Raw genomic sequence first — 57,671 nt, 5'->3', positions numbered from 1 at the left:
CCTGACTGTTCTGAGAGACTCGGGTTTCGACGATGAAGAAGCAATTCGGTGGCTCTACACCGAAGACGATTCCCTGCCCGGCCGGCCGATCGATGCGCTGCAAGAGGGGCGCAAGACGGAAATTCGGCGTCGGGCCCAGGCCCTGGCTTGGTAACCCTCTGCGAGTCCGTACCGAGGTGATGTGAAGAACCTCAGGAAGAACGATGCAAGGCCCTGGAAGCCACGTCTTCCAGGGCTTTTGCGACCCCTGGGGACGTATCTATTTTCCGCAGGGCAGCCTGTACCTGGCGCTGCGTGGTCTGGATGATTCGCTCGGTTTCGTCCAGGGCTCCCGACTCACGGATGATATCCCGCATCTTGTTGACCGTCTCTTCGTCCAGATCGGGCCGTCCCAAGCGTTCTTCGAGGAACGCGACCTGCTCTGCCGACGCGGTTCTTTCCGCCAGAGCGACGAGTACCGTGCGTTTTCCCTCTCGCAGGTCGTCGCCTGCGGGTTTTCCCGTGACGTGTGGTTCGCCGAATACTCCGAGGACGTCGTCGCGCAGTTGAAATGCTTCGCCCAGAGGCAGGCCGAACTCGCTGAGCTGACCGAGCAGTGGCTCACCGGCACCGGCGAGGGCAGCGCCCAAAGTCAACGGATGCTCGCACGAGTATTTGGCGGATTTGTAACGGATGACGGTCGACGCACGGTCAATGGCTTCTTCTGGATCTTCGGTCCCCATGACTTCGGAAAGACCGTCGAGGTACTGGCCGGCCATGACCTCGGTGCGCATGATGTCGAAAATCCGGCGGGCCCTGCCGGTTGCGGCCTGCGGGGTGCCTATTGAGGCGAAGACGGCCTCGGAGAAGGAAAGGCAGAGATCCCCGGCGACGATACCGCCCATGATCCCGAATTCTTCTCCGCTGAGGGACCAGTGCTCTTCCCGATGCATTGCCTGGAAAGAACGGTGGACGGACGGTTTCCCTCGCCGGGTGTCGGAGTGGTCGATGATGTCATCGTGGATTAACGCCGCAGACTGGAACAGCTCTATGGCAGCTCCGGCCAGGACGACTTCGGGAGCCGACGGACCACCCCCTGCGGCTTGCCACCCCCAATATGCTAGAAGGGCTCTCATTCTCTTTCCGCCCGAACACAAAGCCTCGATGTGATCCACCAGTGTCATGGCTTCAGGGGAGATTTCCAGCATCACGAGTCGTTGGCGGCCCAGGTAATCCGCGATCGCTTCATCGACAGCCTGAATGTATTCCCGCTCGGCGGTCTCACGGTCCACACCGGCCGGGTCCATGGCAGGACTCGACCCGGTAGGGGAATTCGGATCGGGGTTGTTCACGGCGGCGATTCCTGACTCCCTGGTGACGGCCTCGCGACCAGGAATAGTAGGGGGTGGAGAGTGCTTACTATTTTACGGGTTCGAGATCGGATTGGAGGAGCCATGACCGAAGTATCACCAGGTTTCGGCAGCCGTGTCATCATGCACGTTGACATGGACGCGTTTTTCGTCGGCGTCGAGTTGCTGACGCGGCCCGAGCTTGTCGGTCGGCAGGTCGTCGTGGCTGGGTCGGGTCCTCGTTCCGTGGTTCTTTCGGCCTCTTACGAAGCCCGTGCCCTGGGAGTCGGTTCCGCGATGCCCACGGCCAGAGCTCGCCAACTCGCACCCCACGCGGTGTATATCGACCCCTCCCACGGCGCATACCGGGAATACTCCGAAAAGGTCATGAGTATTCTTCGATCCGTGACGGATCAGGTCGAGCAGGTCAGCGTGGACGAAGCCTTCCTGGACGTCACCGGAGCAATCCGGCGTCTGGGCCGTCCGGTAGCGATCGCCCGGGACCTTCGACATCGAATCCATGGGGCAACCGGGTTGGTCGCCTCCGTCGGGATCGCGGGAAACAAGTTCCTCGCCAAGATGGCCTCCACCGGCTCCAAACCGAATGGCTTGTGGATAGTTCCCGACGCCCGCGTGCACGATTTCCTTGATCCGCTTCCCGTCCGCAAGCTCTGGGGCGTGGGGGAGAAGACCGCTCAGAATCTGCACGAGGCTGGCTTCAATACCGTTGGGGCGGTTCGGCAAGCCTCGCTGAGCTTCTTGCAGAGGAGGCTGGGCAAAGCTGCGGGCGCTCATCTTTACGAGTTGTCCCGAGGCCTCGATGATCGCCCGGTAGTGACCGAACGCGTCGAGAAATCAATGGGTGCCGAACATACGTTCAAATACGACACGGATGACGTGCGGGAGATCAAATCGGCCATGCTCCAGCTCAGCCACGATGTCGCGCGAAGGCTGCGGGCTTCGGGCAGACGCGCGTACGGCGTAGCGATCAAAGTACGAGACGAGTCCTTTCATACAGTCAGCCGAGCGCGCGCCCTCGAGCAAGGCGTGACTACGGGCCGAGAGGTCTACGACGCCGCCGTCCGGCTGTTCAATGATCTTGGCCCGTTGCCGTCTCGAATGAGACTGATCGGCGTGCGGGTGGAAAAGCTCGACGCACACGATGCGGGACGCCAACTCTCCCTATGGGATTCGGTCTCGGAGGACCAGCTCGTGGCCGAAGCAGAATGGGACCAGGCCGAATCCGCGATGGACCAGATTTGGCAAAAATTCGGGCCCACAGGATTGCGGCCGGCCAGCCTTGTACGAGGCAGTATTTCGCCCCGGTACGACAAACGGGCACCACGTTCTGAGAAGACGAAAGCGGAAGACGAGTCTGCCCGCGAGGGCCCGAAAAAATCGTCATGAAATTGTCAGCGATAGGCACTATTCTTAATAGACGGATGGAACACGGTTGTCCCGGCCGTATTGACATCCCCCACCCCGGGAAGAGGAGATGACCATGCCACTGTCTGAACACGAGCAGAAGCTTCTTGAGCAGTTGGAACAGCAGCTCAATGCCGAGGATCCGGCATTCGCTCAGTCGATGGATTCAGAGGCTTCATCCCCTCGAACGTCCGGAGGCATTTCTATACGACATCTCGTCCTGGGCATCGTCATCGCCGTCGTCGGCCTGGCTGGTGTGCTGGTAGGGGTAGCTTCCAAACTGATCATTGTCGGAGTCGTAGGGTTTGTCCTTATGGGTCTTGGCGTCTACATCGCGACGATGCGAGGGAAATCCCGGAAGGGCAAGCAAAAGTCGAAATCCTCCACTGGGTCCCACTCCACATCGAACCAAGGGCAATCCACTTTGATGCAAAAACTCGAGCGGAAATGGGAAGAGCGAGGAGGAATGGGCTAACCCCCTCCACTTCCCACCACTCATCGCCAGGGCCGGTACCGGAATACGGTATCGGCCCTCTTTTGTGCGCTTTTTCGGGAGTTCTGCGGGATGAATCAGCATGTACAGCAAATTCTTGAGGCCACCTCGATCCCCATGAATTCGCGGAATGTGGGGGGAAAAGTGCAACGAGACTCAGAGTATTGACGAGAGAGTATTGCGTGTGGAGGGAAGTGGAGTAAAGTGGGGCACGCAGGGGAGACAAGGGTGGTTCCTTATCTTCCCTCGCATCTGAAGCAGAGGGTGCACTGAAAGTAATCAGGGGAGGCGGTGGCGAATGTTCCTCGGAACGTACTCGCCTCGCCTTGATGACAAAGGGCGTCTTATCCTGCCTGCCAAGTTCCGGGACGAGCTCTCGGAGGGCTTGGTTCTGACCAGGGGACAGGAAAGATGCCTTTACGTCTTCAGCCAGGCGGAATTCGAGCGGGTGCATGAACAAATGCGCGAGGCTCCGATTTCCTCCAAGCAGGCCCGAGATTACATTCGTGTGTTTCTCTCTGGAGCTTCGGATGAAGTTCCCGACAAGCAGGGGCGGGTGACCATCCCGTCCTCGCTGAGGGGATATGCAGGACTCGAGAAGGAGCTCGCCGTGATCGGTGCCGGAACCCGGGCCGAGATTTGGGACGCTCAGGCTTGGGACGAATACCTGCAGGAAAAGGAATCGGAATTCTCGGAAACTGACGAAGAGGTTATTCCCGGCCTGATGTGATCTCTGGTGCGTGATCTCCAGCCGGCAGCTCGGAATCGTCCTGGCTCAACTTCCCCTGAGCCAGGCCGAATGAGGGCCGAGCTTGTTTGGATGGGGATCAGGTATCAGAGGTCGCTACCGGCATGGAATGCCAGCGAGCAATAGTCAAATGTCGGGCGTTGGTCGGACCATGGAACGGAGGCCTTGATGGACGCGGAGACCTCACCTGGGTCGCGGCCTGCGCATGAAAGACACGTTCCTGTCCTATTGGAACGCTGCATCAGCCTCTTGGCCCCCGCTCTTCGTGGTAATCATCCCGTCGTCATCGATGCGACCCTCGGCATGGGGGGTCACACGGAATACTTGCTCGACAGATTTCCCGATCTCACGGTCTTGGGCGTTGATCGCGACCCTCAAGCACACGCGCTCGCCGGGAAACGGCTCGAGCGCTTCGGCGATCGGTTTATTCCGGTTCGGGCCGTCTATGACGAAATCCCCGAAATTCTCGAGGACAACAACCTCAATACCGTCAGCGGTGTTCTCTTCGACCTCGGCGTATCTTCACTCCAGCTCGACGAGAGGGAGCGAGGCTTTGCCTACTCGTACGATGCTCCCCTCGATATGCGCATGAACTCGGACGACGAGCTGACCGCTGAGGTAATCGTTAACGAATATGACGAAGGTGACTTGCGCAAGATCTTGCGCGACTGGGGTGAAGAAAGATTTGCCGGGCGTATAGCTAAATCTCTGGTTGAGGTTCGCCAGGATCGCCGGATTACCAGTACGGGCGAGCTAGTGAGCATCATCCAGAAGTCGATTCCCATGGCCGTCCAGAGAAATTCAGGGCATCCGGCCAAGCGAACCTTTCAGGCTCTACGTATTGAAGTTAATCATGAACTTGAAGCTCTTGAGAGGGCTGTGCCACAGGCCTTGAATTCCGTATGCCTCGGCGGCCGTGTCGTAGCCATGAGCTATCACTCACTTGAGGACAAAATTGTGAAGCGAGCAATGACGGCCCTGTCCGTCTCCAAAGCTCCAAAAGGTTTTCCGGTCGAGTTGGAAGAGCACCAGCCCGAAGTCAAGATCTTGACACGCGGGGCTGAAGGCCCAACCGACGAGGAGATAGAAAGCAATCCCCGAGCGGCATCCGCCAAGTTGCGCGCCGCAGAACGTATCCGTGAACCTAGGACGGCAGCATGAGTGCAGAACCGCAGTACACAGACTCGGAAACCGAGAATGATGCACCCGCCGCCCTCCACCTGAGCGCGGTTAAAGAGCGACGCAACCTCCGCGTCGTCGGCGATACCGAGGTCCACGAGGAAGAGCACGAGCTTGCCGAAGGCGGGGAACCTCGCCGTCGGAAACCGCTCGCGGTTCAGCCCGTGGCGCGTCGTCGCCGTCGATTGTCCTTGGTTGTCGCCACGGTTCTGGGCGTCTGCGTCACGTTGGGAGTGGTCTTGCTGCTGAACATCTCGATGTCTTCGAACCAGTATGATTTGGTGCAATTGCGGGATGAGCAGCGTTCGTTGTCCGAACAGAATCAGAAGGCCAGCCAGGAGATCGAATATCACCAGGCTCCCCAGAACCTGGCGATTCGGGCTTCCCAGCTGGGAATGGTCTCCGCATCGGATCAAGCGCAACTGGATCTCAAGAACTCTTCGGTCTCCGGAACCCCGACTCCGGCCGAGAAAGCTCCTGCTGACAAGGAAGAAGCCAAAAAGAACGGTCAGACCAACTTGATCGATCCGCCTCTGAACAGCGAAACGGATGCCGCGAAGCAGGCGGAGAAGCAGAAGCAGAAGACCGAGGAGAAGGATTCGGACTCATCCAAGCCTTCTCAGAGCTCGAGCTCGTCGTCGGACTCCGAACAACAATCCCATAACGGCCAGGACCGGGGAAATAACTAACCCTTTCGAAAGATTGGACGTCTGCCCGTGGCAGACCCCATAGGTTGGCTTGAGCAACACAGGTGAGGCCGAGGCCTTAGACTGAGGACTTCCGCCACGGCGTTCCCCTCGGAGGAATGCCGCAGACCGTGGAGTGAGGCGCGAGCCAACCAACCGTCGCGACGTTTCCCCCGGCCGCTAGGCATTGGGGCAGGAAGAGGAGTCAGTGGATTCTACGGAGGATCGGCCGGGCGACCCTGGTCCAGAGGGTCCCCGCGATGACCGCTACATCGATGGGGCACAGGACTCTCAGTCCCCTGAGGCACAGGGAATACTCCGTCGAAGCTTTATCGGAATTTCCGCTTTCCTGGCGATGCTGGCCCTTTTGGTGGGGCGCCTTTTCTACGTACAGGCGATTGACCCGACTGGCCGGGCGAAGAAAGCGTTGGATGATCGTCGTCGTACCCAGAAGATTCCTGCCTTGAGGGGCGAAATTCACGATGTGGACGGCAATGTTCTGGCGCGATCGATTCAGCGTTACAAGATCACGGCGGACCAGACGGCAGTAGCTCCGGTTAAGCGGTACAACAAGGACAAGAAAGCCGAAGAGCTCAGCGTTCAGGACGTCGTGTACAAGCTCGCCGACATCCTCAAGAAGCCGGACAACGAGGTCAAGGACAGTCTGGACGGTGACAGCAAGTACGCCGTTATCGCCGAGGAAGTCACTCCGGACGTCTACAACGCGATCATGGACATCGGCGCCGAATTCATCTATTCCGAACCGGTGTCCAAACGTAGTTACCCGGACGGATCCATTGGCGGCTCCGTTGTAGGGTTCCTTAATTCCGAAGGTGCTGCCGGCGGTATCGAGTTGCAGTTCAACTCCGACCTGACCGGGCAAGACGGCGAACGGGTCTATGAGATCAGCGCCGACGGAATCCGGATTCCGGTCGGCGAGGACATCAACCAGCCCGCTGAGGATGGCAAGACCATTCGCCTGACCATCAATCGGGATATCCAATATTTTGCGCAACAGCAGGTCAAAGCCCGTGCGGATGAGCTAGGAGCCGAGTGGGGTACCGCCGTGGTCATGCGCATTAAAGACGGTTCCCTCCTGGCCTTGGCCGATTCGTCGATGATCGATCCCAACAATTACGAAAAGGCGAATACCGGGGATTTTGCCGCTAGGGCAGTGAGCGCGGCCACGGAGCCGGGTTCGACCGAGAAGATCCTGACGACTTCCGCCGTGATCGAAGAAGGACTTTCGACGCCGAAGTCCGGGTTCGACGTTCCCGCAGAACTGCACATTGAGGGCCAAACGATCACGGACGCCTTCGACCATGGACCAGAGAAGCGCACTTTGGCAGGAATCATCGCTGACTCCATGAACACCGGTACCGTCCTGGCCGGCAAGCAATTGAGCAAGGACCAACGCCATGATTGGCTCAAGAAATTCGGCGTGGGAAGCCTCACAGGAATTGAGCTTCCGGGTGAGAACCGCGGCATCCTGACCAAAGCGAAGGACTGGGACGTCCGTCAGCAGTACACCGTTCTGTTTGGCCAGGGCGTCTCTCAAACGCCTCTCCAGACGATGATGGCCTATCAGGCCGTGGCCAACGACGGGGTCCAGCTCAAGCCACGCATTGTGGACGCGGTCGTGGATCACCAGGGCAACGAGGATAAACGTCCAGTGTCCGAGGGCAAACGGATCATCTCAGAGAAGACTGCCCAACAGGTCAAGGACATCATGGAAACCGTCATCACCGCGGGCGGCGCCAAGGAAGCTGCAGTCAAAGGATGGCGCGTCGGCGGAAAGACTGGCACCGCGGAGGCCCCTGCGGACAAGGGCGGTGGGTACGACGGTTACACGACCTCCTTCATCGGCGTCGCGCCCATAGAGGACCCTCAGTATTTGGTAGGGATCGTGCTGCAGCGTCCGCAGGGCGAGGTGACCGCGATCGGATGCACGACCGTCTTCTCTAAGATCATGGAGAAAGTTCTGCAGTACTACAAGGTTCCCCACTCGACGTCCAAGCCTGTTGCGCTTCCGAAGTTCACAGATGGGGAACAAGGATAGAGAGCGATACTAAGCTATTGCGCGGGGATGAGCCTCATCGGACGGCTCAGTGCCCCGACAAAGATCACGACACCGAAGAACCACATCACACACTCCCAACCATGAGAGAAGGATCGCTCACATGCCCCTTGAGGATCAGTCCGTGGGCCATGAACCCGGTTCGGGCGAAAACAGCCTGGACGGTACCGCACAGACTCTGCGTCCTCGCAATGTAGCTCCGCGGACCCTCGAAGAACTAGTTGGAGCCATCGAGCACCGCGGCCAGCGGGCCCGGATCGAAGGCACCCCCGCGGTATCAGCGGCCGGAATCAGCATGGATTCTCGGGAAGTTCAGTCCGGCGACCTCTACGTTGCGCTGCCCGGCGCCAACGCACACGGCGCAGATTTTGCCGAAGCTGCCGCCGCCCGAGGAGCCGTCGCAATCCTGACGGACGAGGCCGGCTTGTCCAAGATACGGGCGCTGACCGTGACCCTGCCCGTCGTGATCGTCGAACGGGTCCGTGACGTCGTAGGTCCGCTGGCGGCGCATATCTATGCCAGCCAACCAGCATCGCCGGAGGTACAGCGACTTTTCGCGGTCACCGGAACCAACGGCAAGACCACGACCACCTACATGATCAACTCGATCATGGCGGCTCTCGGCCATACCACGGGACTCATCGGAACAATTGAAATACTTGCCGGGGGACAGGCCATCCCGAGCCAACTCACGACGCCGGAATCCACTCACGTTCACTCTCTGGTTTCCGTGATGAGGGAACACGGGATCACCGCAGCTTCTATGGAAGTGTCCTCTCACGCCCTGGACTACAAGCGCGTGGACGGATTGGTGTACGACGTCGCGGGGTTCACCAATCTCACACAGGATCACCTGGACCTCCACGGGACCATGGAAGCTTATGCCGCTTCCAAAGCGCAGCTTTTCAGCCCCGACCATTCGCGACGCAGCATTGTGACGATAGATGATGACTGGGGCCATTGGATGGCCAGTACCGCCCGGGGCGAGCAGGGCGACGAATCGGTTGTGACCCTCTGGACCGGATACGGCACCGGCGACCGGGGATCCCAGCCTGTTCCCGATGCCGATTGGAGACTCACGTCCGTTGAGCCGGACGGAATCGGTCATCGCTTCGAACTCAGGCACCGTGACGGGCGAGAGTTCCGCGCCAAAACCGGCCTGCCCGCGGACTTCAACGTGTCGAATGCCGCGTTGGCCGTGGCGATGGTCGCCGAATCGGGCGTCGATCAGAAAGCCCTTTCCGAAGCGTTGTCACACGTTGCGACCTTGACCCCCCTCGTGCCCGGTCGGATGCAGGTAATCGCACAGAAACCCGTTGCCATCGTGGACTTCGCGCACAATGCTGACGCTCTGGAACGTGCCCTCGCGGCCGTTGACCCCGGAGAAGACGGCCCGGGCAAGGTCATCGTCGTCTTCGGCGCAACCGGCCAACGAGACCAGACGAAACGACCGATCATGGGCGCGGTCGCTGCACGACACGCGGACATCGTGATCGTGACGGACGACGACCCTCATAACGAAGCGCCCGGCCCTATACGCGAAGCAGTGGCCGCAGGAGCTCGACAAGCCAGCAACGAGGGCGCCCGCGCCCAGTCGGTCGAAAACATCGCGCCTCGGGCCGAAGCGATTGCCCGAGCCGTCGAGCTGGCCGATCCGGCAGACGCAATTCTGGTGGCCGGTCGAGGCCATGAGGTCAGCCAAGATATCGCAGGCGTTGACAATGCTCTCGACGACCGTGAGGAATTGCGGAGTGCGCTTCGCTCTTGGGAAGCCCGTCAGGACGCCGCAGGAGGAAAACGATGATCGAATTATCAGCCCGAGAAATCGCCGACGCCGTCGGAGGGACGATTGCTGGTCTCGATGAGGCGTCCACCGACGCGGTTCTCTGCACCTCCGCGACGACAGATTCACGGGAAGTGACCCACGGGTCGCTGTTCATTGCGAAACCGGGTGAGGTGACGGATGGCCATCGATTCATCGGTACCGCTCGGGAAGCCGGTTCTCCGCTGGCTCTTGCCGAGCGCCAGGTCACTGACGAAAACAGCCAAGTGTATCCGTCCGTGATCGTCCCGAACGTGGTCGACGCCATGGGACGGTTGGCGCACGAAGTCGTTTCCCGACTGCGGGCAGAGGGTGACGTGACCGTCGTCGGGATCACCGGATCCGCAGGAAAAACCACGACCAAGGATCTGCTTCGGGGTATTTTCAGCCAGCACGGGCCCACGGTGGCCCCCATCGGGTCGTACAACGGCGAGGTCGGGGTGCCTCTGACAGTATTCCGAGCGGACCGCGATACCCGCTATCTCGTGATCGAGATGGGCGCGAATCATCTAGGCAACATCCGGTACCTCTGCGACATGGTCGTTCCCGATTTCGGGGCGATCCTCAAGGTCGGAACGGCGCACGCCGGGGAATTCGGCGGGGTGGAAAACATCGCCATCACGAAGTCCGAGCTCGCCGACGGAGTCGCGGAAACTGGGGGAGTGGCCCTCAATATCGACGACGGACGAGTCGCGGCAATGGCGTCCAAAGCTTCGGCGCCCGTGATGTACTTCGGCGTCGAGGACCGGCACGTTCGCGAAGCCGACGCGCCGATCGTCGAGGCCCGACAGTTGCGTACCGATGAGACCGGATGTCCTCAGTTTCGCCTGTGCTTCCCCGACGGGAATGAGTATGAGGTCACATCGAAGCTCATCGGTGAGCACCATGTGTACAACGCATTGGCAGCGGCGACCCTTGCGTTCCTCGCGAAGGTTCCGACCAGCGACATTGCGAAAGGACTGAATACGCTCGCCGCCGGAAGCCGGTACCGCATGGAACGGACAGATCGTGCGGACGGAGTGACTATCATCAACGACGCCTACAACGCGAACCCCGAATCAATGGCTGCGGCGTTGAGAACGCTCGCCCAGATGGGCCGCGATGCCCGACCCCCGCGGAGAACGTGGGCTGTTCTGGGCCCGATGCTCGAGCTGGGTGAGTCCTCGAGGGAAGAACACGATAAGCTCGGGCGCGACGTCGTCCGCCTGAACATCCCCAAATTGATCGCGATCGGGAAGGAAGCCGCACCGATCTTCAACGCCGCTCATCTGGAAGGTTCGTGGGGCGAAGAAGCGGTATGGGTCGAGACTGCCGACCAGGCCTTCGAAATCCTGCAGCGAGAACTACGTGAGGGCGACATCGCCCTCTTCAAATCCTCCAACGGCGCTGGCTTGCGGTTCTTGGGGGATAGAGTTGCTCAGGACCAGACCGGCGTCCATCGGCCCGGAAACGAATCTAGGTAGAAAGGCGCAAAGTACCGCATGATTTCCATCTTGTTGGCGGCGGCCTTTGGCCTCATCCTCTCCCTCATCGGGACGCCACTGTTCACCAAGTTCTTGGTCAGGCAACAGTACGGCCAATTCATACGCGAGGATGGCCCCACGAGCCACCAGACCAAGCGCGGGACACCGACCATGGGTGGCGTTGTGATCATCGCCGCGACCTTGGCCTCGTTCTTCTTGTCACTTGTCATCAACGGTCTCGTCTTCGGTGGCAACCCTGTACCGTCGGTCTCCGCGCTCCTCCTGCTCTTCCTCATGGTGGGCATGGCCGGAGTGGGCTTCATCGACGATTTCAAGAAGATTGCCCGGAAGCAGTCCCTTGGTCTCACGGCCAAGGGGAAAATCATTCTCCAGGGCACGGTTGGCATCGTCTTCGGCGTTCTCGCACTGACGATTCCGGACGAGAACGGTTGGACCCCCGCATCGACGCACATCTCCTGGACTCGGGACATCCCTTGGCTGGATCTGTCTTTCGGTATACCGGTGCTGGGCATCATCTTGTTCGTCGTCTGGGCCAATTTGATCTCGACCGCCACGACCAATGCCGTTAACCTGACGGATGGTCTGGACGGACTCGCGACGGGCGCCTCGATCCTGGTCTTTTCCGGGTACCTCATGATCTCGATGTGGCAGACGAACCACTTGTGCGAACCGCACACCCTCGGATCGGTCTGTTATGAGGTGCGCGATCCGGCGCAACTTTCGATTGTTGCCGCCGCGCTCGTGGGAGCCCTGATCGGTTTCCTATGGTGGAACACCTCTCCGGCGACCATTTTCATGGGGGACACCGGGTCCTTGGGTCTCGGTGGTGCGCTGGCCGCATTCGCGATCCTGACCCACACCGAAATCCTTCTCGTCCTGATGGCCGGACTGTTCGTCATGATCTCCGCATCGGTCATCATTCAGGTCGGATACTTCAAGCTCTCCGGAGGCAAACGTGTGTTCAAGATGGCGCCTTTGCAGCACCACTTCGAACTCAAAGGTTGGAAAGAGGTGACCGTGGTGGTCCGTTTCTGGATCATCGCCGGCCTCTTCGTGGCCCTTGCTCTCGGAATCTTTTACGGCGACTGGCTCATCGGCCACGGAGGTGTAACCGTATAATGCGCTCGACCCAAGAGAACCCTCTCGTCGACAATCCCCGGCTCGAGTCGCTGACCAGCTGGGACTCGGATTGGACCGGTCTGCGGGTCGTCGTTGCCGGGATCGGCGTTTCGGGATTCGCCGCAGCCGATACCCTGATCGAGCTTGGTGCGCGTGTCGTCGTCGTGGACGGCAAGGACGATGAGGAAAACCGCTACAAGCAGCAGACCTTGGGGATCGTGGGCGCTGCGCAAATCGTTCTGGGCGAAGGCGCCATGCAGAGACTGCCCGACGTCGACGGCGAGCGTCCCGATGTGGTCGTCACCTCACCCGGCCTGCGCCCTAACTTGGGCATTCTCGCCCAAGCCGCGCAGGAAGGCGTGCAGATCTGGGGTGAAGTCGAACTCGCATGGCGTTTGCGCAAGCGCGAAGGGCGCAAAACCGCCGAGTGGGTATGCATTACCGGGACCAACGGGAAAACGACGACGGTCGGTATGACCGCATCGATCCTTCAGGCTGCGGGTCTCAAAGCCATCGCCGTGGGCAACGTCGGAACTCCCATCCTGGATGCTCTGCGCGATCCGGTTGAGTACGACGTCCTCGCGGTCGAACTGTCCAGCTACCAGCTTCACTGGTCGTATTCGGTCGCGCCCTTGGCTTCGACCGTTCTCAACATCGCCGAAGACCACATTGACTGGCACGGCAGTTACGAAAACTATCAGGCGGACAAAGCCCGAGTATTCGAAAACACGAGGGTCGCCTGCGTCTACAATGCGTCGGTGCCCTTGACCGAAAAAATGGTCGAAGAAGCAGACGTCCAGGAGGGGTGCCGCGCGATTTCGTTCACGACGGACACGCCGTACCTTTCCCAGTTGGGCGTCGTGGACGGCTTGCTCGTGGATCGGGCTTTCATCGAAGAACGCCGAAGCTCTGCCGCGGAGTTGGCCGGAGTGCAGGACACCGGTGAGCTGCCGACCAGACACACCGTGGAGAACGCTTTGGCGGCGGCGGCACTCGCGCGGGCCGCCGGCGTGGAGCCGGTTGCCGTACGGGATGGCCTTCGGTCCTATGAACCTGGAGCCCACCGCATCCAGCCCGTTGCCAACACGCATGGGGTGCTGTGGGTCAACGACTCCAAGGCGACCAACCCGCACGCCGCCGACGCCTCGCTGAGTTCTTTCTCGCCGGTGATCTGGATTGCGGGCGGTCTGTCCAAAGGTGTGGCTTACGACGACCTGGTGGCCAAACACGCCGAGCGCCTTAAAGCCGTGGTGCTCATCGGGACGGATACGCAATCCTTGACGGAGGCCCTGAACCGTCACGCTCCGAACGTCACTGTGCTTCGCGCAGTCGAAGGGACCGGTGTCTCCCGGGACGACGGTCGGTCAATCATGGCCCAGGCCGTCCGAATCTCGCACGGGCTCGCGAAGCCCGACGACACCGTGCTCATGGCGCCGGCGGCTGCCTCGATGGACCAATTCACGTCGTACGCCGAACGGGGAGACGCATTCATAGAGTCGGTGACCGAACTCGTGGAGCGCATCCAGAACGATGAGAGCGAAGAAGGGGACCATTCCTCATGAGCACCCCAGCCCCGGAACGCCCGCAGAATCGCCGCAAGGACACCCTGTGGACCAGAGTGGCCGAGGGCTACCGGTACGTGACCAGACCACTTTACCGATGGGTGGCTACCGGTTCGATGTCGAGCGCATCGATCGGGATTGCGGTGTCCTCGATCGGGCTGACGGTCCTCGGCTGCATGATGGTGTTGTCCGCATCCTCAGTCGAGCAACTCAGCCGGGGCCTCTCGCCCTACGGGCTGTTCCTGCGCCAGGGGATCTTTGCACTCGGTGGGATTGTCGCGATGTTCGTGGCATCCCGAATCAAGATCTCTTTTTGGAAGAACCAGAGGCTCACCTATTGGCTCATGGGAATTTCCCTTGTTCTACTGCTTCTGGTTTTGTCTCCGATGGGCAAAGAAGTCAACGGCAACCAGAACTGGCTCGCCGTGGGTGCCTTCAGCTTCCAACCCTCCGAGATCGCCAAGTTCTCGTTGATGTTGTGGGTCGTATGGTCCCTGGTCAAATCCACTCGGGTCTCCGAAAGCGCTCACGATGCCCTTTTGCCGTCGAGCCTCGGCTTCTTGGCGGTTGCAGGTTTGGTGATTATCGGCGGAGACGCCGGTACGTGCATCGTCTTCGTGCTGATTTACGCGAGCGCCCTATGGTTCGCGCGTGCCCCGCGCAAGATTTTCACCCGATCGTTCCTCATCGGTTTGGTCGTGATGGTGTTGGTCGTCATCGCGCGCCCACACCGCTTGTCTCGCGTGATCACCTGGCTCGTGCCGTCGACCTGCACGCAAGGGCAGGAGTGCTATCAGGCCAATTCCGGTATGGCCGCGTTGGCCACGGGGTCGTGGTGGGGCGAGGGTTTAGGGCAATCACGCCAGAAATACAGCTATCTTCCCGAAGCCCACAATGACTTCATCATCGCGATTCTGGGCGAGGAACTCGGTTTCATCGGAACCTGTGTTGTCGTGGCGCTCTTCGTCGTCCTCGCGCTGTGCCTCGCACGCATCATTCTGCGCTCGACCGACCGATTCGTCAGGCTGGCCGCTGGATGCATTCTCGCCTGGTTCATCGGCCAGGCTTTCGTGAATATCGGCATGGTGACCGGTTTGCTGCCGGTGATCGGCGTTCCTCTGCCGTTCGTCTCCTACGGAGGCACATCGCTCATGATGTCCCTGTTCACCTCGGGATTCGCGATGTCTTTGGCCAAGGCACCCACGCACCCTGCCATCAGTTTGAAGTCCCTCGACGACGAAAACGCGGACGTAAACTAGAGATCGCTCGTTGACCCTTGCGCGGGCACACAGACCATTGACATTCCGGGAGATTCGACCATGACCAAGCCACTGTCCGTTGTTGTAGCGGGAGGCGGGACTGCGGGGCACATCTCCCCGATGCTCGCTATCGCAGATGCCATACGGGAGCTCGATCCCGAGTCTCGTATTGTGGCGGTGGGTACGGCTTCAGGCATGGAAACCCGTTTGGTCCCCGACGCTGGATACGATCTTGAGTTCGTCGACCGCGTGCCCATGCCGCGAAAGCCAACATTGGATTTGGCCAAATTGCCTTTCAGGCTTCGGAAGGCCGTCAGACAGGGAAGGGAAATCCTCCGCCGGAACCAAGCCGACGTTTTGGTCGGTGTCGGCGGTTACGTGTGCACACCAATGTACTTGGCGGCTGCGCAAGAAGGGCTGCCGATCGTGATCCACGAAGCCAACCAGCGGCCAGGCCTGGCGAATAAGGTCGGGGCCCGGCGAGCCACCGTTGTTGCAACGGCATTTGCGGGGACGCCGATAGCCAAGGGGCAGCACGTCGGGATGCCGATGCGCCTTCAGATCTCCGGATGCGACCGGGCCGCTGAACGCGAAGGGGCCCGTCAGCTTCTCTCCCTCCAAGCGGATCGGCCGACCATCATCGTCACGGGTGGCTCGCTCGGGGCCCAGAACATGAACCGGACTATTGCCGGCGTTCTCGACCGTCCTGAGTGGCGGGACTCGGCCGTTCAAATGCTTCACATTACGGGGCGCGGGAAACAACTCCTTGATTCCCATGGGGCACCACTTGAAGCTCCCGGGTACCAGCAGGTCGAATACATCGACGGAATGGAAAACGTCTACGCCGCGTGCGACCTCTTGGTCGCTCGTTCCGGTGCCGCGACCGTGAGCGAGGTTGCGGCCGTGGGCTGCCCGGCAATTTTCGTACCTCTGCCCATCGGCAACGGGGAGCAGTCTCTGAACGCGGCGGATCTCGTCGATTCAGGGGCCGGACTTATGGTGGAAGACAAGAATTTCACCGTCGAGTGGTTCCTGACCAATGTTCTTTCCACCGTCACGGACCGTGACCGACTTCGGGAAATGTCGGAGAATGGGTATAGACACGGTATCCGCGATGCGGCCCAGCAAATGGCCCGGTTGATAGCCCAATCGGCGCGACACGAAGGGAATGCCTAACCCATGAGTTCTGTGCATCACCGAGACGACGGGTCGAGTCTGCTGCCCGACTTCATGAACCCACCGTTCCCACGCCGCCTCAAGACGGAGGAGCTGGGAAGAGTCCACTTCATTGGGATGGGCGGCACCGGTATGTCAGCGGTCGCTGATCTCCTGGTCTCCCGCGGGCTTGAGGTCAGTGGTTCCGATATGAAGGACAACGCCGCCTTGGCCGTGCTGCGCAAGAAAGGTGCTCTGGTCTTTGTCCCTCAGGACGCCGCCAATGTGGAAGGCGCCGACACCGTGGTCATCTCAACGGCCATCAAGGAATCCAACCCTGAACTGAGCGCTGCTCGGGCCGCCGGGTTGCGTATCCTGCACCGCTCGGATGCACTCGCCGCGTCGATGGCCGACTCCCAGACGATCGCCGTTGCGGGAACTCACGGAAAGACCACGACGAGTTCGATGATCGCCGTCATGCTCGACGGACTGAATGTGAATCCGTCGTACGCGGTCGGTTCGACCATCGCTTCTTTGGGATCGAATGCCGCATTGGGCGCCACCGGGCCGGAGAGCTGGTTCGTCGCAGAAGCCGACGAATCAGACGGCTCCTTCGTCAAATACGAGCCGACCATCGCCGTCGTGACAAACGTTGAACCGGACCACCTGGACTTCTACGGAAGCCCTGAGGCCGTCACCGCGGCGTTCGACCGTTTTGCGGACACGATGATGCCTGACGGCGTGTTGGTCGCGTGCTGGGACGATTCCGGTGCCCGTCGTCTCGCGGAAAGCCAGCGAAAGCTGGGAAAGAACGTCGTGACCTACGGTTCGGACGACGGCGCCGACGTGCTCATCAGAGATATCAGCGGCGAGGGCACGCGCAGCAGTGCCGAGCTCGAGTGGGATGTCCGGTTACGAGGTGAAGACTTGGTCGGCAAATGCACGCTTGAGCTGTCGGTGCCGGGCCAACATAACCTCCGGAACGCCTCGGCGGCTGTCTCGTGCGCTCTCGTGGGCGGGTTCGATCCCTCTCGCGCGGCGCGTGCGCTCACCTCGTTCACTGGTTCCGCCCGCCGGTTCGAATTCCGCGGCGAATGTCGCGGAGTCCAGGTCTACGACGATTATGCGCACCATCCCACGGAAGTAGCCGCGGCGCTCGAAGCTGCTCGGACGGTTTCCGAAGGTCACAATGTGTATGCGATTTTCCAGCCGCACCTGTTTTCGCGCACCAAGGAATTCGCCGGTGAATTCGCTGAGGCATTGTCGTTGGCCGATCGTGCGTACGTCGTCGATATCTTCCCGGCGCGCGAAGAACCCCTTGAAGGAGTGACGAGCCGGCTCATCACGGAGGCGGGCTTCACCGAGGTTCGCTATGCGTCGAGCCCGGGCGAGGCGGCAGGCCGGGTCGCTTCCGCGGCGTCGAGCGGGGACATCGTCATGACCATCGGCGCGGGAGACGTGACCACTTTTGCCGAGAAGATCCTCAGCGAGTTGTCGGAAGGCGGGCCGACCGGCGCCCGGGATTCCTCGTGAGCCCCGCGCACCGGCCGCGTTTGCCCCGGCGTCAGGAAGGCAAGAAGACTTCCAAGGAGCAGCAGTCGAATGGGAAGTCCTCCGGCCTGCCCCAGGGCGAGACTGATCCGCGGAGCAAGCTTGCCGAGGCGACCGCACGAGGCGATGCAGGCCCCGATGCCCAGCGCTCGGAGGCCATCCGCAGTTCGGCCCAGGGCACGCAGCCACGGCCGGCCGCTGTGCGAGTCAACGATGAGTCGAAAGTCCAGGTGCTCTCGGACTCGGACCTTGAGCACAACGATGCCGATACGAGATCGGCGGACAACGGGCACCGGGACGGGGAGGCTGGGACCGCCAGAGGAGACCAGAAGCCGAGTCCAGACGGCGATGAGGCGGCCGACAATATCGTCGCTTTCCCCGGACGTCGCCCCAAGGGCGGGGACCGAGGGACGACGTCTCGCGAACGACGCGCTCCTGGAGAGCCACGCCCGACTGGTGGAAAGCCACGAGCCTCTCGGCGGAAGAAGGTCGTCGTAGGACTGGGGGCCGTATTGATCGCTGCCGTACTTTTCTTCGGGATCGTTTTCTTCTCTCCACTGTTGGCGACCCAGAGTGTCACCGTGCAAGGCGCTCATCTGACTGATAAGACATCGCTGCAGAAGTCGTTGGATTCTTTGAAAGGCAAGCCTCTGACTCGCGTCACGACGCAGGACGTGAAGGATCGCATCGGAGATGACGTCGTGATTCAGGACGTCAGCATCGAGGCGCACCCTCCGCACGAACTCGTGGTGACGGTCCACGAACGAGCGCCAGTGGCTGTGGTCAAGTCCGGGGACCAGTACGTCATGGTCGACAAGAACGGCGTTGCGATAGGTGCCAAGAAGTCGGTCGAGGAGGCAGGCGTCCCGTTGCTGGATGGTGGCCCTGATGCGGTCAAGGGCGATTCCTTCAAGTCGACCGTCCAGGCCCTCCAGACGCTGCCGCAGTCTTTGCTGGGCCAGCTCAACAAGGTCGAAGCCAGCTCGTCCAACAACATCCGGTTGGACATGAAGGACGGGTCCCAGGTGGTTTGGGGGACCGGTGATCAGAGCGAGTACAAGGCCGAAGTCCTTACTAGTCTGGTCCAAGGTCTGAAGGACTCGGGTGGCGCATCCGTGTACGACGTCTCGAGCCCGGATCACCCCGTCACCAAATAGTCCACCAGAGACAGAATTAAACATTAAAGTAAAGGTTTATGTTTTATTCTGGACTTGAGAACATTCGCCGGAAATTCTTAGATTTCAGACGGCGAATAAGTGCGACACGGTATCCGGTCGTTGGTACTGTAGGTTTGGTATAGGAACCGGCTGGGTGCAGATGCCGAATATTGAACCTCAACCTTCGGGTGAAGGTTTAATCAGCGGAATCATGCGCTACGGCTTCACACGCTAAAACGAGGAACCCCATGGACGTAACAACTCCCCAGAATTACCTCGCCGTTATCAAGGTCGTCGGCATCGGCGGCGGCGGCGTCAACGCGGTAAACCGCATGATCGAGGTCGGGCTTCGCGGTGTTGAATTCATCGCGATCAATACCGACGCCCAGGCACTTCTGATGTCGGATGCCGATGTCAAACTCGACGTCGGGCGCGAGATGACTCGCGGTCTCGGCGCGGGAGCCAATCCCGAGGTCGGCCGCCAGGCTGCCGAGGACCACGAAGAAGAGATCGAAGAGGTCCTCAAGGGGGCCGACATGGTCTTCGTGACGGCCGGCGAAGGCGGCGGCACCGGTACCGGTGGCGCCCCCGTCGTGGCCCGCATCGCCCGTTCGCTCGGCGCCCTGACCATTGGTGTCGTGACTCGTCCGTTTACGTTCGAGGGCCGTCGGCGCTCGAATCAGGCCGAGACCGGCATCGAGTCCTTGCGCGACGAGGTCGATACCCTCATCGTTATCCCGAACGATCGTCTGCTCTCCATCTCGGATCGCAACGTATCCATGCTGGATGCGTTCAAGTCGGCCGACCAGGTTCTGCTGTCCGGTGTCCAGGGCATCACTGATCTGATCACAACTCCGGGCCTGATCAACCTCGACTTCGCGGACGTCAAGTCTGTGATGCAGGGAGCCGGCTCGGCGCTGATGGGTATCGGCTCGGCGCAGGGCGAGGACCGTGCTGTCAAAGCGGCCGAGTTGGCAATAGCGTCTCCGTTGCTCGAAGCCTCGATCGATGGTGCGCACGGCGTGCTGCTGTCGATCCAAGGCGGATCCGATCTCGGTCTGTTCGAGATCAACGAAGCGGCCCGCCTTGTCCAAGAGGTCGCGCACCCGGATGCCAACATCATCTTCGGTGCCGTCATTGATGACGCCCTGGGTGATGAAGCTCGCGTCACGGTGATCGCCGCAGGTTTCGACTCCCTCAACCCGGAGACGAACAGCAACGACAACAACGCCGCGGCCAACCAGGCTCAGAGGACTCAGCAGACCTTCGGTGGCGGCGCTTCCCAGCCGGCCAAGGTTGCCAACAACCCGCAGCGCGGGAGCAGCTCCTACTCGAGCAACTCCTTCTCCAACGGTTCGGCCTCACAGTGGCAGGACGATTCGGATGTCCCGGCGAACGCCGGCTTCGACGTCGACCTGCCCCCGGTCGTGGGCACCGACGGCGAGTCCACCTCCAAGAAATCGGGGAAGGACTCGCTGGACGTCCCCGACTTCCTGAAGTAACTCAATAACAACGCGCGTGTGAAGCCAGCGGGGCGGGACGGTCAATTCGTCCCGTCCCGTTCTTCGTTGGTGGATCCGTCGACGGGGCCGAGGGGAACGCATGAGCAACGACCGCACTACCGAGAAGACCGAAACGGCGAAGGACCGGTTCGTGGCACCGCTTCGTCATCGTGTCCGCCTTGCCCACGGCGTCTGTGTGGGGTTCACTGGCGTCGAGGCCGGCAACCTGGGATTACATGTCCAGGGGTCCTCCGACCCGCAAGACAATCGCCGTGGCCTGGAACGGGCCATGGCGGTCCGCTCCGGCAGCTTGTTGTTCCTGGAGCAGGTCCACGGAACGCATGTGGCCCGAGCCGACGACGCGCCCGTAATACCACCCGGCCTGACTCCGCACCAAGAACGTGAGCTCGCTCCGGTGGCCGACGCGGCCGTCACGGCGACTGGCCGTCCTCTGGCGATCATGACGGCAGACTGCCTGCCCATCGTCCTGACGACCGAACATGACTCGACCTTCGGTGTCGCTCATGCCGGCCGCAAGGGGTTGTTGGCCGGCGTGCTTCCGAACGTAGTGGAGGCCCTCCACGAACTGGGCATGCGTCAGATTCACGCCTGGGTGGGCCCCGCGATTTGTGGTCGGTGTTACGAAGTCCCTCGTCAGATGCTCGAGGCTTCGGCTCCCGGGCATCCCGGCATCGCCGCAACGACGCGATGGAATACGCCGGGGCTGGACCTGCCTGCTGCGGCGCAAGCCCAGCTTGAAGGTTTGGGAGTCGAGGTGCATCGGGAAGTCCTGAACGAGTGCACTTACGAGGACGAAGGTCTGTATTCTCACCGACGCGCCCCGGGTCGAGGCCGTATCGCGGGGCTCGTCTGGACTCCCGGAACCTGAGCGAGCCGGACCCCCTCAACTATCATCGGAATTCCAGGACACGGAAGGATTCAGAGCTGATGGATAGTCTGGCGTACTCGCCCGAACGCTGTCACGAGCTAGCCGATGCATATGCTCGCGTTCAAGCTGATGTTGAAAGATTGGCCGCGGAGGCGCCCGATGATGTCCGCTCGTCCTCACGGGACGTCGAGCTCATTGTGGTGACCAAATTTTTTCCGGCATCGGATGCGGCCGCGCTCTACGACTCCGGGGTGCGCTCTTTCGGGGAGAACCGTGACCAGGAGGCCTCCGCCAAAGCTTTCGAGCTCAGCCAGTACACGTCAGAAGATCCGCCGGCTTGGCACTATATAGGGCAGTTGCAGTCCAATAAGGCCAAGTCCGTGGTCAAATATGCCTCGAGCGTGCAATCAATCGATCGGATCTCACTGGTCAACGCTTTGGGGAAGGCCTATCGCACCGCGACGGAGCGGTTCGAAGCGGAGGAAGGGCCGGCACCGGCGGCGGCCTCGCGCGGTGGCCTCGAATGTTTGGTCCAAGTGGGCCTCGACGATGCCGCAGCAACCCCGGGAGCTGCGGCTCAGGGAGCCCGTGGCGGTGCCGACCCGCAGGACCTCGAAGCAATCGCCGACCGCATTGCGGCGACCGATGGGCTCGTGCTCGGCGGCCTGATGGCCGTTGCACCACTCGGCGAGGACCCGGCGAGGGCCTTCGAGAAGCTGTGGGGGCTGAGCGTCAAACTTCGGCAGACATATCCGCAGGCGTGGAAGATCTCTTCGGGGATGAGCGCCGATATGAGCGAAGCGATACGATGGGGTTCGACCAGCGTGCGCGTCGGCAGTGCGATCATGGGTCAACGCCCGCCCCACAACTGAGTATTCACTGGATTTGGCGTGTTGCCCCCTGCAATTTCCCTTGTCGATGGGAATAATGGTCCCATTGGCGGGTAGCGCCCGTCTCAACGAACGATTCTCGAGGAGTTCACATGGCCGGAACACTGCGCCAGGCAATGGTCTTTCTGGGCCTTGCCGACGACGGGTACGAGGCTCAACCCGCGGCGCAACAGCGCCGCGCTGAGGCTGACACCGCGGCTCAGCCGCATGTCCACTACGAGGAACGCGCCCCGCGTGAGATCGACGGCGGTTCGGCTGCACTGGCTACGCGGAGCGAAGCCCCTTCTCGCCAGCGTCCGGCCGAGGATCAAGGGGTCCGGCAGGATGCTGGGTCCCGCGGTCCGCGCGAACGTGAGGTTCGACAGGAAGCCGCGACGGCGCGACGTCGTCCGGAATCCTCCGCAGCTCCGGCCCGCCGAGAACTCGAGCCCGCCAGGGACGAAGAGCCTGAAGACTACCGGGCTCCCGTCACCCCGATCAACCGTGCCGCGGCACAGACCGAAAGCGACAACGAATTGCGACGCATCACCACCATTCACCCGCGCTCCTACAACGATGCAAAGGTGATCGGAGAATCTTTCCGAAACAATATCCCCGTGATCATGAACGTCACGGACATGGATGTTGCGGAGGCCAAGCGACTGGTTGATTTCTCCTCAGGCTTGACTTTTGCCCTCAATGGGAGCATCGAGCGTGTGACAGAACAAGTTTTCCTGCTGACGCCGGCTAACCTCGAAGTACTGGCTTCCGAGGATGTGTCGTCCTCGGCTCCCGCGGTCGACGACTCGCTGTTCGACCAGAGCTGATCGTCATTCCCATCATTCCTGTCAGGCATAAGAAAGGTACGTCCAGTTGATCTCGGCCCTCGCCATCGTTGACTTCGTCTTGTATCTGGCGTTCCTGGTGCTGATGTTCAGGCTGATCCTGGACTGGGTTCAGACTTTCGCCCGCTTCTGGCGCCCCAAAGGCGTGGCCCTGATCTTCGCCTCGACCGTCTATACCGTGACGGACCCGCCGATGCGGCTCATGCGAAAGTGGATTCCGCCGTTGCGTATCGGAACCGTCTCGCTAGACATGGGCTTCCTGGTGTTGCTGGTCGCCCTGAGCATCGTGCGTGCCATCGTCGGTTCGTCTCTCGGCTCTATGCTGATGTAAGGGTGGGGCGACCACCCACCTGAATGCCATTCGATTTGGCGCTCAGCGTATATCCAGAAATTTCTCATACCCTCGCACCTGAGTCGTTAGGATGTGATCCAGGTGCGTGCCAGACATTTACGGTTTTGGCTGCAGGCACAATGAGTTATGGACGCCCTCTGTGGGGGACGTCCCGTTTAGGCGTACGGTGCGACTGCTGCCGCATCGACAAGATAAGAGGTGTATTTCATGGCATTGACCCCGGAACAGGTCATCAACAAGACCTTCCAACCCACCAAATTCCGCGAGGGGTACGACCAGGAAGAGGTGGACCTCTTCCTGGACGAGGTTGTCTCCGAGCTGCGACGCCTCAACAAGGAAAATGACGATCTCCGTCAGAAGCTCGAAGAAGCCGGCATCGACCCGGACTCCGGATCCGTCTCTTCCGCGGCCGGTTCTCAGGGCAACAAGACCTCGGCCGCCGAGACCTCCGATGCAGCCTCGGTGGCGGCCCTGAACGTCGAACCGGATTCGTCCTCCGACGTTGAACCGGAGAACCTCGATTCCGAGATCCACCCGACCAATGAACAGGTTCCGACGGCCGCCGAGAAATCGGGCTCCGACCAGCCGGGCTCGGGAACGACCGCAGCCCAGGCTTCCGCCGAGACCACCTCGGAATCCTCTGTACGGGAGAACAACGTTTCGGGCCAGTCCAACGAATCCGCGGCCTCGGCCGCAGCCGTCATCGCAATGGCTCAGCGTCTGCACGACGACTACGTGTCCCAGGGCGAGTCCGAAAAGGCGCGCCTCATCGAGGAAGGACAGACCACCGCGAACTCGCTGCTCAGCGAGGCGGAGGCCAAGCGCTCGGAGATCCTGGCTTCTCTCGAGGAATCCAAGACCAACTTGGAGACCGACGTAGAGACATTGCGCAGTTTCGAGACGAAGTACCGCCGCGAGCTCAAGTCCTACTTGGAGGGCAAGCTCACGGATTTGGAGAATTCTCCGCGCGTCGAGCCGACCCAGACCCGCTGAACCGAGGGCTTCGGCCCGCACGTGTTCTGAAGGAACGGGGTCAGCAGAATCGTTCTGCTGGCCCCGTTCGCGAATTAAATCCCGGTCGGGCCTGGGCGATCGAGGTTCCCTCCCCGCCGGGCCACCACTGAAGAATCCTGAGGAGTACCACCCATCGTGAGCGACCGAGCCGCTGTTTCCTTGTCATCCGGGCGGTTTCGCGCCCATAGGGTTCTCGGTCTCGTCCTCCTGGTGGTTCTGTATGTTCTGGATCAGATCACGAAGTACGCAGTGGTCACCCATATGACGGAGGGACAAGCTGTCCCCGTCGTGGACGGTCTACTGTGGTGGAGGTTCATACGGAACCCCGGTGCGGCTTTCTCAATGGGGGAGTCGGTGACCTGGATCTTCACGATCATCATGGCAATCGTGGCCGTGGTGATTCTCTATTATCTTCCCAAGGCCCGTACACGCGGCTGGATTCTCGGTCTTTTCGGCTTGCTGGCCGGAGTCCTCGGCAACCTCACGGATCGGCTTTTCCGGGAACCCGGCTTCGGCCGGGGGCATGTTGTCGATTTCATTTCCGTGCCCCATTACGCAATCTTCAACATCGCGGACTCGTGCATTTGCGTGAGCATCGTGGTGCTGGCGATTCTTCTGTTCCGCGGTGTTCCGTTGGAGGGCGCAACGGAATTTCGGCAAGAAGACACCGAACGGGAGGACACCGCGTGAGCGAATACATCATAGGGCAGCACGAATGGACAGTCATTGCGGACGACGCAGGGACCCGACTCGACGCTTTCCTCGCCAACCGGACGGGTCAATCTCGCTCGGCCGCAGCGACATGGTGCGCGGAGGGGTGCGTTGAGGTCACATCTCAGGGGCGGCCCATCAAGGCCGTCAAATCCTTGAGGGTTCCCGAAGGCGCGTCGATCACAGCGGACGTCCCGGACCCCAATGACAAGGTCCGTGTCGTTCCCGAGAGCGTGGACGGCTTCCGCATTGTGCACGAAGACTCGGACATCGTCGTCGTGGACAAGCCTTCCGGGGTCGCTGCGCATCCGTCGCCGGGGTGGCACGGGCCGACGGTCGTGGGCGCGCTGTCCGCGGCCGGGGTCGGCATTTCCACTTCGGGAGCTGCCGAGCGCCGGGGCATTGTGCACCGACTCGACGTCGGAACGTCCGGGCTCATGGTCGTGACCAAGAACGAGAAATCCTATTCGTCGCTCAAACGCGCGTTCAAAGAGCGGACCGTGACCAAGGTCTATCACACGATGATCCAGGGTATACCGGATCCGCTCCATGGAACTATCGATGCTCCAATCGGGAGGCACCCGGGACACGAATGGCGATTCGCCGTCGTCGAAGACGGGCGGGACTCCGTAACCCACTACGAGGTCATCGAGGCTTACGGTCCTGCGTCCCTGGCAGAGGTTCACTTGGAGACGGGCAGAACCCACCAGATCCGCGTTCATTTCTCCGCGCTCAATCACCCCTGTTGCGGGGACCTGACGTACGGTGCGGACCCCAAACTCTCCGCACGACTTGGGCTGACCCGACAATGGCTTCACGCCCATCGTTTGGGATTCGACCATCCCGGTACCGGACGTTACGTCGAGTTCGAGAGCGAATACCCGCCTGATCTGAGGTTCGCCGTCGAGTCGATGCGCAGCGGGGATGCTCTGGGCTCCTAGAAGCCCTAAAATGATGAAGTGACTTCCGCGGCTAATTCCAAAGACTTTACCCATCTCCACGTCCATACCGAGTACTCGATGCTCGACGGTGCGGCGCGATTGGATGATCTGTTCGAGCATGCCCACGAGCTGGGCATGAGCTCGATGGCCACCACGGACCACGGGTTCCTCTTCGGCGCGTTCGACTTCTGGAACAAGGCACGCAACGCGGGCATCAAACCGATTATCGGCGTAGAAGCGTATGTGACGCCTGGTACCGCCCGCCAAGATCGAACGCGTGTGAAGTTCGCCGATGGCGGTCGCAACGACGTCTCGGGCGGCGGTGCTTATACACACATGACCTTGCTCGCGGAGAACACCAAGGGCATGCACAACCTGTTCAGGGCGTCCTCGAGGGCGTCGTTGGAGGGTCAGCTCTACAAACCGCGCATGGACCGTGAGCTGCTCAACATGTACTCGGACGGTTTGATCGCGACCACGGGGTGCCCCTCGGGGGAGGTGCAGACGCGTCTTCGGCTGGGTCAGTACAACGAGGCTCGTGACGCTGCGGCCGAATTCCGCGATATCTTCGGCAAGGAGAACTACTACTGCGAGCTCATGGACCACGGCCTCGGCATCGAGAAGCAGGTTACCAGCGACCTTCTGAGGTTGGCCAAGGACCTGCAATTGCCGCTCGTGGCAACCAATGACCTCCACTACACGCACGCGGAAGACGCCAAAGCCCACGCGGCCCTTCTGTGCGTGCAATCCGGTTCAACGATTCAGGATCCCAAGCGTTTCAAATTCGACGCCGACGAGTTCTATCTGAAATCTCCCGCGGAGATGAGGGAGTTATTCCGCGACTTCCCGGAAGCATGCGACAACACCCTGGAAATCGCAGAACGCTGCAACGTCGAATTCGACACCAGTGCCAACTACATGCCGAACTTCCCGTGCCCGCCCGGGGAGAACGAGGAATCTTGGTTCGTCAAGGAGGTCGAGAACGGCCTTCACTATCGTTTTCCCAACGGCGTGCCGGACGACGTCCGCAAGCAGGCCGAATACGAGGTCGGGATCATCACCCAGATGGGGTTCCCTGGCTACTTCCTCGTCGTGGCCGACTTCATCAACTGGGCCAAGAACAACGGGATACGCGTCGGACCGGGTCGTGGCTCGGGTGCAGGTTCAATGGTCGCGTACGCGATGCGTATCACCGAGTTGAACCCGCTCGAACACGATCTCATTTTCGAGCGCTTTCTGAACCCCGATCGCGTTTCCATGCCCGACTTCGACGTCGATTTCGACGATCGTCGTCGTTCCGAAGTCATCCACTATGTGACCGAGAAGTACGGCGAGGACAAAGTCGCCCAGATCGTCACCTACGGAACCATCAAGGCCAAGCAGGCCCTCAAGGACTCTTCCCGCGTTCTGGGCTACCCCTTTTCAACGGGCGAGCGTCTGACCAAGGCGATGCCGCCGGACGTCATGGGGAAGGGCATTTCGCTTCAGGACGTCTACAACAAGGACGCCAAGCGATATGGGGAAGCCGAGGAACTGCGTGAGCTGATCGCGTCGGACGAGGACTCACGCAAGGTTTTTGAGACCGCCGAAGGCCTGGAAGGCCTGAAACGCCAGTGGGGTGTGCACGCGGCGGGCGTGATCATGTCCAGCCACAACATCATCGACATCATCCCGATCATGCGCCGTGAACAAGACGGGCAGGTCATCACCCAATTCGACTATCCGACGTGTGAAGGCCTCGGCCTGATCAAGATGGACTTCTTGGGCCTGCGCAACCTGACCATCATTTCCGACGCGATTGAAAACATCCAGTCCAACCGAGACTTCACTCTTGATCTGGAGACCCTGGAGACGGACGACGCCGAGTCCTACAAGTTGCTGGCCCGCGGGGACACTTTGGGCGTTTTCCAGCTCGACGGTGGCCCCATGCGTCAGTTGCTCAAACTCATGCAGCCGGACCACTTCGAACACATTTCCGCTGTCTTGGCTTTGTACAGGCCGGGCCCGATGGGCGCCAACTCGCACACCAACTACGCCCTCCGCAAGAACGGCCTCCAGGAAGTCACCCCGATCCACGCGGAATTGGAAGAGCCGCTCGCCGAAATCCTGGACACGACCTATGGTCTGATCGTCTACCAGGAGCAGGTCATGGCCATCGCGCAGAAGGTCGCGGGGTACTCGCTCGGTGAGGCGGATATTCTGCGCCGTGCGATGGGCAAGAAGAAGAAGGCTGAGCTGGATCGCCAGTACGTGACTTTCCACCAGGGGATGTTGGACAACGGCTATTCCGAAGCCGCGATCAAGGCGCTCTGGGACATTCTGCTGCCCTTCTCCGATTATGCGTTCAACAAGGCACACACTGCAGCCTACGGATTGGTCTCGTACTGGACGGCTTATCTCAAGGCCCATTATCCGCAGGAATACATGGCGGCACTTCTGACTTCGGTGGGCGATGACAAGGACAAACTTGCCCTGTATCTCAACGAATGCCGTCGCATGGGAATTACGGTTCTACCGCCGGACGTCAACGAGTCCGCGCTGAACTTCACGCCTGTCGGGGACGACATCCGCTTCGGCATGGGCGCTGTCCGCAACGTCGGTGCGAACGTCGTCTCTGCCTTGGTGGAAACCCGTACCGAAAAAGGCCGCTTCACGTCCTTCCACGATTTCCTCAAGAAGGTTCCGGCGGTCTGCTGCAACAAACGAACCATAGAATCGTTGATCAAGGCGGGCGCTTTCGATGACTTGGGACATCGTCGTCGAGCTTTGTCCCTGATCCACGAGGAAGCCGTGGATTCGACGGTTTCGGTCAAACGCCAGGAGGCCGCGGGACAATTCGACCTGTTTGGGGGAATCGGCGCGGAGGAAGAAGATCCGACCACTGAGCTCACGGTTGCGATTCCGGACGTCCCGGAGTGGGAACGCCGCGACAAACTCAATTTCGAGAGGGAAATGCTCGGTCTGTACGTTTCGGACCACCCTTTGCGTGGGCTCGATGACGTCCTGGGGCAGCTGTCTGATTCATCCGTGCAGTCCTTGCTGGATGAAGACGGGAAGCCGGACGGATCGATCGTCACCATCGCGGGCATGATCACCTCCGTCCAGCGCAAGGTCGCGAAGACCAGCGGCAACGCCTATGCGCGCATCGAGTTGGAGGACAGGACGGGCTCGATGGAAGTCATGTTCTTCGGAAAGGTTTATACACCGATATCCGGCGTTCTGACCGAGGACCTGATCTGCACGATCAAGGGTCGACTCCAACGCCGGGACGACGGAACCGTGACGATCAGCGCCATGGAGCTCAAGGTGCCGGACATCGATGCGGACGGGCAGAAAGGCCCGATCGTCCTGTCGCTGCCCGAACACCGTGCAACAGAGCAGAACCTGCGTGAGCTTGAATCCATCCTTTTGAACCATCGCGGCGATGCCGAGGTCCGAATCAACCTCGCGTGCCGAACCAAGGACGTCCTGATGCGTCTTTCCCCGAGGCTGCGGGTCAATCCGAACCCAGCGCTCTACGGTGATCTGAAAGTGTTGTTCGGCTCCTCGTGCCTGGAGAAGTCATCCTCGGTGGGGTCCGAAGTCGGTGTGTGACCCGGTGGAGAGGTAAGGCGGCACCGCGGGCGTTAAACTGGACTGGTGACCATTTCAGACCCGAGCCCCAGCCAGCCCTTCTCGATGCGCGTCCTCGACCTGCGCGGAAAGCAACTGAGCCATGCTCAGTTGCTTTCAGTCGTACCGCGTCAGACGAGTGAATTCGTGTCCTCGGCCGCGGACTCCGTCGCTTCGATCCTTGCCGACGTCAAGGACCGCGGCTCCGAAGCATTGCGTGAGTTGTCCGAGCGTTTCGACGGCGTCGAGCAGACGAACCTGCGTGTGCCTCAGAGTGCCATCGATCGCGCGGTCGAGGAACTGGATCCCTCGGTTCGCCGCGGACTGGAGACTGCGATCGAACGGACCCGGGTCTTCGCCGGCGCACAGCGCCCGGAGGACGCGAGTATCGAGGTCGCTCCCGGAGCTCGGCTTGTGCACCGGTGGACTCCTGTGAGACGAGTCGGTCTCTACGTTCCCGGGGGGCTGGCGGTATATCCGTCGTCTGTAGTCATGAATGCTGTGCCTGCACAAGCGGCCGGCGTCGACTCGGTGGTTCTCTGTACCCCTCCCCAGAGGGAGTTCGGCGGTTTGCCGCACCCCACAACCCTCGCTGCGGCCGGGCTCCTCGGAATCGACGAGGTGTGGGCCATTGGCGGTGCTCAGGCCCTGGGCGCCATGGCCTACGGTTTTGACGGCGAAGAAACTCTTGAACCGGTCGACACGGTCACGGGCCCCGGCAACATCTTCGTTGCCATGGCCAAACGTCAATTGCGTTCCGTCGTAGGAGTGGACGGGGAAGCGGGCACCACCGAAATTGCCGTGATCGCCGATGCGCAGGCGAACCCGGATTACGTTGCGGCCGACCTCTTGTCGCAGGCCGAACATGATCCTCACGCCGGGTCGATTCTTATCACAGACTCCCCGGAACTTGCAGATCAGACGTCCTCTGCCCTTCAAACGCGCGTGGCCAAGACCAAACACCACGACAGGGTCGTGACGGCACTGACCGGCCCGCAGTCCGGCGTGATCCTGACGGAGGACGTCGAGCAGAGCATCGACGTCGCCAATGCCTACGCGCCGGAGCACTTGGAGATTCAGACCGACCGACCAGGCGATATTGCGGCCAGAATTCGGAACGCCGGAGCGATATTCCTGGGACCATACAGCCCGGTGCCTTTGGGAGACTACGCTGCGGGCTCGAATCACGTTCTGCCGACAGGCGGCTCGGCCCGCCACAGCAGCGGATTGTGCACCACATCGTTCATGAAAGCCGTTCAGATCATCGAGTACTCCGCCGACGCCTTGGCTGAAGTAGGGGAGGACGTCGTCGCGCTCTCCGGTGCGGAGGACCTTCCCGCACACGGAGAAGCGATCACCGCCCGAATCGACGATTCCGCCTCGGAGGGGGTCTCCTAATATGCATTGTCCTTATTGCCGCCATCCGGATTCTCGAGTCGTGGACTCGCGCGTTGCCGACGACGGCTCATCGATCAGGCGCCGTCGTCAGTGCTCCTCGTGCGGCCGCAGATTCTCAACTCTCGAGACCACATCGGTCAACGTCATCAAACGTTCGGGTGCGACCGAACCGTTTAAGCGAGTCAAGATCATCTCCGGCGTCCGCAAAGCGTGTCAAGGGCGACCCGTCAGCGAGGACGACCTCGCATTGTTGGCTCAAGAGGTCGAAGAATCCATTCGTGCCCGCGGGCTTGCCGAGATCGACGCGAACGACGTCGGGCTGGCCATTCTCGATCCGTTGCAACGACTCGACGAGGTTGCCTACTTACGCTTCGCAAGCGTTTACCAGGCGTTCGATGGTCTCGAGGATTTCGAAAAGGCTATAGAAAACCTCCGTACGGGCTCGGATCCGGCGACGGCCGCATTCGAGGTCAAGAACGACCCTGAAAGCGAAACGGCCGAGAGCTCCGGGGTTCCCGAAGCTGCGGGGCCCGAACCGCACAGCAAGAGCAGAGACAAAAAATCTGGTTCTGCCCAGGCAAAGCGCAAGGCCAAAAAAGCATCCACCGCTGTTCCTGAGTCGGAAGATCCGGATCAACCAACTTTGATCTAGACCCAGCGTTCATCTTGTGATTAGATAGGAACTGGTCGCCGGTACTTGCGGAGGGGAAGCCGTCAGGTACCGGCGTTCAACTTTTAAAAACGACGACCCATCGGTTCCGTCGAGGCTACCGCCCGGACTCAGGAGTTCAGTTCCCGAGCCGGGACGGTGAAAGCCTTCGCTGCTGCTTGGAGACCATGCCCGCCGGTGTCAGCGCCGAAGATCCTGATCGTGTCGCTCACGCTCGCCGGGCTGACCTGCCGACCACAGGGCAGCGCCCACAATCCCTGCGTTATTGCGCAAGGCGGCCGGAACCATCGGCGTCTTAATGCCTTCCAGATACGGCATGAATTTCTCGGGCTTTTTCGAGACCCCGCCGCCGATGACGAAGAGGTCCGGGGAGAAGAGCGCTTCCACGCGGGAGAAATAAGTGTGGAGACGTTTTCCGTAGTCCTTCCAAGACAGGTCGTCGCGTTCCCGTGCGCGGACGGAGGCACGGGATTCGGCGTCATGCCCCTCGATTTCCAGATGGCCCAATTCGGAGTTCGGAACGAGCACACCATTGTGAATGATGGCCGACCCGATCCCCGTGCCCAGGGTGATGACCATGATCAGTCCGTTATTGTCCCGGCCTTGTCCGTAAATACCTTCGGCGAGACCGGCGGCGTCGGCGTCGTTGACCGCGTACACCGTGCGGCCCACCTGTTCTTCGGCTAGTTTCTTCAGTTCCGCGCCGATCCACGACTTGTCCACGTTGGCGGCCGACCACGTCACACCGTTTTTGACGATGGCCGGAAAGTCGATACCAATCGCGCTGCCCTCTTCCGGGGCAACGTCCCTGCTCTGAAGCTCCTCAACGATCTGTCGAACCACGGGCAGAACCTTTTCCGGTGTAGCGGGGCTCGGCGTATCGATGCGGAATCGCTCGCTGACGAGGGAACCATTGCGCAGGTCCACTATGCCGCCCTTGATTCCGGTGCCTCCGATGTCGACGCCGATCACCAACTCGTGCGGTTTGGGCTCGGGGAGGTCTTGGGACGCGCTGAGGTCCTGCTGCACAGCGACGTCGGGACGATCCGGTGAGGTATGAGGCATGGATTCTCCTGCGGGGTTTTGCTGGATAATGGTGTGGGCTACGGGAGGGTCAGAACGTCGACGCCGTCGGCGGTGACCACCATGGTGTGTTCGAATTGTGCGCTTCGTTTGCGGTCTTTGGTGACGACGGTCCAGTCGTCATCCCACATCTGCCAGTCGATGGTTCCGAGATTGAGCATGGGCTCGATCGTGAACACCATGCCTTCCTCGATCACGGTGTTGTAGGCCGGTGCGGCATCGTAATGGGGGACGATCAAACCGGAGTGGAATTCGCGTCCCACCCCGTGACCAGTGAAGTCGCGGACCACGCCGTAACCGAAACGCGATGCGTACTTCTCGATCACCCGACCGATGACGTTTAGCTCGCGTCCCGGTTTGACGGCCTTCATTGCACGGTTCAGCGATTCTTCGGTGCGCTCGACCAGCAGACGAGATTCTTCATCCACGTCTCCGACCAGCAGTGTCCGGTTGGTATCCCCGTGCATGCCGTTCTTATATGCGGTGACATCAAGGTTGATGATGTCGCCCTCTTCCAGAACTGTGGAGTCAGGGATGCCGTGGCAGATGACTTCGTTCAAGGACGTGCACACGGACTTCCAGAAATTCCGGTAGCCCAGAGTCGAGGGGTAAGCGCCGTGGTCGCACATGTACTCGTGGACGATGCGGTCGATGTCGTCGGTGGTACGCCCCGGAACGCAATACTCTTCGGCAACGACAATCGAGCCCGCCGCGATCTTCCCGGACTCGCGGATCAGTTCAACTTCTTCAGGGGTGTACAGATCCGATCCGTTGCCCTCATCCGCGGTCGCCTTGCCGACGTATTCGGGGCGCTCGATGGAGGCCGGAACTTTGCGAGTGGGACCGATGGCGCCCGGAGTCAGGCTGCCCAAGGGAGCGCCGCCGTGTTCGGCAGGAATGTTGTGGGATGTCGTGGAAGCATTGGTACGGGACATATAGTCAACTCTAGAACACGATCGACGACGAGGAGGTCACCCCATGGGTACCAACGGAAGTGCGCACGTCCCGGAAGACCAACAATTTTGGTTCAACACGTATACGCATACGGTCGAACAAGGCGCCCAATCGGACTATCGGCAACTTCTCGGGCCGTACAGCTCCCGCGAGGAAGCGCAAAACGCCTTGAACATAGCTCAAGAACGCAATGAAAAATGGGACGAAGACGACGCACGATGGAAGGGCGAAGCCTGATCAGACAGTGATCAAGCGATCAGTCCTCGAAGACGTGCTCGGGAGCAGGGAAACTGCCGTCGAGCACGTCTTTTCTGTATGCACCTGCCGCATCGGCGATCACGGATCGCAGGTCTGCATACTTTTTGACGAACCGAGGTACTTTTCCGCCGGTGAGCCCCATCATGTCCTGCCATACCAGGACCTGTCCGGTCGTGGATCCTCCCGCGCCGATCCCTACGGTCGGGACATCGACCCCGTCCACGACCGCTTCAACAGCCGGGCTGGCCGTCATCTCGATGAGAACCGCAAAAGCACCGGCCTCGGCGAGCGCCCGAGCATCCACGAGGAGCCGCTCGGCGGCGTCGTCCCGGCCCTGCACACGAAAGCCTCCCAAAGTGTTGGTCGCTTGCGGGGTGAAACCGATGTGAGCCATGACGGGGATTCCTGCCTGGACCATGGCTTCGACGTGTTCGGCGTAGTAGGCGCTGCCTTCCATCTTGACGGCGTGAGCGCCGCCTTCCTTCATGAGTCGGACCGAGCTGGCGATGGCCTGGGCAGGGGACTGTTCGTAGCTTCCGAACGGCAAGTCGACGATGACCATTGCTCGGTTCGCGGCACTTGAGACGGCTCGGGTTAACGGAATCAATTCGTCCAACGTCACGGGAACGGTCGACTCGTAACCGTAGACGGTGTTGCCCGCCGAATCCCCAATGAGCAGAACCTCGATTCCGGCTTCGTCGAAGACCGCCGCGGTCAAGGCGTCATAACAGGTCAACATCGAGAATCGTTGCCCTCGGTCTCTACAGCGCTGCAGATGAGTGGTTCTCACGCGTCGAACCGAGCTGAGCCAGTCGTCGGCGTCGGAATGTGTGTGGTCAGTGTCCTGGAGGTACGAAGCCATGCCGATCAGTCTACGCGCGGTCTCCTCCAACGATGTGGCAGTTTTGCAGAGTTGAAGGGTCCTTTACGGCGCATTCGTGCCGTTTCGCGAATTGGTCGAGGTGCGCATGCCCTCGGGATAGAGTTGGCCTAGGTTAGCCAGCGCGGCACGTCGACCATGGAGGAGTGTCATGGACCGTCAGCAGGAATTCGTTCTTCGCACCATCGAGGAAAGAGATGTGCGCTTCGTTCGCATGTGGTTCACCGACGTCGTCGGTACCCTCAAATCCGTGGCGCTCGCGCCCGCCGAGGTCGAGACGGTATTCGAGGAGGGGCTCGGCTTCGATGGCTCATCCATCGAAGGCCTGTCTCGGGTCCACGAATCCGACATGCTCCTTCAACCGGATCCCTCGACATTCCAACTTCTTCCGTGGCGTGGGGAGACCGAACCGACGTCGCGCATGTTCTGCGACATCCTGACCCCGGACGGCGAGCCCTCATCCGCAGACTCGCGCGGTGTGCTCAAGCGAATCCTGTCCAAAGCCGGCGACATGGGATTCACCTGCTACACGTCGCCCGAAATCGAGTTCTATCTCCTGAAGTCCCAGGAGCTCAGTGCAGAAGGCACCCCCGTTCCCGTTGACCGGGAAGGCTACTTCGACCACGTGTACGGAGGAGTCGTCCAGGATTTCCGACGTCGAGCCGTCACGATGCTCGAGGCGGTTGGCATCTCGGTTGAATTCAGCCACCATGAAGGTGGACCGGGACAGAACGAAATCGATCTGCGGCACGCCGACGCATTGCAAACCGCGGACAACATCATGACTTTCCGTTCGGTCATCAAGGAAGTCGCGTTCTCGCAGGGCATCTATGCGACTTTCATGCCCAAACCGTTTACGGAATTCCCCGGCTCCGGTATGCACACGCATTTCTCTCTCTTCGAAGGTGACACCAACGCCTTCTTCGAAGCCGGGGCCGAGTACCAGCTCTCCCAGACTGCACGGCACTTCATCGCGGGTGTGCTGCGGCACGCCCCGGAATTCACGTCCGTGACCAACCAATTTGTGAATTCCTACAAGCGTCTGTGGGGTGGAGGAGAAGCTCCAAGCTATCTCTCTTGGGGTCACAACAACCGATCCGCGCTGGTGCGCGTGCCGCTGTACAAGCCCAACAAGATGCAGTCGGCCCGTATCGAATACCGGGGTATCGACTCGGCCGTCAACCCATACCTGGGTTACGCGGTGATCCTTGCCGCGGGACTCAAAGGGATAGAGAACGAATACGAGTTGTCCGAGGCCGAGGCCGAGGACGTCGCATCCATGAGTGCAGCCGAAAGGCGCAGCTTGGGGCACAGCCCCCTCCCGTCTTCCCTGCACGATGCGATCCGCCAGACCGAAGAGTCGGAATTCATGGCAGAGACCCTAGGGGAGCAGGTATTCAATCAGTTCTTGCGCAACAAGCAGGACGACTGGACGGCTTATCGCATGGAAGTGACCCCGTACGAACTGAAGTACAACCTGGGCCTTCTGTAGCACCATGGGCGAGCAGGAAAGGCCCCGGGAAGGCGCCGGTCACAAGGCCAAGCGGCGACTGGCGGCGGTCGGATTCAATGATTTGAGCGGCGCCAACCGTTGGCTGGATTCGGATGAACTGAGAGACGTCGACAAAGCCAAGCTGCTCGAGGGCCTGGCGCTCAGCCCTTCCCCGGACATGGCCCTCAAGGCGGTCGTACGCATGTTGACCGATACCCCGGAGCTGAGTCGACACATCGCCCGCGGCCAGGAGGCAGCGGGCCTGTTCCGGGTGCTCGGTGCATCCGAGGCACTCGGTGAGTTCCTCATGCGTCACCCTGAGCATCTCAGCATCTTCGACGAGGCCCCTCGGCCTTTGCCTGACGTCGGTGTCTCGGATCTGAACGAACGTTACCGCCGTGTGATGCTTGAGGCCGTCGGTGCAGCCCCCGAATCCGAGCAACCCGTCGCACGAATAACCGGCGAAGATGCGAAGCTCGCCGTCAGAACAACGTATCGCGAGTATTTGACTCGAATAGCGCTTGCGGATCTCACCTCAGAGGACCCTATAGAGGACATGCCCAAGGTCGGCGCCGCGCTCGCGGATCTGGCGGGTGCAGCTCTCGAAGGGGCTTTGGCCGTCGCCAGGGCCGAGATCTCCGAGAACGAACCCGCCGTGGCCTCCGTGGATCTGACCATTATTGCGATGGGAAAGTGCGGAGCTCGCGAGCTCAATTACATTTCCGACGTCGACGTCGTTTACGCGGTAGGACCCTCCTCGGCCGATGTCCGCGGCGACCTCGAGGAACCCGATGAGGAGGCCATGGGCCGGATTGGCACCGAACTGGTCAAGGCCCTGACGAAAGTGGTTTACGGGGTTGGTCCCGAGCCAGGCCTCTGGGAGGTCGATGCAAACCTCCGTCCGGAAGGTAAAGACGGTCCATTGGTCAGGAGCATTGATTCACACCGAAGGTATTACGACCGTTGGGCCGAGAACTGGGAATTCCAGGCATTGCTCAAGGCACGCCCCGTCGCAGGTTCTCAGCGCCTGGGTGAAGAGTACGTGCGCGCCATTGCGCCGTTCGTGTGGGAAGCCTCTGGTCGAGAGAATTTTGTGGATTCCGTTCAGTCCATGCGTCGTCGAGTGACCGACAATATACCGTCGGAAGAGCGCGAGCGACAGATCAAACTGGGGCCTGGCGGGTTGAGGGACGTGGAGTTCACGGTCCAGCTTCTGCAACTGGTTCACGGCCGGACGGACGAAAGCGTCCGGATGCGATCGACCACGGCGGCGCTTTCCGCGTTGCGCGACCGGTCGTATGTGGGACGCGACGCCTCGGGGAGTCTGGACCACGAATATCGGTGGCAGCGCACACTCGAGCACCGTATCCAATTGCTCCATCTGCGGCGTACGCACCTCATGCCGGTTAAGGAAGCCGAACAGGCGGCCGTCGCCAGGGGAATGCGCGGGAACTCCGATCGGACTCGGTTCACCCCCGATGATCTGCTCAAACAACGGAAACGATCGCAGCGTACGGTGCGCGGACTCCACGAACGTCTCTTCTTCCGTCCGCTGCTTGCGGCGGTTTCCAAGTTGTCCGTCGATGAGGTCGCTCTGACGCCGGAAGCGGCCCAAGATCGGCTGTCAGCTTTGGGTTATCTGGACCCGCGTGGAGCCATGCGCCATATTGAAGCCCTGACAAAGGGCCTCTCACGCCGGGCCGAAATCCAGCGGACCATTCTGCCGGTGCTTCTCGGTTGGTTCGCCCGCGGCGTCGACCCCGACGCCGGATTGCTGGGGTTCCGCCGAGTCTCCGAGTCCCTTGGTCAAACGCAGTGGTACTTGCGCATGCTGCGCGATTCGCCCGCGGCCGCTGAGCGCCTGTGCGCGGTTTTGTCGAGTTCTCGGTTCATCACGGACCTTCTGGAAGACGAACCGGAATCGATTTCGTGGCTGGACCGGGACGAAAGGCTGCGGCCTGAGCCTTTCGAGAATTTGTGGTCCGAAATCCGTTCGAAAATTTCACGCCACCCGGACGCAATGTCAGCGATCCGGATGATTCGGCTTATTCGCCGCCGCGAGATCCTTCGTATCGCCCTGGGGGAAGCGGTTGGCGTGACCGATTTGAATGACGTGATGGAAGGGCTGGCTCACGCGGATCAAGCGACCATTTTGGGGGCCCTCCACACCGCGGAACGCGAGTTGTATCAGGAGAAGGGCGAGGAGGTCCTGACCGATGTTGCCGTGATCGGGATGGGGCGCCAAGGTGGCGCGGAGATCGGGTACGGCTCCGATGCCGACGTCATGTATGTGCACCAACCGCGGAGCGGCGCTGATCACGGCAAGGCCGTTGCGCAGGCCAACACCCTGATCAATCGGATGACCCAGTTGCTGAAGATCCCCATGAAGCCCGCGATACGTGCCGAGAAGACTCTGGAAATTGATGCCGATCTTCGACCCGAGGGCAAATCCGGGCCTATGGTTCGTACCTTGGATTCATTCGCGGAGTATTACGAGCGTTGGGCTGATACCTGGGAGTACCAAGCATTGCTCCGTGCACGGCCTCTGGCCGGTTCCGCTGAAGTGGCCGAGAAATTCATCCGACTCGTCGATCCTTATCGTTACCCGAAGAATGTTTCGGAGGATCAAATCCGTCAAATACAGCGTTTGAAGGCGCGGGTGGAGGCCGAGAGGATGCCCCGAGGCGCCGATCCTGCGCGTCAGGTCAAACTCGGTCGTGGCGGGCTCAGCGACGTCGAATGGCTGACGCAACTGATTCAGCTCGAGCACGCTCACGAGAATCCGGGGCTCAAGACCACGAGCACCCTGCGAGCTCTGGAAGAGGCCGTCAAGTTGGAGATCGTCGCTGCCGAAGACGCCGCGATCCTTGAATCGGCATGGAGGTTGGCGACGCGTATCCGCGGGGGCAACGTTCTACGGAATGGTCGTGCCTCTGATTCGTTGCCGTCTTCACGGAAGGACCTTGAAGCGATCGCCCGGTGGAGCGGATACGAACCGGGTAGCGCCGCGATCCTGGAGGAAGACTACCTGCGACTCACACGACGCGCCCGGTCGATCTTCGAGACGTTGTTCTACGGGCATCTGGAATAGTCGGTCACGGTGTGGGGCTCGGTGAGGTTCGGTCCGAAAAGTGCGAATCGGCGCCCAGGACCGTAACTTTTCGGCCATTCGGATCCGCTTCCTCCGTCATGTCAATGACGTAGTCCAGGTTGCGCTCGGTATCAACCTGCACATCCCTCTGGCCTGTGTGGAATGTCTAGCCGACCGAGGTGAATTCATTGCTTCAGATCCGACCGGGTTCGAACGATGGCGACCTCGGGCTTGCGAACCGCTCGTCGAGTTGCCGTATGCCTCCCAGGGTCGATGTGGTCGATCAGAAATGGGTATTTGGTCCGCCCGAGCGGGGGAGGCGTCGCGGATAGGAGGCTAGAAATTGCCGGGACGAAAGACGTTAAAATGGAAATCGTCCCCGAATTGGATCTTCGTAAGTGCGAGATGTTCAATGAAGAGTCCTTGATGTTTATACAGTATGGGAGGCGGCCCGGGATAAATCCCGATATCGCCGTCCACTAAGAACGTGCGAGGTGCTGCTATCACTAGGCGTATCTCGGGCCCATATAAATACTTGACGCTGAACCTCGTGCTGTCGCCTGCCTGCTTTCCGGTGTAACCGGTCGAGTGCGGGGGCAATCGTTACAATTTCGGTCGAAAAATAGGGCCGGAAGTCGACGGAAATATGCCCTTATCAAACGCATGCCATGCTCTGTCACACCTGGGGTTGGTGATCTCTGGCACTTCCGTCCATGTCAGCGCATACTGGTCCTATGAAACGCAAAATTCTGGTTTTCGTGGCCCTCGCGATCACGATCCTCTATGGCGCCAGCTTTAGTGTCTTGCAGCCGGATGTGCCCAAGGGATATGCACCGATTGGTGGTGCGGTGGTTGCCTTGATGTGGATCGCCGTCGGCATGTTCGGTCATGCCCGAGATCGGCGTTCCGAAAGCTCGGAAAAAGGGCACTGAGGCGGAGCCCCTTCGTTGGGCAAACGTGAGGCAGGGGAGTCACCTGCCTCCCGCTGCTTGCGGGTTCGGCGGACTGACTTGCCCTTACGCTCGGTCTGCCACTGCATGCGTTGAGCGGTCCAGAATCTTAATTTATCCGCTCCGGGGTGGGACGTTGTCCGCCCGGTATCGGGGTCGGCGAGTTCGGTGCCAAGGCGGGGTGGTGGTCCATGTGAACTGCTCCTCGACGGTAGATGCGACTAAGCCAGTTTTTCGGTCTAATCTTCGTGGATCGGTCTGAATTTCTATCGGTTGGCGGGGTGCTTCTGTGGTTTTCCTCAAGCCGTCACGGCGAGTTTCCTCGGGTGTTTTCCGGTTCCCTTCCTTGGTCGAGGGCCGAGGTCGCAGTTTTGTGCTCGCCTCGGGCAAGTTAGGGCCGCGGAAGTACGGATGTGCCACCTCGCGGAGGCCGTCGACGCCGTGCCCCTTGCTGGGTGCTGTTGGGCGGGGTTACCTGATCGAGCGGCGTTTCCCTGCCTTAGGGGGCACTCCCTAAGGCAGGGAAACGGCAACGAATCGGGTAACCACCACCCAACGCTGGGTGACGCGGGGACGCAGAGTATGAGGTTTTCGTGGGCCAGGCGCCGTGCGAGGCAGAATAGAGGCAGCCTTGTAGCCCCCGTCCTGACCCTTCTGGAAACCTGAGCAGCCTATCGGCCGAATCTCATTCGACTTATTGATGGGAACTCTGGAAGTGATGATCTGCTGGAAGGTGAGCGTTATAGCTCCTACCGCCTTTTGCCGGGCGTATACGGATACTCGCTCGTCGATGATGGTGAGGGTATCAGGCCGGAAGCCGGCGCGGTGACGGACTAGCGTACACGTGGGGAATATACACAAAATCGGGGGGTAGCGCATAATGCGCTACCCCCGAAATTGCAGGCATGCAAGCCTGAATGGAGATTAGACTCCGTAGTAGAGCTGGAACTCCAACGGGTGCGGAACCAGTGAGAGCGGCTCCAACTCGTTCTCGCGCTTGTAGTCGATCCACGTCTGGATCAGGTCTTCGGTGAAGACATCCCCTGCCAGCAAGAATTCGTGATCCTGCTCCAGAGCTTCAAGAGCCTCATCGAGGCTAGCGGGCGCCGTCTTGATGTCCTTGGCTTCCTCCGGGGGCAGCTCGTAGAGGTCTTTGTCGATCGGCTCCGGGGGCTCGATGCGGTTACGAATACCGTCCAGGCCGGCCATGAGCTGAGCGGCGAACGCCAGGTACGGGTTGCACGAGGGATCGGGCGCCCGGAATTCGAGTCGCTTCGCCTTGGGGTTGGACCCGGTGATCGGGATACGGATGCCGGCAGAGCGGTTACCCTGCGAGTACACCATGTTGACAGGGGCTTCGTAGCCCTTCACCAAGCGCTTGTAGGAGTTGACCGTCGGGTTGGTGAATGCCAAAACCGAAGAAGAGTGCTCCAGCAATCCGCCGATGTACCAGCGGGCAACATCAGAAAGGTTCGCATAACCGCGCTCATCGAAGAACAACGGCTCACCACCCTTCCACAGCGACTGGTGACAATGCATACCCGAGCCGTTGTCGCCGAAGACCGGCTTCGGCATGAAGGTCGCCGATTTGCCGAAGGCATCTGCGACGTTCTTGACAATGTACTTGAACTTCAGGAGATCATCGGCGGCGAGCGTCATAGTGTTGTACTTGTAGTTGATTTCGGCCTGGCCGGGAGCGCCAACCTCATGGTGCGCGCGCTCAACTTCCAAACCGACCTCGTCCAAAGTCACCGAAATGGCGTCTCGCAGGTCGGCCTGCTTGTCCTGAGGAGCAACGGGAAAATACCCGCCCTTGGTCAAGGTCTTGTTGCCGAGGTTTCCGTCTTCTTCCTTGCGGCCCGAATTCCAGGGGGCCTCGTCGGAATCCACACGGTAAAAAGTGTGCTCGGGGGAGACCTGGTAGCGGACGTCCTCGAAGATGAAGAACTCGGCCTCGGAAGCGAAATTCGCGATATCAGCGATGCCGGTGGAATTGAGGTACGCTTCTGCACGCTCTGCGACGCCGCGGGGATCGCGGTGGTAAGGATCGCCGGTGCGAGGGTTGACGATCGAGCAGGTCAGGACCAGGGTTTTCTCCACGCGGAAGGGATCCACGAAAGCCGACTTGGGGTCGGGGATGAGCTGCATATCGGATTCAGCAATTCCCTGGAAACCTCGAATAGACGACCCATCGAAGAGCTGCCCGTTGACGAAGAAATCATCGTCGATGGATTTTGCCGGGAGGTTGAAGTGCTGCTGAACACCGGGAAGGTCGGTGAACCGGATGTCGATGAAGACGACGTCCTCTTCCTGAATATAGTCCAGCACTTCCTGGGCATTTTCGAACATGGTCGGAGTTCTCCTTAGATTGCTCAACGCGATCACACCGGCCGTTCCCTCCTCAGGAACGCCCTTGTGCTTTCTGCTGCTTACGGTAGGCTCGCGACATTGCCCAGCTGTATCTGACATGTTTCAGCTATGTAACAGACCCAGTCAATGGCGATCCAAACCGAAACGGCGTGACTGCTTGTTCAACCATAACCCGTGTGGGAGTCGCACCTTGGATATCCTGGGTTCATGGCAACTGACCAAAACCCTTCCGGTTCTGAGAACCCACATGGTCCGGAGCGAGCGTCCCCGACTTCATCAGGTCGCCCGGATTATCCGGGCCAGCGTTTGGGGAGACCCGAACGGGGCAAGGGTTCGCTGGCGACCGTACCCTGGCGTATTCTGGCGCTGATTGTGGACTGGGTCATCTGTCTGGGAATCAGCCACCTGTTGCTCGGCTCGGGGGACTCTCTGGTGCATTCCCTGGCGCCCTCAATCGTCTTCTGGGTCTACCAGGGACTGCTCGTCGGTTTCATGGGGCACACTCTGGGGCACTTTGCATTCGGGATGCAGGTTCAGACCATCGGAGGGGAGCCCGCCGGTTTCGCCAAGGCGTTTCTGCGCAGTCTGCTCGTTACCGTGGTCATTCCGATCCTGGTGGTCGACGAGGACGGACGTGGACTGCAGGATCGAGCCGTCGGGACGCTTCTCGTCCGTATTCGCTGAACCACCCACAAATTGGGCCCCCATCCTGAAGGTTGGGGGCCCTTTTCTGCAATGAGCTGGCTTATCGGCCGCGCAGACCCTTACGGTCCGGTCGAGCCTTCATAGGATCCACACCCTTGGGCATCGGCATCCCCTTGTTCAAGGACGCCAAACGGTTGTTCACCGCGTGTACCTCCTGTTGCGTGAGATTCTTCGAGTAACCCTTCATGGTTTTGGTGATTTTCTTGAGGGGAACTTGCCCCTCCCCATTTCCGGCCTTGATGACGTGAATCGGAACATTCGGGGCCACGCGATTGAGCTTTTTCTTCTCCTGGCTGATCAGCGAATTCACTCGGCTTGCCGGGCCCTCAGTGACCAGTACGACGCCGGGACGCCCCAACGCTCTGAAGACCAGATCCTGAGTCCGAGGGTTGACCGCAACGGGCTGCTCTTCCACGATCCAACCACGACGAAGAGTGGACAATGCTGCTCCCGCGGCACCCGTCTGCCCTTCGATCTGGCCGAATGCGGCCTTTTCGGCCCGTCGAGAAAGGATAATCACGCAAACCAGGACTGCTACGGGAATGCCGATGATGAGCCACGTTATCCAGTTGTGCAGAAGCACGCCCACGAGGAGGAAAACCAGAAGAGTTACCAAACCCGCCAGAAGGAGGATCCACGTGATGTTGGGATCCGACTTTCGGGTCATGGTGAAGACTTGCTTCATCTGGGCGAAATAGCCGGGCTTGGAGCCCTTCTTCTTGCGCTTCTCTTCGCGCTTTTCCTCACGCGTGAGCTTGCCGTTCTTGGCAGACTGAGACGACACGATGTTTCCTCATTGCATTTGGGTATTGGTCGGCACTGTGGTGCCCCGGCATTCGGGACCATTCTACGGGAGGAGAACCCTCTCGCGAACTCGAGCACGACGCGAAGCGGCCCCGGGCCAGGAGACCCGGGGCGGCGCCGTAGTGGAGCAGGTTGCAGCCCTGCTGAAGTTACAGGCCTGCGGCGACGAGGGAAGAAGCCTCCTGGCGAGCGGATCCAGTGTCCTGGATGTGTTCCAGGTGCTCCGGGATTGGGCGTCCCATCTTTTCCATCGCCCGCGCCCAGAGGCGCCCGGCACGGTAGGACGAACGAACCATCGGGCCGGCCATGACACCCAGGAAGCCGATTTCTTCGGCGGCTTCGGATAAAGCGACGAACTCCTCAGGCTTGACCCAACGATCGATGGGGTGGAAGAGCGGAGAAGGACGCAAATACTGTGTCAGAGTGATGATGTCTGTTCCCGCATCATGCAGGTCGCAGAGAGCTTCGTAGACCTCGTCATTGGTCTCTCCCATACCAAGGATCAAGTTCGACTTGGTGATCATCCCGCGTTCCTTGCCATGTGAAATGGTCTCGAGTGATCGCTCGTACGTGAATGCGGGGCGAATCTTCTTGAAGATGCGGGGCACGGTCTCAACGTTGTGCGCATAGACCTCAGGGCCGGCATCGACAATCATGTCCAAACGGTCTGGTTTGCCCTGGAAATCCGGGATCAAAATTTCGACACCGGTGTTGGGGTTTTGCTCGTGAATAGCTTCAATGGTCTTGGCGTAATGCAACGCCGATCCATCGGGGAGATCGTCACGAGCGACGCCGGTGACGGTTGCGTAGCGAAGATCCATCTGCTGGATCGAACGAGCCACCTTGACGGGCTCCATCGGATCCAGCGGAGCGGGACGTCCCGTTGCGATATCGCAAAAATCGCAACGTCGCGTGCACGTATCACCGGCAATCAAGAACGTGGCCTCGCGGTCCTCCCAACATTCGTAAATATTGGGGCAACCGGCCTCTTCGCAAACGGTGTGCAAGCCCTGGCTGCGGGCCATCTTCTTGAGTTCCTGGTACTCGGGACCCATCTTGGCGGTGTTCTTGAGCCACGAAGGCTTCTTCTCGATGGGGACCTCAGCGTTGCGCGCTTCTACGCGGAGAAGCTTGCGTCCTTCTGGGGCGATGGTCATGGTCTCTCCTTCGATGTCCACGGCTTGCCGCATAGCGGCCGGCGAACGGAACGATCAGGCTGAAGCCTGTTCGCCACGCGGGATGAATTGTGCGGCCAGGCGGTCGGCATTGGCCATAAGCTCCTGCTCAACACGGTCAACAACATCGGCTGGCGAAATGTTCCGGCCGAGTTGTTCACTGATGGTCGTGACAGACGCATCGGTAATGCCGCAGGGAATGAAGTTGGAAAATGAGGTCAGTTCGTTGCTGCAATTCAGGGCGAACCCGTGCATCGTCGTGTTCCGAGAAACGCGGATGCCGATTGCTGCGATCTTCTTATCCGGTTCTATGCCCTCGCCACGTACCCAGACGCCGGAACGTCCTTCGACCCGCTGTCCGTCGACGCCCAGATCGCGTACGACCTTCATGAGGATTTCTTCCAGAATCCTTACGTACTTCACGACGTCTACCGGTTCGGGCAACTTGACGATGGGGTAGCCCACGAGCATGCCTGGTCCATGCCAGGTCAGTTTTCCTCCACGATCAATGGGCACGACATCGGTCCCATCAGTGGGGTACTCGTGCTTTTCGGTGCGTTTTCCCGCGGTGTATACCGGCGGATGTTCCAAGAGCAACACGGTGTTGTCCTGCTCTTCATTGCTGACGCGGTGGTGAATCTCTTCCTGAAGTGCGAGGGCTTCACGATAGTCCACGTACTCGGGCGCGAGACCGACCCGATTCATGACCAAAGACATGTGACTACCCTACCGCCGTGCGGTAACCCGTCTAAATTGCATGTCGAGAAAATCTTCAAAGATTCCCGAAACCTGTGGATAACGTGATGATTGTCATCTCTGAGGGTGTACACCAGAGGCATGAATCAGACCGCGACCGGAGCACCGGGTGTTGCCGACCCCGATGCAATGGACCTGGACCAATATCGGCTCATCACGAAGATCGGGACGGCCGAAGGCGCGTCCCTATGGTACGCCCGCCTTCGTGGGGAAGGATCTGACGGCTCAGCTTTGGTCGTCGGACGTCGCATCGACTCGTCAGCAGGTTATGAAAAGGCCGCGCAGCTGCGTACGGCTTCCGAGAGGATGATCCGTTTGTACGTTCCACCTCGAGCGGAGTCGGCAGCATTGGCCGTGGCGTCACGTTCCTGGGCAAGCCACATCAACGCCCAGAGAAATTCCATGCGTCATCCCCATATCCTGCATACATACGAAGCGTCGGCCGCCGAACCACTTTCGCCTTTCTTGGTCACCGAATTCCCCGAGGGCGGGTGCTTGCAGAACGTTCTGTCGGTTCGGAAAAGACTCGAGCCGGGGGAGTGCGCTTCGGTGGTGGCTCACGTGGGGAGAGCGATCTCTTGGCTGCACAGTCAAGAAACGGCCTACGGCGATTTGTCCGCGTCACGTGTGTTCCTGACCCGGAACTCGGTCTCGCTGGTGACGCCTCCCTGGCCGGATCCTTGGCGCCAGGACGGCTTTCGGCGGTCGGATGGCGGAAAAGCTCAGGACGTACGCGCATTCGCGGAACTCATCTGGCTGTTGCTGACCGGCCGCCCGGCGGGAACCTGGGAAGACAGAATCCCTTTACCTATGTCCTGTCCAAGCGCTACCAAATCGGTCGTCAAAGTACTCGAGGCCGCCCTCGGGCCGGACCCGTCGTCACGGCCCGACATCCAAGAGATGGCGTTGGTCATTCGTGGTGCCTGGGAAGCAACTCCGGTAGACCTGCACTCTGTGGTCGACGAAGAATTCGCGGCGCGGCTACCAGCGCGGGCCCAACCCCAAGGGCCCAAGGGCACATTGCGACGTAACGTCCCGCAACGCCTGAGCTCACAGCGCACGGTCGTGCAGAACCGGGTCCATGAACTCTGTCGTCGTCACTGGAAGAGCTTGCTCACCCTCGCACTTTTGGCCCTCACCGTGGCCCAAGGAGGAAGTCGTTTGCTGCCGTCTCGGGACAGCCCTGATCCTGTGTCTTCATCCAACGGTCCGGGCTCGTCGTCAACGGCCAGCCAATCAGAGGGCGCGGCCGCACCTCCTCCGCAGCGAGTTCCGGAAGAAGTCACGGGGGCCCTGCCGGAGCTATTCAAGATGCGCGATGAAGCTCTGAGAGCGAGGGACAGTTCCCTCGTCTCGAACTACGCGACAGCAGGAAGCGAGGTGGAAAAAGGGGATATCCAACGTATTGCATTCATGAAGGCCTCCTCGGTGGCGTGGCCGAATCTTGAGACTCGAATCGAGGATATTGAGGTTGAGCCCGGGTCGGATGGGACTGTACGGGCGAAAGCGCGATTGGCCGTCACCGGATGGAGTCCAAAGGAGCCCGGGAACGCCGAAACCGGCGATGGAAGCCAGAGAATCGAAATCCTGCTGGAATCCACCGCCGGTTCGTGGAAGATGCGGTCCGTAGACCCGGTGAGGGAGTGAGACTTAATTCCAGAGCGTTGCAACGGCGATGTTGATCAGAGAGAGGCCCCCAACCGCGTGGGCGATCCCTGTGGAAACTTGTTCTCCGCGCTTGAATTTGCGCTGTCCAATGAAGGCTACGACCGCGATGACAAGGCCGATGACCAGTTTGACTCCCAACTTGATGTGGTCGACCGCGCCACCTCCCATCTCGAGGATTCCGAACATCAAGAGTCCAGTAACAACTTGCAGGAGAGCGGCGTAGAACTGGACCGGAACGACCCGAGGAGTCTTGAAGTACGCGACCCAGAGACCGAAGACCAGGGCGGCGCCGACGATGTGAAGGAACAGAAGAATAGACATAAGGACAGACATGAGGCCATTCTATGATTCGACGACCCGTTTAGCGTCATTCTGTCAGCAAAATGTGTGGGGACTCGCACTCAGGCGATGATGCGGCTTCGCGCTGTCGCATTAAACAGCCGAAGCGGCCGCCCCAGTGGGGACGGCCGCTTCGGCGACTAGGGCTGATGCGGGTGGCTCTACAGTCCAACCTCGGACTCGAACTGGCCTTCTTCCAAGCGCTTCTTGAGAGTCTGGAGGAAACGACCGGCATCGGCGCCGTCGACCAACCGGTGATCATACGTCAGCGAGAGGTAGCACATCTGGCGGATCGCGATCGTGTCATTGCCATCGGCGTCGGTCACGACGACAGGGCGCTTGACGATCGTTCCGGTGCCCAGGATGGCGACCTGTGGCTGGTTGATGATCGGGGTGTCGAACAGGGCCCCGAACGAACCGATGTTGGTGATTGTAAACGTGCCACCGGACAGTTCGTCCGGTCCGATCTTGCCGGACTTGGTGCGCTCTCCGACGTCGGCGAGCTTTTTGGCCAGACCGGCCAAGTTCAGATCACCGGCGTTGGAGACAACGGGAACCAACAGACCGCGCTCGGTATCCACCGCTATCGCGATGTCCTCGGAGTCGTGGTACGTGATTTCCTTCGAATCCGCGTCGTAGGAAGCGTTCAGCTTCGGGTGCTGCTGCAGAGCCTCGGCAACGGCCTTGGCGAAGAAGGGCAAGAACGTGAGCTTTGCTCCCTCGCGCGACTGGAAGGACTGCTTGACCCGGTCGCGCAACTTGGAAACCCGCGTCATATCCACTTCTGCGACCTGGGTCAGCTGAGCGGAGACGTCGAGGGACTCCTTCATACGCTTGGCGATGGTCTGGCGAATGCGCGGAGCCTTCTCCGTTTTGCCACGCTTTTCGGTGTCTACGGCCGGGGCCTTGGGGGCTTCCGAAGACTGCGAGGAAGCCGCCTCGGCCGGAGCATTGGACTCCTTCTGAGCCGGAGCCGAAGCCTTCTTGGCGTCGATAGAAGCCTGAACATCCTGCTTCCGGATGCGGCCACCGACACCGGTTCCCTTGACAGTCGACAGGTCGATACCTTCTTGCTTCGCCAGCTTGCGCACCAGCGGGGTCACGTAAACCTCGCCGGAACCCTGCGAAGAATCGGAACTCTGTTCGGGAGCTTCTTCCTTCTTCTCCTCGGCCTTGGGGGCAGACTCTTCTGCCTTGGGAGCGGCCGTCGGCTGTTCTACCTTGACCTCCTCCTCGGCGGGCTCATCGGACTTCTTGGCCTGAGGCGCCTGCTCCTGCTTGGGCTCGGACTTCTGATCGGAGGGCCCCGAGGAGTCCGAAGACGACGTCGCGGCGCCTTCTTCGCCCACGATCGCCAGAACCTGACCGACTTCGGCTTCTTCGTCCTCGTCGACCTTGATTTCAAGCAACGTCCCGGCGACGGGGGAGGGAATCTCGGTGTCTACCTTGTCGGTGGAAACCTCGACCAGCGCCTCGTCAACCTCGACGGAATCGCCGACGGACTTGAGCCAGCGGGTGACCGTACCTTCGGTGACAGACTCACCCAGAGCGGGCAGCGTGACTTCTTGACCTTCTCCGCCGGCCGAACCCGAGGACTGCTCCTTTTCCTCAGAAGCCGCGGGGGCTTCTTCGGTAGGAGCCTCGTCCTGTGCTGGTTCCTCGGCCGGCGCTTCCTCAGCTTCGGATTCGGAGGCCGATTCGTCGGAGCCGGAGGAGTCCGATGCGCCTGAACCATCACCAATACGCACGAGCGGCGCGCCAACCTCGACCTCTTCGTCCTCGTCGACCAGAATTTCTTCAATGGTTCCGGCGACGGGGGAAGGGATCTCGGTATCGACCTTGTCGGTCGAAACCTCGACCAACGGTTCGTCGACCTCTACGGTGTCGCCGACGGACTTGAGCCAGCGGGTAACGGTTCCTTCAGTGACGGATTCGCCCAATGCGGGCAGTTCTACGGTTTCAGACATCGTCTCTTCCCGTTCTCCTTGTGAATAGTGCCTGTGTAAGTTCTAGCGGTGTACGGACGAACCCGGTTCTAACCGTGCAACGGGTGACCGGCGAGTGCCATGGCGGCTTCACCCAGCGCTTCGTTCTGCGTCGGATGGGCGTGAATCAATTTGGCGACATCCTCCGGGTAGGCCTCCCAGTTGACGATCAACTGGGCCTCGCCGATTTGCTCACCGATACGTTTGCCGATGGCGTGGACGCCGACAATGGGGCCGTCTTTCTCGCGTACGAACTTGATGATGCCGTTGGCGCCGAGGATCGAGCTCTTGCCGTTTCCGGCCAGGTTGTACTCGGCGACCTCAATATTGTCGTCGCCGAACTTTTCCTTGGCCTTGGGCTCGGTATAGCCCACCGAGGAGATCTCCGGATCCGAGAACGTGACCTTGGGGATGTTGATGTCCTCGACGATGATCGGGTTGAGACCGGCGATCTCTTCTGCGATGAAGATGCCCTGCTGGAAGCCTCGATGTGCGAGCTGGAGTCCAGGAACGATGTCGCCCGCGGCATAGACGTTTCCAACACCCGTGTGCAGACGCTCGTTGGTGATCACGAAGCCACGATCCATGGTGACGCCGGCTTCTTCGAAACCCAAACCTTCGGTGTTCGGTCCGCGGCCGACAGCCACGAGCACAATGTCCGCGTCGAATTCCTTACCATCGGTCAGCGTGACCTTGGCGCCGTCGTCGTTCTGCTCAACCTTGTCGAAGAAGGTCCCGAGGTTGTACTTGATGCCACGCTTCTTGAAGGTGCGCTCCAAGACCTTGATGATCGAGGGGTCCTCATTCGGAACCAGGTGCGGCAATCCTTCGATAATCGTGACGTCCACACCCATCGCGCGCCACATCGATGCAAATTCGGAGCCGATCACTCCGCCGCCGAGAATGATCGCTGACTTCGGGAGGTAGTCCATTTCGAGGGCCTGCGTGGAGGTCAGAATGCGTCCACCGATCTCCAGGCCGAAAGTCTTGGAAACCGAGCCAGAGGCCAGAATGATGTGCTTGCCCGTGTACTCGGTGCCGTTGACGTCAATGGTGTTTTCGCCGGTCATCTTGCCTGCGCCATCGATGACGGTCACGCCGCGCATCTTCAGGAGCCCCTGAAGGCCTTTGAACTTGCCCGCGATGATGTTGTCCTTGTAATCGCGGATAGCACCCATATCGATGCCTTCGTACTTGACCTTGACACCGTACTTTTCGGACTCGCGGGCTTCCTCCGCTACCTCTGCCGAGTGGAGGTAAGCCTTCGTCGGGATGCAGCCCCAGTGAAGGCATGTACCGCCGACTTTTTCCTTTTCGATGAGCCCGACGCTGAAACCGAGCTGAACCGATCGAAGTGCGGCGGCGTAGCCCGCGCTACCGCCGCCCAAAATAAGAATGTCGAAAGCATTTGCCGAATCGGCCACGTGGACGCTCCCTCGCGTTGGTTACGGGCTCTTTCGGCCCGTCGCTGATGTTCAATCGCTCCCACCTTATATCTCAGGTCGGCTCCGACTCCACTTATTGACAACTTGACACAAAGGGCGCCCTCGAGAGGCTACTCACATCTCGGGGACGCCCTTGAGGTCAGGCGGGAGTTATGACTGCCCTAGTCAGCCAGGTCTTCTATGAGGTTGACCAGTGTAGCCACGGATGCGCCCGTTCCGTTCTTCGGGACAAAGCTGTACGGGGAACCCTCGTTGTACGCGGGTCCCGCGATGTCCAGGTGGGCCCAAGGAATTTTGCGGCCATCTGATTCGCCCACGAACTCCTGCAGGAACAATCCCGCGATCAACATGCCCCCGTTGCGGCCCGCACCGATGTTTTTCAGATCGGCGGCTTCGGTCTTCAGCTCTGACCGCATGTAATCAGGCAGCGGCATGGGCCAGAAAGGCTCGCCCGCGCGTTCCGACGCCTCGATGACGCGGCCGCGCAGATCCTCCTCGCCCATGACCGCTGCATAGCGAGAGCCCAAAGCGACCATTTGCGCGCCGGTGAGGGTAGCAACGTCCAACATGAAGTCCGGTTCGGATTCCGAGGCGAAGGCCAGGCCGTCGGCCATCACCAGGCGGCCTTCGGCGTCCGTGTTGAGGACCTCGACGGTTTTGCCGCCCCGCATGCTGAGTACGTCGTTCGGCTTCGTCGCTGAACCGGACGGCATGTTCTCGGCAATGCACAGGTAGCCGGTGACTCGGATCGGCAATTCGAGTTCGCCCGCGGCGGCCACGGCGTTCAGGACTGCTGCTGCGCCGCCCATATCGCATTTCATGGTCATCATGGACCCGCCGGGCTTAAGTGAGATCCCGCCCGAATCGAACGTGATGCCCTTGCCGATGAGGGCAACGCTCTTCTGAGCATTTTCGGGGTAGTAATCGACCTTGACGAGTCGCGGCGAGCGGGCCGAGCCCTTGCCGACACCGAGGATGCCGCCGAATCCGCCTTCCTCCAGGTCTTTCTCGTCGAGAACTTCACATGTCACGTTGTCGACGCTGCTGACCCTCTCGACGGCGCGGTCGGCGAAAGTCTGCGGATACAGATCGTTGGGGGCCTCGTTGACCAAGCGACGAGCGTTGTCGACCGCTTCGCCCAGAATAAGGGCTCTGGTGAGTACTTCGTCCGCAGCCTCGAGGCTGATCTCGCTCACGATCGCGACGTCGGAAACCGGCTCACGATCCACTACCTCCTGGGAAGTGCGACGCCCGGCGTCGAAGAATGCGCCGTAAGCGGCACCCTCAGCCAGGGCAGAGACCTCAGAAAGGCTGGTCGCCGGGAGGTTGAGGGCCACGGAGTCGAAACCGATGAGCTGTCGGACGGCACTGCCTGCTGCCGCGCGAAGCGCATCGAGCCTTTCGGGTCCATTCGCCGGCAGCGAACCCAGGCCGGCCAGAACGATGAGTCCTGGGTTGTCGTCCCCGTATCCGGGGAGGCGATGAATCTGGTCAGCTGCTCCAGTGACGCCGAGGTCCTCCAACCCTGCTTCGATGGCGTCTGCGCTCTCCATGTCGAGAACGGAAGGCGTCAATTCGGGGCCGTCCTCGCCCTGGACGACGCCGATGACGAGGGCTTGTGCCTCGATGCTTTCGGCGTCCGGACTGACGATGGAAAACGCGAGATCGGTGGACTCTGTCAAACCATGCTCCTTGCTGTGATCGGTGGATACGGAATCGTCACTGCTCACGAGGGCGCATGGTGCGCGCGGCGTCACAGCAGTGTGGGAAATACTCAGCCTGTCGGAATCGTTACACCTGTACAAGGATTTCTGTAGTTTCCCACGCTCCAGCCTAAGCGTTGCGCTTGGTGGTTAGTGAGGAAAGCGGGGATAATTTCTGAAAACGAGGTGGGCCGCACTTGCGGTGGTTCACTTGGAGACAAGGTGAGGGGTAAGCCGATGCAAGATCCGCAGAAGTTGTATTTGGGTCATCAGGGTCTGCTGAACGACCCGCGGCTCCGGGGTCTGGACCTCGTCGTGTCTCTGACGGGTTTCGCAGAAGCCGGGTTTACCGCTCAGCAAGTCTCTGAGGCGATTCTCGCGGAGCTCGATGCGGAAGAGCTCGTCGAATTCGACGTCGATCAGCTTTACGATTATCGGTCGCGTCGACCCCGAGTGCGTTTCATCGAGGATCACTTCGAAGACGTCAATCTTCCCGAACTGAAGCTCTATGCCGTGACTGACGGTCTGGGACAACCGTTCTTGTTGCTCGCCGGGCCCGAGCCTGACCTGCAGTGGCAGCGTTTCACCGAAGCGGTGACCGAGCTGGCCGAGAAGCTCCAGGTGCGTTTGGTCGCGTCGATCGCTTCGATGCCGATGCCGGTGCCTCACACCCGTCCGTTGCCTGTGACCGCGCACGGAAACCGGCACGACCTGATTCAGGGCATCTCACCGTGGAAGCCCCTGGCCGAGCTGGGGGCGTCAGCGGGGCACCTCCTGGAGGTCGAATTCAGCCGACGCGGATTCGACACGGTGGGGTACACCGTCAATGTCCCGCAGTATCTCTCGGAGGCTGAATTGCCCCAGGCCGCCGTGACGGCACTGGAACACCTCAGCGCGGCGACCAAACTGAATTTGCCGACCGACCATCTGCGGGAAGCGGGCCGTGAGGTCGAACAGCAGATCAATGAGCAGGTCGGGAGCTCGGCGGAGGTCCAAGGTGTGGTCAACCATCTTGAAAAACGATACGACGAAACCATGACCGAAGCCGGTCCGCGCTCCTTGCTTGCACGCGACGAGTCCGAAATACCGGATGCGGACGAGCTGGGAGCAACCATCGAACGTTTCCTCGCTGAACACGAAGACGACGAGAGCGAATCCGGCTCTTAGAACCTCTTTCGAACAAACCGAAGGAAAGGCCGCTTCCACAAGGAAGCGGCCTTTCTGTTTCGAGCCGAGTTATACCCAATTCTGTGGCCGATTGGGCGCCGATGGCGGCTGAGCTCTGAGTTTTGAGGCAGCTTGATGTCATGAACAATTCACGCATGTCGCGGACCGAGCCTTCGCCGATGGGCACCGCGGCAAAAGATCCTGAAGATGTTTTGGCGTACATGCCCTATGCGTTGGGGTATTGGCCGCAAGAGTCGCTCCTTCTCGCTTCGGCCTCCGAGTCCTACCTCGGACCGTGTCTGCGGATCGACCTGCCGACGAGCCTTTCAACGGTTCCTGAATGGACTGCAGCGCTGCCACCGGTTGTCGAGACCCTGGCCTTTCGCACCGAGAACAAAAGGGTCTTCGCGGCGGCATTCACCGGGCACACCGCATCGTTGGAAGTCACGGCGCCGAGGGACGGCTCAGCGGTCGAAGCGTCAAGCTACTTTGTATGCGGGAGAGTCGTGATGGCTGCATTGGCTCAGGCAATGGCGGTTTCGTCCCGATTCGGTTTGCGGGGAGAGACAACCTGGGTCGTGGACCGAGCCCACGACCGTTGGGGGACCCTTCTGCCATTCGACGATACGGTTGAGGCCAGTTCTGCGCATCGCATTGACTCTGTGGACCCGAGGCGCCCCGCGCGGGAGGTAGTGGCTGTCCCTGGCCCAGCATGGCCCGTCCTCCGAGGCGGAAACATCCGGACGATCCTCTCAAGCCCGTTAGGCGCTGCTTTGGTTTTCCAAGGCCATGTCGTGAGAGATGCCGGAACCGCTGTCATGGACGACCGTCGTCTACCAGGCTTTTGGGAACTCGCTTCGGTGCTAGGAGCCTCGGCGGCGGCGTCGATGCGACGGCAATTCGATGAGGTTGTCTCTCATGAACGATCTCACGGGTGCCCGGGTATCTACGAGGTTTCCCGCCTCATCGGGCGCCTGGCCGCTCAATTCGAGAGGAAGAGAGACGCCCGAGCGGCGGCTGTGGAGTGCACCAAGACTTTGTCTGCAGGTGAATGCGTCGCAGTGGCCGCTTGGATGGACAAACCGATCGGAATATACGTGCTCCTTACCTGTGCGGCTGCCGGACCCGGTGCCGCCCGGAGACTGACGGACCGCACAGCCGGGGGCGCTCACGCGGACACGGCTTCCGACATGTCTGACGGAGCGGCTCTGATGACTGGGCGAAGAGAAGAAGAGATCTCCGTGCCGCGCGTTCAGGCGTTGAGGGTTCTTTTGAATGCGGTCGAACAGCTCGGTACCACCGAGATGTCGGACTGCGCGAGCGTTGCCAATGCTTATGTGAGCTGGTTTTTCGGGTTGAACAGTCAAGCTGGCCGTTACCTTCAGCGCGTTCGGACATATCCCGGAAAAGCACACGCAGCCCTTCTTCACGCCGTCATGGACAACCGTCCGCTGCCGCGCTGGTTGGGCCGTTATCAGGAGGGCTAATGAACAGAAATAGGTCAGGGCGGAAAAATCTGACAGAATATTGCTTCGAAGACCCCGTCTTGCCTACGGTGCACTGCACCTCACGTGGTTCGACGAATTGACGTTCCAATCAGGGAATAAACGCGGCGCAAGCCAAGTTGTCCTGTGTGTACGGCCTTGCAAGTCCACGTGATATTCCCGTAATTTCCGGGAACCCGGGCTTGACAGGGTCATAGGTGTTTTACCCACCTGCGCACACAGGACATGGAAGAAAGGTTTTTGAGTGTCACCAGTTGCACACAAGAAGTCGGAATCCGGAGATACCCAGGTCGAGGATATGACCACGGGTACCGCCGGAGTAAAGAAGAGCGCCGACTCCGCGTCGTCGCCAAAAACCACTACGGCTTCCAAGAGCACGGCTCAGACCAAGACCACGGCCAAGACGGCCGCTTCTAAGTCGACCGCTAAAAAAGCTGCTCCGAAGAGGACGGCCGCAAAGTCTGCTACCAAGAAGCCGGCGGGGGACAAGTCCACCGTTGAATCAGCGGATTCGACGACCGCTTCCAATGATTCCAAGTCGGAAGATGTTGTTTCGCTCGTTGAAGGTCCGGCAGCCGAAGAGGAAACCGACGCCGTCGACGAACTCGAAACCGAGAAGCAAGGGGACGAGGACCCCGATCGGGAAGAGAAGAAGACGGTTGCCGCCAGGGGTAACGGTTTCGTGATCTCCACGACCGATGACGACGACGAGCCCGCGCAGCGAGTTATCGCTCCGGGTGCCACGGCCGACCCGGTCAAGGATTACCTCAAGCAAATCGGTAAAGTTTCCCTGCTGAATGCCGAGCAGGAGGTCGACCTCGCTATGCGCATTGAGGCTGGCCTGTACGCTGAGCACAAGCTCAAGGACAACAAGGACTCGCTCAGCGCCAAAGAGCGCAAAGAGTTGCGCTGGGTCATCCACGACGGAAAGCGTGCCAAGAACCACCTGCTCGAGGCCAACCTGCGCCTCGTGGTGTCTCTGGCCAAGAGGTACACCGGGCGTGGGATGCTCTTCCTGGACCTGATCCAGGAAGGGAACCTCGGTCTCATCCGTGCGGTTGAGAAGTTCGATTACTCCAAGGGCTTCAAATTCTCCACCTACGCCACCTGGTGGATCCGCCAGGCTATCACTCGAGCGATGGCCGATCAGGCCCGCACAATCCGTATCCCCGTGCACATGGTCGAGGTCATCAACAAGCTTGCCCGAGTCCAGCGGCAGATGTTGCAGGACCTTGGCCGTGAGCCCGCTCCGGAAGAACTGGCCAAGGAATTGGACATGACCCCGGAAAAGGTCGTCGAGGTTCAGAAGTACGGGCGTGAACCGATTTCGTTGCATACTCCTCTGGGCGAAGACGGCGATTCCGAGTTCGGAGACCTGATCGAGGACTCCGAGGCAGTGGTGCCCGCAGACGCAGTTTCCTTCACCCTGTTGCAGGAGCAGTTGCATTCCGTCCTGGACACGCTCTCGGAACGGGAAGCGGGCGTCGTCGCCA

General features: G+C 60.3%; 47 protein-coding genes (2 of these 47 only partly in view). 35 read left to right on the top strand and 12 right to left on the bottom strand.

The features are described 5' to 3' along the window. Positions 1 to 154: the 3' portion of an Rv2175c family DNA-binding protein gene (locus tag sake_RS08525; protein ID WP_129360966.1), read on the top strand. Its footprint begins 215 nt before the window's first position; only the last 154 of its 369 coding nucleotides appear in the window; its start codon lies off the left edge, out of view; its stop codon occupies positions 152 to 154. Positions 155 to 191: 37 nt separating this feature from the next. Here the strand turns inward: sake_RS08525 and sake_RS08520 are convergent, their stop codons facing one another. Further along, positions 192 to 1,331 carry a polyprenyl synthetase family protein gene (locus sake_RS08520; protein WP_243155670.1) on the bottom strand — a complete coding sequence of 380 codons (1,140 nt, stop codon included), beginning with the start codon at positions 1,329 to 1,331 and terminating at the stop codon, positions 192 to 194. Between the two features lie 102 nt (positions 1,332 to 1,433). Here sake_RS08520 and dinB point away from each other — a divergent pair, with 102 nt between their 5' ends. From dinB to nrdR, 25 genes are all read left to right on the top strand, one after another. Continuing rightward, on the top strand, positions 1,434 to 2,735 hold the full coding sequence (gene dinB, locus sake_RS08515) for a DNA polymerase IV (protein ID WP_178945822.1): 1,302 nt from the start codon (positions 1,434 to 1,436) through the stop codon (positions 2,733 to 2,735). Positions 2,736 to 2,829: 94 nt separating this feature from the next. Continuing rightward, positions 2,830 to 3,228 (top strand): DUF3040 domain-containing protein, encoded by a 399-nt coding sequence (locus sake_RS08510; protein ID WP_129360964.1) that lies wholly within the window; start codon positions 2,830 to 2,832, stop codon positions 3,226 to 3,228. 316 nt (positions 3,229 to 3,544) lie between these two features. Continuing rightward, on the top strand, positions 3,545 to 3,976 hold the full coding sequence (gene mraZ / locus sake_RS08505) for a division/cell wall cluster transcriptional repressor MraZ (protein ID WP_129360963.1): 432 nt from the start codon (positions 3,545 to 3,547) through the stop codon (positions 3,974 to 3,976). A 186-nt stretch (positions 3,977 to 4,162) separates the two neighbouring features. Further along, on the top strand, positions 4,163 to 5,155 hold the full coding sequence (rsmH, locus tag sake_RS08500) for a 16S rRNA (cytosine(1402)-N(4))-methyltransferase RsmH (protein WP_129360962.1): 993 nt from the start codon (positions 4,163 to 4,165) through the stop codon (positions 5,153 to 5,155). Beyond that, positions 5,152 to 5,862 (top strand): hypothetical protein, encoded by a 711-nt coding sequence (locus sake_RS08495; protein WP_129360961.1) that lies wholly within the window; start codon positions 5,152 to 5,154, stop codon positions 5,860 to 5,862. Before rsmH ends, sake_RS08495 begins: the two co-directional genes overlap by 4 nt. Positions 5,863 to 6,067: 205 nt before the next feature. Continuing rightward, positions 6,068 to 7,918, top strand: coding sequence for a penicillin-binding protein 2 (locus tag sake_RS08490; RefSeq protein ID WP_243155669.1), 1,851 nt, complete (start codon positions 6,068 to 6,070; stop codon positions 7,916 to 7,918). 121 nt (positions 7,919 to 8,039) lie between these two features. Continuing rightward, positions 8,040 to 9,740, top strand: coding sequence for a UDP-N-acetylmuramoyl-L-alanyl-D-glutamate--2,6-diaminopimelate ligase (locus sake_RS08485; RefSeq protein ID WP_129360960.1), 1,701 nt, complete (start codon positions 8,040 to 8,042; stop codon positions 9,738 to 9,740). Further along, entirely contained in the window at positions 9,737 to 11,221 is a 1,485-nt protein-coding gene (gene murF / locus sake_RS08480) for a UDP-N-acetylmuramoyl-tripeptide--D-alanyl-D-alanine ligase (protein ID WP_178945821.1), read from the top strand. The genes sake_RS08485 and murF overlap by 4 nt, the downstream gene beginning before the upstream one ends. An 18-nt stretch (positions 11,222 to 11,239) precedes the next feature. Further along, positions 11,240 to 12,361 (top strand): phospho-N-acetylmuramoyl-pentapeptide-transferase, encoded by a 1,122-nt coding sequence (gene mraY / locus sake_RS08475; protein WP_129360958.1) that lies wholly within the window; start codon positions 11,240 to 11,242, stop codon positions 12,359 to 12,361. Next, entirely contained in the window at positions 12,361 to 13,923 is a 1,563-nt protein-coding gene (murD, locus tag sake_RS08470) for a UDP-N-acetylmuramoyl-L-alanine--D-glutamate ligase (RefSeq protein WP_129360957.1), read from the top strand. Before mraY ends, murD begins: the two co-directional genes overlap by 1 nt. Continuing rightward, complete coding sequence (gene ftsW, locus sake_RS08465; RefSeq protein ID WP_129360956.1) at positions 13,920 to 15,182, top strand: putative lipid II flippase FtsW; 1,263 nt, start codon at positions 13,920 to 13,922, stop codon at positions 15,180 to 15,182. The genes murD and ftsW overlap by 4 nt, the downstream gene beginning before the upstream one ends. Before the next feature lie 60 nt (positions 15,183 to 15,242). Further along, on the top strand, positions 15,243 to 16,358 hold the full coding sequence (gene murG / locus sake_RS08460) for an undecaprenyldiphospho-muramoylpentapeptide beta-N-acetylglucosaminyltransferase (RefSeq protein ID WP_178945820.1): 1,116 nt from the start codon (positions 15,243 to 15,245) through the stop codon (positions 16,356 to 16,358). Between the two features lie 3 nt (positions 16,359 to 16,361). Next, entirely contained in the window at positions 16,362 to 17,870 is a 1,509-nt protein-coding gene (gene murC / locus sake_RS08455; protein ID WP_129360954.1) for a UDP-N-acetylmuramate--L-alanine ligase, read from the top strand. Continuing rightward, the gene (locus sake_RS08450) at positions 17,867 to 19,045 is read left to right on the top strand and encodes a cell division protein FtsQ/DivIB (protein WP_178945819.1); all 1,179 of its coding nucleotides are present in this window, start codon (positions 17,867 to 17,869) and stop codon (positions 19,043 to 19,045) included. Before murC ends, sake_RS08450 begins: the two co-directional genes overlap by 4 nt. Before the next feature lie 248 nt (positions 19,046 to 19,293). Beyond that, a complete protein-coding gene (gene ftsZ / locus sake_RS08445) occupies positions 19,294 to 20,547 on the top strand; it encodes a cell division protein FtsZ (protein WP_129360952.1) in 1,254 nt (417 codons plus the stop codon). Between the two features lie 100 nt (positions 20,548 to 20,647). Beyond that, positions 20,648 to 21,436 carry a polyphenol oxidase family protein gene (locus tag sake_RS08440; RefSeq protein ID WP_129360951.1) on the top strand — a complete coding sequence of 263 codons (789 nt, stop codon included), beginning with the start codon at positions 20,648 to 20,650 and terminating at the stop codon, positions 21,434 to 21,436. A gap of 59 nt (positions 21,437 to 21,495) precedes the next feature. Then, positions 21,496 to 22,308 (top strand): YggS family pyridoxal phosphate-dependent enzyme, encoded by an 813-nt coding sequence (locus sake_RS08435; RefSeq protein ID WP_129360950.1) that lies wholly within the window; start codon positions 21,496 to 21,498, stop codon positions 22,306 to 22,308. A 110-nt stretch (positions 22,309 to 22,418) separates the two neighbouring features. Next, complete coding sequence (gene sepF, locus sake_RS08430) at positions 22,419 to 23,132, top strand: cell division protein SepF (protein ID WP_178945818.1); 714 nt, start codon at positions 22,419 to 22,421, stop codon at positions 23,130 to 23,132. Between the two features lie 46 nt (positions 23,133 to 23,178). Then, positions 23,179 to 23,481, top strand: coding sequence for a YggT family protein (locus sake_RS08425; protein WP_129360948.1), 303 nt, complete (start codon positions 23,179 to 23,181; stop codon positions 23,479 to 23,481). Positions 23,482 to 23,709: 228 nt separating this feature from the next. Continuing rightward, positions 23,710 to 24,495 carry a DivIVA domain-containing protein gene (locus tag sake_RS13535; RefSeq protein WP_129360947.1) on the top strand — a complete coding sequence of 262 codons (786 nt, stop codon included), beginning with the start codon at positions 23,710 to 23,712 and terminating at the stop codon, positions 24,493 to 24,495. Positions 24,496 to 24,651: 156 nt separating this feature from the next. After that, entirely contained in the window at positions 24,652 to 25,206 is a 555-nt protein-coding gene (lspA, locus tag sake_RS08415) for a signal peptidase II (RefSeq protein ID WP_243155668.1), read from the top strand. Continuing rightward, positions 25,203 to 26,168: an RluA family pseudouridine synthase gene (locus sake_RS08410; RefSeq protein WP_178945817.1), complete on the top strand. Its 966-nt coding sequence runs from the start codon at positions 25,203 to 25,205 to the stop codon at positions 26,166 to 26,168. Before lspA ends, sake_RS08410 begins: the two co-directional genes overlap by 4 nt. A 78-nt stretch (positions 26,169 to 26,246) precedes the next feature. Further along, positions 26,247 to 29,762 carry a DNA polymerase III subunit alpha gene (dnaE, locus tag sake_RS08405; protein WP_238147753.1) on the top strand — a complete coding sequence of 1,172 codons (3,516 nt, stop codon included), beginning with the start codon at positions 26,247 to 26,249 and terminating at the stop codon, positions 29,760 to 29,762. 84 nt (positions 29,763 to 29,846) lie between these two features. Further along, complete coding sequence (gene hisD, locus sake_RS08400; RefSeq protein WP_129361033.1) at positions 29,847 to 31,178, top strand: histidinol dehydrogenase; 1,332 nt, start codon at positions 29,847 to 29,849, stop codon at positions 31,176 to 31,178. 1 nt (position 31,179) lies between these two features. Continuing rightward, entirely contained in the window at positions 31,180 to 31,830 is a 651-nt protein-coding gene (nrdR, locus tag sake_RS08395) for a transcriptional regulator NrdR (protein WP_129360943.1), read from the top strand. A gap of 198 nt (positions 31,831 to 32,028) precedes the next feature. Here nrdR and ppgK read toward each other — a convergent pair whose 3' ends face one another. Then, positions 32,029 to 32,913, bottom strand: coding sequence for a polyphosphate--glucose phosphotransferase (ppgK, locus tag sake_RS08390; RefSeq protein ID WP_129360942.1), 885 nt, complete (start codon positions 32,911 to 32,913; stop codon positions 32,029 to 32,031). A 38-nt stretch (positions 32,914 to 32,951) separates the two neighbouring features. After that, positions 32,952 to 33,866, bottom strand: coding sequence for a type I methionyl aminopeptidase (gene map / locus sake_RS08385; RefSeq protein WP_178945816.1), 915 nt, complete (start codon positions 33,864 to 33,866; stop codon positions 32,952 to 32,954). Between the two features lie 43 nt (positions 33,867 to 33,909). On the opposite strand from map, the gene sake_RS08380 reads away from it, so the two are divergent. Beyond that, the gene (locus sake_RS08380) at positions 33,910 to 34,122 is read left to right on the top strand and encodes an SPOR domain-containing protein (RefSeq protein WP_129360940.1); all 213 of its coding nucleotides are present in this window, start codon (positions 33,910 to 33,912) and stop codon (positions 34,120 to 34,122) included. A 19-nt stretch (positions 34,123 to 34,141) separates the two neighbouring features. On the opposite strand, the gene panB is transcribed toward sake_RS08380, so the two are convergent. After that, positions 34,142 to 35,005: a 3-methyl-2-oxobutanoate hydroxymethyltransferase gene (gene panB / locus sake_RS08375; RefSeq protein WP_178945815.1), complete on the bottom strand. Its 864-nt coding sequence runs from the start codon at positions 35,003 to 35,005 to the stop codon at positions 34,142 to 34,144. Between the two features lie 169 nt (positions 35,006 to 35,174). On the opposite strand from panB, the gene glnA (sake_RS08370) reads away from it, so the two are divergent. From glnA (sake_RS08370) to sake_RS08360, 3 genes are all read left to right on the top strand, one after another. Further along, entirely contained in the window at positions 35,175 to 36,515 is a 1,341-nt protein-coding gene (gene glnA / locus sake_RS08370; protein ID WP_129360938.1) for a type I glutamate--ammonia ligase, read from the top strand. Between the two features lie 4 nt (positions 36,516 to 36,519). After that, positions 36,520 to 39,606, top strand: coding sequence for a bifunctional [glutamine synthetase] adenylyltransferase/[glutamine synthetase]-adenylyl-L-tyrosine phosphorylase (locus sake_RS08365; protein WP_129360937.1), 3,087 nt, complete (start codon positions 36,520 to 36,522; stop codon positions 39,604 to 39,606). Positions 39,607 to 40,340: 734 nt separating this feature from the next. Then, complete coding sequence (locus tag sake_RS08360; RefSeq protein WP_129360936.1) at positions 40,341 to 40,538, top strand: hypothetical protein; 198 nt, start codon at positions 40,341 to 40,343, stop codon at positions 40,536 to 40,538. Between the two features lie 942 nt (positions 40,539 to 41,480). On the opposite strand, the gene glnA (sake_RS08355) is transcribed toward sake_RS08360, so the two are convergent. Next, the gene (gene glnA, locus sake_RS08355; RefSeq protein ID WP_129360935.1) at positions 41,481 to 42,905 is read right to left on the bottom strand and encodes a type I glutamate--ammonia ligase; all 1,425 of its coding nucleotides are present in this window, start codon (positions 42,903 to 42,905) and stop codon (positions 41,481 to 41,483) included. 228 nt (positions 42,906 to 43,133) lie between these two features. Between glnA (sake_RS08355) and sake_RS08350 the strand changes: the two genes are divergently transcribed. Beyond that, complete coding sequence (locus sake_RS08350) at positions 43,134 to 43,610, top strand: RDD family protein (protein WP_129360934.1); 477 nt, start codon at positions 43,134 to 43,136, stop codon at positions 43,608 to 43,610. 61 nt (positions 43,611 to 43,671) lie between these two features. Here the strand turns inward: sake_RS08350 and sake_RS08345 are convergent, their stop codons facing one another. The 3 genes from sake_RS08345 to lipB form a co-directional block, all read right to left on the bottom strand. Continuing rightward, a complete protein-coding gene (locus sake_RS08345) occupies positions 43,672 to 44,418 on the bottom strand; it encodes a DUF4191 domain-containing protein (protein WP_371811983.1) in 747 nt (248 codons plus the stop codon). Between the two features lie 166 nt (positions 44,419 to 44,584). Further along, positions 44,585 to 45,592 (bottom strand): lipoyl synthase, encoded by a 1,008-nt coding sequence (gene lipA, locus sake_RS08340; RefSeq protein WP_129360933.1) that lies wholly within the window; start codon positions 45,590 to 45,592, stop codon positions 44,585 to 44,587. A 54-nt stretch (positions 45,593 to 45,646) separates the two neighbouring features. Further along, positions 45,647 to 46,327: a lipoyl(octanoyl) transferase LipB gene (lipB, locus tag sake_RS08335; RefSeq protein ID WP_129360932.1), complete on the bottom strand. Its 681-nt coding sequence runs from the start codon at positions 46,325 to 46,327 to the stop codon at positions 45,647 to 45,649. Between the two features lie 120 nt (positions 46,328 to 46,447). On the opposite strand from lipB, the gene sake_RS08330 reads away from it, so the two are divergent. Beyond that, positions 46,448 to 48,013, top strand: coding sequence for a protein kinase (locus sake_RS08330; protein ID WP_178945814.1), 1,566 nt, complete (start codon positions 46,448 to 46,450; stop codon positions 48,011 to 48,013). Between the two features lie 3 nt (positions 48,014 to 48,016). Here the strand turns inward: sake_RS08330 and sake_RS08325 are convergent, their stop codons facing one another. The 4 genes from sake_RS08325 to sake_RS08310 all read right to left on the bottom strand — a co-directional run bounded on the left by sake_RS08325 (position 48,017) and on the right by sake_RS08310 (position 53,485). Beyond that, on the bottom strand, positions 48,017 to 48,367 hold the full coding sequence (locus sake_RS08325) for a hypothetical protein (protein WP_129360930.1): 351 nt from the start codon (positions 48,365 to 48,367) through the stop codon (positions 48,017 to 48,019). A gap of 167 nt (positions 48,368 to 48,534) precedes the next feature. Then, positions 48,535 to 50,340: a 2-oxoglutarate dehydrogenase, E2 component, dihydrolipoamide succinyltransferase gene (gene sucB, locus sake_RS08320; RefSeq protein WP_178945813.1), complete on the bottom strand. Its 1,806-nt coding sequence runs from the start codon at positions 50,338 to 50,340 to the stop codon at positions 48,535 to 48,537. 68 nt (positions 50,341 to 50,408) lie between these two features. Beyond that, entirely contained in the window at positions 50,409 to 51,782 is a 1,374-nt protein-coding gene (gene lpdA, locus sake_RS08315; RefSeq protein WP_129360928.1) for a dihydrolipoyl dehydrogenase, read from the bottom strand. A gap of 182 nt (positions 51,783 to 51,964) precedes the next feature. Then, a complete protein-coding gene (locus sake_RS08310) occupies positions 51,965 to 53,485 on the bottom strand; it encodes a leucyl aminopeptidase (protein WP_129360927.1) in 1,521 nt (506 codons plus the stop codon). Positions 53,486 to 53,743: 258 nt separating this feature from the next. Between sake_RS08310 and sake_RS08305 the strand changes: the two genes are divergently transcribed. The 3 genes from sake_RS08305 to sake_RS08295 form a co-directional block, all read left to right on the top strand. Then, a complete protein-coding gene (locus sake_RS08305) occupies positions 53,744 to 54,673 on the top strand; it encodes a proteasome assembly chaperone family protein (RefSeq protein WP_129360926.1) in 930 nt (309 codons plus the stop codon). 140 nt (positions 54,674 to 54,813) lie between these two features. Beyond that, positions 54,814 to 56,160, top strand: coding sequence for a DUF4192 family protein (locus sake_RS08300; RefSeq protein ID WP_178945812.1), 1,347 nt, complete (start codon positions 54,814 to 54,816; stop codon positions 56,158 to 56,160). 262 nt (positions 56,161 to 56,422) lie between these two features. Further along, on the top strand, positions 56,423 to 57,671 hold the 5' portion of the coding sequence (locus sake_RS08295; RefSeq protein ID WP_129360924.1) for an RNA polymerase sigma factor. It continues 158 nt past the right edge of the window; 1,249 of the gene's 1,407 nt are visible here — the first part of the coding sequence; the start codon lies at positions 56,423 to 56,425; the stop codon falls past the right edge of the window.

The sequence above is a fragment of the Kocuria sp. TGY1127_2 genome (genome assembly GCF_013394385.1).
Classification (GTDB): domain Bacteria; phylum Actinomycetota; class Actinomycetes; order Actinomycetales; family Micrococcaceae; genus Rothia.
The sequence above is the reverse complement of the archived record's forward strand: the minus strand, read 5'-3'. Positions and strand labels throughout refer to the sequence as shown.

Excerpts from the sequence above, each read along its gene's own strand:
- sake_RS08510 (WP_129360964.1), top strand. The coding sequence starts at position 2,830 with ATGCCACTGTCTGAACACGAGCAGAAGCTTCTTGAGCAGTTGGAACAG.
- sake_RS08305 (WP_129360926.1), top strand. The coding sequence starts at position 53,744 with ATGCAAGATCCGCAGAAGTTGTATTTGGGTCATCAGGGTCTGCTGAAC.
- sake_RS08350 (WP_129360934.1), top strand. The coding sequence starts at position 43,134 with ATGGCAACTGACCAAAACCCTTCCGGTTCTGAGAACCCACATGGTCCG.
- sucB (WP_178945813.1), bottom strand. The coding sequence starts at position 50,340 with ATGTCTGAAACCGTAGAACTGCCCGCATTGGGCGAATCCGTCACTGAA.
- glnA (WP_129360938.1), top strand. The coding sequence starts at position 35,175 with ATGGACCGTCAGCAGGAATTCGTTCTTCGCACCATCGAGGAAAGAGAT.
- sake_RS08495 (WP_129360961.1), top strand. The coding sequence starts at position 5,152 with ATGAGTGCAGAACCGCAGTACACAGACTCGGAAACCGAGAATGATGCA.
- dnaE (WP_238147753.1), top strand. The coding sequence starts at position 26,247 with ATGCTCGACGGTGCGGCGCGATTGGATGATCTGTTCGAGCATGCCCAC.
- sake_RS08435 (WP_129360950.1), top strand. The coding sequence starts at position 21,496 with ATGGATAGTCTGGCGTACTCGCCCGAACGCTGTCACGAGCTAGCCGAT.
- murF (WP_178945821.1), top strand. The coding sequence starts at position 9,737 with ATGATCGAATTATCAGCCCGAGAAATCGCCGACGCCGTCGGAGGGACG.
- sake_RS08325 (WP_129360930.1), bottom strand. The coding sequence starts at position 48,367 with ATGTCTGTCCTTATGTCTATTCTTCTGTTCCTTCACATCGTCGGCGCC.
- ppgK (WP_129360942.1), bottom strand. The coding sequence starts at position 32,913 with ATGCCTCATACCTCACCGGATCGTCCCGACGTCGCTGTGCAGCAGGAC.
- sake_RS08485 (WP_129360960.1), top strand. The coding sequence starts at position 8,040 with ATGCCCCTTGAGGATCAGTCCGTGGGCCATGAACCCGGTTCGGGCGAA.
- sake_RS08300 (WP_178945812.1), top strand. The coding sequence starts at position 54,814 with ATGAACAATTCACGCATGTCGCGGACCGAGCCTTCGCCGATGGGCACC.
- map (WP_178945816.1), bottom strand. The coding sequence starts at position 33,866 with ATGTCCCGTACCAATGCTTCCACGACATCCCACAACATTCCTGCCGAA.
- mraY (WP_129360958.1), top strand. The coding sequence starts at position 11,240 with ATGATTTCCATCTTGTTGGCGGCGGCCTTTGGCCTCATCCTCTCCCTC.
- panB (WP_178945815.1), bottom strand. The coding sequence starts at position 35,005 with ATGGCTTCGTACCTCCAGGACACTGACCACACACATTCCGACGCCGAC.
- sake_RS13535 (WP_129360947.1), top strand. The coding sequence starts at position 23,710 with ATGGCATTGACCCCGGAACAGGTCATCAACAAGACCTTCCAACCCACC.
- hisD (WP_129361033.1), top strand. The coding sequence starts at position 29,847 with ATGCGCGTCCTCGACCTGCGCGGAAAGCAACTGAGCCATGCTCAGTTG.
- sake_RS08330 (WP_178945814.1), top strand. The coding sequence starts at position 46,448 with ATGAATCAGACCGCGACCGGAGCACCGGGTGTTGCCGACCCCGATGCA.
- sepF (WP_178945818.1), top strand. The coding sequence starts at position 22,419 with ATGGCCGGAACACTGCGCCAGGCAATGGTCTTTCTGGGCCTTGCCGAC.
- sake_RS08440 (WP_129360951.1), top strand. The coding sequence starts at position 20,648 with ATGAGCAACGACCGCACTACCGAGAAGACCGAAACGGCGAAGGACCGG.
- lipA (WP_129360933.1), bottom strand. The coding sequence starts at position 45,592 with ATGACCATCGCCCCAGAAGGACGCAAGCTTCTCCGCGTAGAAGCGCGC.
- ftsW (WP_129360956.1), top strand. The coding sequence starts at position 13,920 with ATGAGCACCCCAGCCCCGGAACGCCCGCAGAATCGCCGCAAGGACACC.
- mraZ (WP_129360963.1), top strand. The coding sequence starts at position 3,545 with ATGTTCCTCGGAACGTACTCGCCTCGCCTTGATGACAAAGGGCGTCTT.
- glnA (WP_129360935.1), bottom strand. The coding sequence starts at position 42,905 with ATGTTCGAAAATGCCCAGGAAGTGCTGGACTATATTCAGGAAGAGGAC.
- nrdR (WP_129360943.1), top strand. The coding sequence starts at position 31,180 with ATGCATTGTCCTTATTGCCGCCATCCGGATTCTCGAGTCGTGGACTCG.
- murC (WP_129360954.1), top strand. The coding sequence starts at position 16,362 with ATGAGTTCTGTGCATCACCGAGACGACGGGTCGAGTCTGCTGCCCGAC.
- rsmH (WP_129360962.1), top strand. The coding sequence starts at position 4,163 with ATGGACGCGGAGACCTCACCTGGGTCGCGGCCTGCGCATGAAAGACAC.
- dinB (WP_178945822.1), top strand. The coding sequence starts at position 1,434 with ATGACCGAAGTATCACCAGGTTTCGGCAGCCGTGTCATCATGCACGTT.
- murD (WP_129360957.1), top strand. The coding sequence starts at position 12,361 with ATGCGCTCGACCCAAGAGAACCCTCTCGTCGACAATCCCCGGCTCGAG.
- murG (WP_178945820.1), top strand. The coding sequence starts at position 15,243 with ATGACCAAGCCACTGTCCGTTGTTGTAGCGGGAGGCGGGACTGCGGGG.
- sake_RS08380 (WP_129360940.1), top strand. The coding sequence starts at position 33,910 with ATGGGTACCAACGGAAGTGCGCACGTCCCGGAAGACCAACAATTTTGG.
- ftsZ (WP_129360952.1), top strand. The coding sequence starts at position 19,294 with ATGGACGTAACAACTCCCCAGAATTACCTCGCCGTTATCAAGGTCGTC.
- lipB (WP_129360932.1), bottom strand. The coding sequence starts at position 46,327 with ATGTCTTTGGTCATGAATCGGGTCGGTCTCGCGCCCGAGTACGTGGAC.
- sake_RS08365 (WP_129360937.1), top strand. The coding sequence starts at position 36,520 with ATGGGCGAGCAGGAAAGGCCCCGGGAAGGCGCCGGTCACAAGGCCAAG.
- sake_RS08360 (WP_129360936.1), top strand. The coding sequence starts at position 40,341 with ATGAAACGCAAAATTCTGGTTTTCGTGGCCCTCGCGATCACGATCCTC.